General features: G+C 43.8%; 42 protein-coding genes and 1 tRNA gene (2 of these 43 cut by a window edge). 17 read left to right on the top strand and 26 right to left on the bottom strand.

Going from position 1 to position 57,671, the window contains the following annotated elements; translation table 11 throughout:
• From JMW64_RS08075 to JMW64_RS08035, 9 genes are all read right to left on the bottom strand, one after another.
• Position 1 carries a 1-nt sliver of a carboxymuconolactone decarboxylase family protein gene (locus tag JMW64_RS08075; RefSeq protein ID WP_201554048.1) on the bottom strand. It extends 554 nt beyond the left edge of the window, so a 1-nt sliver of its 555-nt coding sequence is all that appears in the window; its start codon straddles the left edge of the window (only 1 of its three bases is visible, at position 1); the stop codon falls past the left edge of the window.
• Between the two features lie 236 nt (positions 2–237).
• A complete protein-coding gene (locus tag JMW64_RS08070; protein ID WP_201554046.1) occupies positions 238–1,047 on the bottom strand; it encodes a sterol desaturase family protein in 810 nt (269 codons plus the stop codon).
• Between the two features lie 24 nt (positions 1,048–1,071).
• Positions 1,072–1,707, bottom strand: a complete 636-nt coding sequence (locus JMW64_RS08065; protein ID WP_201554044.1) for a CDP-alcohol phosphatidyltransferase family protein — start codon at positions 1,705–1,707, stop codon at positions 1,072–1,074.
• A 36-nt stretch (positions 1,708–1,743) separates the two neighbouring features.
• A complete protein-coding gene (locus JMW64_RS08060) occupies positions 1,744–2,388 on the bottom strand; it encodes an ATP-binding cassette domain-containing protein (protein WP_201554043.1) in 645 nt (214 codons plus the stop codon).
• 101 nt (positions 2,389–2,489) lie between these two features.
• Entirely contained in the window at positions 2,490–4,259 is a 1,770-nt protein-coding gene (locus JMW64_RS08055; protein ID WP_201554042.1) for an ABC transporter permease, read from the bottom strand.
• Complete coding sequence (locus JMW64_RS08050) at positions 4,256–5,575, bottom strand: ABC transporter substrate-binding protein (protein WP_201554041.1); 1,320 nt, start codon at positions 5,573–5,575, stop codon at positions 4,256–4,258. The genes JMW64_RS08055 and JMW64_RS08050 overlap by 4 nt, the downstream gene beginning before the upstream one ends.
• Positions 5,576–5,626: 51 nt before the next feature.
• Entirely contained in the window at positions 5,627–7,813 is a 2,187-nt protein-coding gene (locus tag JMW64_RS08045) for an FAD-dependent oxidoreductase (protein WP_201554040.1), read from the bottom strand.
• A 260-nt stretch (positions 7,814–8,073) separates the two neighbouring features.
• A complete protein-coding gene (locus JMW64_RS08040; RefSeq protein ID WP_201554039.1) occupies positions 8,074–8,478 on the bottom strand; it encodes a hypothetical protein in 405 nt (134 codons plus the stop codon).
• A gap of 387 nt (positions 8,479–8,865) precedes the next feature.
• Positions 8,866–9,399 carry a DUF2058 domain-containing protein gene (locus JMW64_RS08035; RefSeq protein WP_087814189.1) on the bottom strand — a complete coding sequence of 178 codons (534 nt, stop codon included), beginning with the start codon at positions 9,397–9,399 and terminating at the stop codon, positions 8,866–8,868.
• A gap of 297 nt (positions 9,400–9,696) precedes the next feature.
• Here JMW64_RS08035 and JMW64_RS08030 point away from each other — a divergent pair, with 297 nt between their 5' ends.
• Positions 9,697–10,560 (top strand): universal stress protein, encoded by an 864-nt coding sequence (locus tag JMW64_RS08030; RefSeq protein WP_201554036.1) that lies wholly within the window; start codon positions 9,697–9,699, stop codon positions 10,558–10,560.
• Between the two features lie 124 nt (positions 10,561–10,684).
• Positions 10,685–11,353, top strand: coding sequence for a cupin domain-containing protein (locus JMW64_RS08025; RefSeq protein ID WP_201554034.1), 669 nt, complete (start codon positions 10,685–10,687; stop codon positions 11,351–11,353).
• Positions 11,354–11,546: 193 nt separating this feature from the next.
• On the opposite strand, the gene JMW64_RS08020 is transcribed toward JMW64_RS08025, so the two are convergent.
• Together JMW64_RS08020 and JMW64_RS08015 are read right to left on the bottom strand one after the other, a co-directional pair.
• On the bottom strand, positions 11,547–12,314 hold the full coding sequence (locus JMW64_RS08020; protein WP_201554032.1) for a siderophore-interacting protein: 768 nt from the start codon (positions 12,312–12,314) through the stop codon (positions 11,547–11,549).
• Positions 12,315–12,415: 101 nt separating this feature from the next.
• Positions 12,416–14,644 (bottom strand): TonB-dependent siderophore receptor, encoded by a 2,229-nt coding sequence (locus JMW64_RS08015; protein WP_227694135.1) that lies wholly within the window; start codon positions 14,642–14,644, stop codon positions 12,416–12,418.
• A 352-nt stretch (positions 14,645–14,996) separates the two neighbouring features.
• Between JMW64_RS08015 and JMW64_RS08010 the strand changes: the two genes are divergently transcribed.
• On the top strand, positions 14,997–16,499 hold the full coding sequence (locus JMW64_RS08010; protein ID WP_201554030.1) for a PepSY-associated TM helix domain-containing protein: 1,503 nt from the start codon (positions 14,997–14,999) through the stop codon (positions 16,497–16,499).
• A gap of 121 nt (positions 16,500–16,620) precedes the next feature.
• Here the strand turns inward: JMW64_RS08010 and JMW64_RS08005 are convergent, their stop codons facing one another.
• From JMW64_RS08005 to JMW64_RS07985, 5 genes are all read right to left on the bottom strand, one after another.
• Complete coding sequence (locus tag JMW64_RS08005; RefSeq protein WP_201554028.1) at positions 16,621–18,333, bottom strand: multidrug ABC transporter permease/ATP-binding protein; 1,713 nt, start codon at positions 18,331–18,333, stop codon at positions 16,621–16,623.
• A 112-nt stretch (positions 18,334–18,445) separates the two neighbouring features.
• On the bottom strand, positions 18,446–20,734 hold the full coding sequence (locus JMW64_RS08000; RefSeq protein WP_201554026.1) for a TonB-dependent receptor: 2,289 nt from the start codon (positions 20,732–20,734) through the stop codon (positions 18,446–18,448).
• A 307-nt stretch (positions 20,735–21,041) separates the two neighbouring features.
• Positions 21,042–22,169, bottom strand: coding sequence for a siderophore-interacting protein (locus tag JMW64_RS07995; RefSeq protein WP_201554024.1), 1,128 nt, complete (start codon positions 22,167–22,169; stop codon positions 21,042–21,044).
• A gap of 350 nt (positions 22,170–22,519) precedes the next feature.
• Positions 22,520–23,794, bottom strand: coding sequence for an HmuY family protein (locus JMW64_RS07990; RefSeq protein WP_201554022.1), 1,275 nt, complete (start codon positions 23,792–23,794; stop codon positions 22,520–22,522).
• Between the two features lie 102 nt (positions 23,795–23,896).
• Positions 23,897–26,077, bottom strand: coding sequence for a TonB-dependent receptor plug domain-containing protein (locus JMW64_RS07985; RefSeq protein ID WP_201554020.1), 2,181 nt, complete (start codon positions 26,075–26,077; stop codon positions 23,897–23,899).
• A gap of 477 nt (positions 26,078–26,554) precedes the next feature.
• Between JMW64_RS07985 and JMW64_RS07980 the strand changes: the two genes are divergently transcribed.
• The 8 genes from JMW64_RS07980 (at position 26,555) to JMW64_RS07945 (ending at position 36,396) form a co-directional block, all read left to right on the top strand.
• The gene (locus tag JMW64_RS07980; protein ID WP_201554018.1) at positions 26,555–27,688 is read left to right on the top strand and encodes a ChuX/HutX family heme-like substrate-binding protein; all 1,134 of its coding nucleotides are present in this window, start codon (positions 26,555–26,557) and stop codon (positions 27,686–27,688) included.
• Between the two features lie 150 nt (positions 27,689–27,838).
• Positions 27,839–28,696: a heme/hemin ABC transporter substrate-binding protein gene (locus tag JMW64_RS07975; protein ID WP_265089805.1), complete on the top strand. Its 858-nt coding sequence runs from the start codon at positions 27,839–27,841 to the stop codon at positions 28,694–28,696.
• Between the two features lie 47 nt (positions 28,697–28,743).
• Positions 28,744–29,730, top strand: a complete 987-nt coding sequence (locus JMW64_RS07970; protein ID WP_201554016.1) for a FecCD family ABC transporter permease — start codon at positions 28,744–28,746, stop codon at positions 29,728–29,730.
• A 15-nt stretch (positions 29,731–29,745) separates the two neighbouring features.
• Positions 29,746–30,603 (top strand): ABC transporter ATP-binding protein, encoded by an 858-nt coding sequence (locus tag JMW64_RS07965; RefSeq protein ID WP_201554014.1) that lies wholly within the window; start codon positions 29,746–29,748, stop codon positions 30,601–30,603.
• A gap of 333 nt (positions 30,604–30,936) precedes the next feature.
• Positions 30,937–32,178, top strand: a complete 1,242-nt coding sequence (locus JMW64_RS07960) for an efflux RND transporter periplasmic adaptor subunit (RefSeq protein ID WP_201554012.1) — start codon at positions 30,937–30,939, stop codon at positions 32,176–32,178.
• Positions 32,175–33,452: an ABC transporter permease gene (locus tag JMW64_RS07955; RefSeq protein WP_227694133.1), complete on the top strand. Its 1,278-nt coding sequence runs from the start codon at positions 32,175–32,177 to the stop codon at positions 33,450–33,452. The genes JMW64_RS07960 and JMW64_RS07955 overlap by 4 nt, the downstream gene beginning before the upstream one ends.
• 88 nt (positions 33,453–33,540) lie before the next feature.
• Positions 33,541–34,248 carry an ABC transporter ATP-binding protein gene (locus tag JMW64_RS07950; RefSeq protein WP_201555086.1) on the top strand — a complete coding sequence of 236 codons (708 nt, stop codon included), beginning with the start codon at positions 33,541–33,543 and terminating at the stop codon, positions 34,246–34,248.
• A gap of 465 nt (positions 34,249–34,713) precedes the next feature.
• Positions 34,714–36,396 (top strand): NAD-dependent malic enzyme, encoded by a 1,683-nt coding sequence (locus JMW64_RS07945; protein ID WP_045446305.1) that lies wholly within the window; start codon positions 34,714–34,716, stop codon positions 36,394–36,396.
• A 242-nt stretch (positions 36,397–36,638) separates the two neighbouring features.
• Here the strand turns inward: JMW64_RS07945 and JMW64_RS07940 are convergent.
• From JMW64_RS07940 to JMW64_RS07910, 7 genes are all read right to left on the bottom strand, one after another.
• Positions 36,639–36,715 (bottom strand) — tRNA-Ile (locus JMW64_RS07940).
• A gap of 95 nt (positions 36,716–36,810) precedes the next feature.
• Positions 36,811–36,975, bottom strand: coding sequence for an SDR family oxidoreductase (locus JMW64_RS07935; RefSeq protein ID WP_227694131.1), 165 nt, complete (start codon positions 36,973–36,975; stop codon positions 36,811–36,813).
• 14 nt (positions 36,976–36,989) lie between these two features.
• Positions 36,990–38,177, bottom strand: a complete 1,188-nt coding sequence (locus JMW64_RS07930) for a tRNA nucleotidyltransferase (protein WP_201554007.1) — start codon at positions 38,175–38,177, stop codon at positions 36,990–36,992.
• A gap of 206 nt (positions 38,178–38,383) precedes the next feature.
• The gene (locus JMW64_RS07925; RefSeq protein WP_060491229.1) at positions 38,384–40,705 is read right to left on the bottom strand and encodes an NADP-dependent malic enzyme; all 2,322 of its coding nucleotides are present in this window, start codon (positions 40,703–40,705) and stop codon (positions 38,384–38,386) included.
• Between the two features lie 359 nt (positions 40,706–41,064).
• Positions 41,065–42,531: a protein adenylyltransferase SelO gene (locus tag JMW64_RS07920; protein WP_201554005.1), complete on the bottom strand. Its 1,467-nt coding sequence runs from the start codon at positions 42,529–42,531 to the stop codon at positions 41,065–41,067.
• Between the two features lie 323 nt (positions 42,532–42,854).
• Positions 42,855–44,033 (bottom strand): acyl-CoA desaturase, encoded by a 1,179-nt coding sequence (locus JMW64_RS07915; protein WP_201555084.1) that lies wholly within the window; start codon positions 44,031–44,033, stop codon positions 42,855–42,857.
• Between the two features lie 449 nt (positions 44,034–44,482).
• Positions 44,483–45,211, bottom strand: coding sequence for a glycerophosphodiester phosphodiesterase (locus JMW64_RS07910; RefSeq protein WP_201554003.1), 729 nt, complete (start codon positions 45,209–45,211; stop codon positions 44,483–44,485).
• A 438-nt stretch (positions 45,212–45,649) separates the two neighbouring features.
• Here JMW64_RS07910 and JMW64_RS07905 point away from each other — a divergent pair, with 438 nt between their 5' ends.
• The gene (locus JMW64_RS07905) at positions 45,650–46,585 is read left to right on the top strand and encodes a hypothetical protein (protein ID WP_201502151.1); all 936 of its coding nucleotides are present in this window, start codon (positions 45,650–45,652) and stop codon (positions 46,583–46,585) included.
• Between the two features lie 169 nt (positions 46,586–46,754).
• Here the strand turns inward: JMW64_RS07905 and JMW64_RS07900 are convergent, their stop codons facing one another.
• The gene (locus tag JMW64_RS07900; RefSeq protein WP_045446323.1) at positions 46,755–47,351 is read right to left on the bottom strand and encodes a cob(I)yrinic acid a,c-diamide adenosyltransferase; all 597 of its coding nucleotides are present in this window, start codon (positions 47,349–47,351) and stop codon (positions 46,755–46,757) included.
• A 218-nt stretch (positions 47,352–47,569) separates the two neighbouring features.
• Here JMW64_RS07900 and cysS point away from each other — a divergent pair, with 218 nt between their 5' ends.
• From cysS to pdxH, 5 genes are all read left to right on the top strand, one after another.
• The gene (gene cysS, locus JMW64_RS07895) at positions 47,570–49,030 is read left to right on the top strand and encodes a cysteine--tRNA ligase (RefSeq protein WP_201554001.1); all 1,461 of its coding nucleotides are present in this window, start codon (positions 47,570–47,572) and stop codon (positions 49,028–49,030) included.
• Positions 49,031–49,269: 239 nt separating this feature from the next.
• Positions 49,270–51,270, top strand: coding sequence for a mechanosensitive ion channel family protein (locus JMW64_RS07890; RefSeq protein ID WP_227694129.1), 2,001 nt, complete (start codon positions 49,270–49,272; stop codon positions 51,268–51,270).
• A 402-nt stretch (positions 51,271–51,672) separates the two neighbouring features.
• Complete coding sequence (gene guaB, locus JMW64_RS07885; protein ID WP_045454296.1) at positions 51,673–53,145, top strand: IMP dehydrogenase; 1,473 nt, start codon at positions 51,673–51,675, stop codon at positions 53,143–53,145.
• 213 nt (positions 53,146–53,358) lie between these two features.
• Positions 53,359–54,729 (top strand): phosphoglucosamine mutase, encoded by a 1,371-nt coding sequence (glmM, locus tag JMW64_RS07880; RefSeq protein WP_201553999.1) that lies wholly within the window; start codon positions 53,359–53,361, stop codon positions 54,727–54,729.
• A 43-nt stretch (positions 54,730–54,772) separates the two neighbouring features.
• Positions 54,773–55,417: a pyridoxamine 5'-phosphate oxidase gene (pdxH, locus tag JMW64_RS07875; protein ID WP_201555080.1), complete on the top strand. Its 645-nt coding sequence runs from the start codon at positions 54,773–54,775 to the stop codon at positions 55,415–55,417.
• A gap of 150 nt (positions 55,418–55,567) precedes the next feature.
• Here the strand turns inward: pdxH and JMW64_RS07870 are convergent, their stop codons facing one another.
• Together JMW64_RS07870 and JMW64_RS07865 are read right to left on the bottom strand one after the other, a co-directional pair.
• The gene (locus JMW64_RS07870) at positions 55,568–56,857 is read right to left on the bottom strand and encodes an HlyD family secretion protein (protein WP_201553997.1); all 1,290 of its coding nucleotides are present in this window, start codon (positions 56,855–56,857) and stop codon (positions 55,568–55,570) included.
• Positions 56,858–56,964: 107 nt separating this feature from the next.
• Positions 56,965–57,671 carry the final stretch of an efflux MFS transporter permease gene (locus JMW64_RS07865; RefSeq protein WP_201553995.1) on the bottom strand. 910 nt of this gene lie beyond the right edge of the window, so the window shows 707 of its 1,617 coding nt (coding positions 911–1,617); its start codon lies beyond the right edge, outside the window; the stop codon is at positions 56,965–56,967.

The raw sequence follows: 57,671 nt of genomic DNA, 5'->3' as shown, positions 1-57,671 counted from the left end.
TATTAAAACCTTTTAATCATTATTAGTGAATTGTTATAAAAGTAAGTGTATAAGCGACTTGAGAACCTATTATATAGTTGAGTGAGTACTCAATTTTATAAGTGAGATTTTCGTGAGTCGCTTAACAACTGCAGCCACTATAATCCATTTTGAGCAATCGTTCAAATAATATTTGAGTAAATGCTCAAGTTGTTTGTAAATTTCGTTTACATTCAAAGCTAGGCGGCATCACGACAGTTATTTGTTTTTCTTAACCAAATTATTGCTAAATGGCATGGTTAACAATCCCCATAGCGAGGCATTTTGTTTGGCTGCTGGGTATTCTTTTAGCCCAATATCTAGCTCATTATCAGACTGCTTTGCTTTACCCTTATAACTACCAAAAATCCAATCCCACCAAATGACACTAAAACCATAGTTTGAGTTGGTCTCACTAACGCGTTGGCTGTGATGAATACGATGCAAAATCTGCGTCATCAATATTAAGCGCAGCGGTTTTTCAAGCGCAGGTGGCAGGCGAATATTGGCATGGTTAAATATCGCTAAGCCATTTAACGCAATCTCAAATATCAATACAGCGATGGCAGGAACACCCAACAAGCTGACGGCAACGAGCTTCACTAGAATGCTTGAAACGATTTCAATGGGATGAAATCTAAGCCCTGTACTGGCATCGACATGTGCATCAGCGTGATGGACTTTATGCAAACGCCATAGAATAGGCACGCGGTGAAATAATCGATGCTGCCAGTAAATGATGATGTCGAGCAATATCAAGCTTAGTATGATGACGACAATACTTGGCAATTTGATGATATTAAATAGACCAATGCCATTCTGCTGATTATACAGTGCCACAGCCGTTAGACCGACAGGCACCGCTAGACGAGCAATAACTGACGAGATAAAAACCAAGCCAAAGTTAGCGAACCAGCGTTTGCTGCTTTTGATCGGTGCTTGACGTGCAGGCATGCGCCATTCTATCAGCATCATAATCACTAAAATGCTTAAAAAGAACCCAAGCCGCCACCATACTTCGTTAGTCATTAGCTGCCTCTTAACTTATTCTATTTATATACTGTTTTTATCTATTTCTAGCTGCTTAAGGGTATGGTAGCCGCCATGGATACGGGTAAAAATCGTAATCGCGCAGGCTGTGGCAAAAATGCTGGCAAGTAATACAAAGTGCTGTGGCCACAGGCAAAAAGCGACAAACAGTGCGATGGTTTCGGTGCCTTCCGTCAAACCGTTTAAATAATAAAAGCTTTTATATTTAAACTGCGGTTTATCCAGTGTAAACTTTTCCGCAGCAATGGCAAACGCTAAGAAGCTAGAGCCTGTGCCAATAAAGGTCGCGAGTAATAAAGCGCCAGCAATGGCGTTTTGTTCAGGATTTGCCAAGATAAAGCCTAGCGGAACTGCTGCATAAAATAAAAAGTCGAGCGTAATGTCTAAGTAGCCGCCTGCGCTTGAGCTTTGCTGTGCATGACGAGCTAGCGCGCCATCAAGACCATCAAAAATACGATTCAATACAATCGCTGCAAGTGCGCCATACCACAATTCAAACGCCAGCAGTGGCAACGCTAACATGCCGATTAAAAAGCCCGCCACCGTAAGTTGATCAGCCGTGATACCGCGTTTGTGCAACACAACGACCACAGGGGCTAGCATTGGCTTAATCATGGGCGTGAGAAATTTGTCTAGCATGTGCTTGCCTTTTGTATTTCGCTTGGATGTTTAAGACTACAGGTCTAAATGAATAACTTTACCCTTTGCTACTTCAGCATCGCTATGATCGTGCGTAACCATAATGGCGGGGAGTTTATGCGTGCGGATTTGCTCAAATACCAGTTGGCGCGTGTCTACTCGGAGCTGGGTATCTAGCTTGCTAAAAGGCTCATCGAGTAGTATCGCTTTTGGCTCACTGAGTAAGGTACGCAGTAGCGCCACTCGTGCTTGTTGCCCGCCTGATAAATTGTCAGGATGGCGCTCTCCCATGCCTGCTAAACCCACTTGTGCCAGCGCTTGTGCTATTTTTTCACGACGCTGTTTCCTATCGCCCATTTTGTTACCTTTAGGCATCGCAAAAGCAATATTACCCGCGACCGATAAATGCGAAAACAGTAGGGCGTCTTGATACAGTACCCCAATATGCCGTAGGTGCGTCGGCAGATGGCTTACAATTTTATCATTTAACCAGACTTCACCAGTAGCGGTAAAACCGTTTGGTAAAGTACCTGTTAGCCAGTTCAATAAGCTTGATTTGCCACTACCAGATGGACCCATGACGGTCAATATTTCACCACCAGTAATTTGCTCATCTAGGCTCAGTAATAGCGTGCCTTGCCGATATAACTGTAAGTTTTTTATCTGTAAAGAGGATTGCATCAAAGGCCCTTTTATTTGCGTTTTTATTATTAGGTATTTTCAAAATTAGTGCTATTCAAAACCAGTGCTATTAAAAATGATTGTCTTCAAAATAAACAATTTTAACGCCTGCTGTTGCTGCCACTTTTAAAGAAATATTTGGGCAATACCCACGCCAATATAAAGCCAATTAACGGTAACGCCATTTGGATGATGGCGTACACCGCACTGGTGCGCCTACTGGCACCATTTGCGAGAGTCACCGCTTCTGTGGTGATGGTGGCTATACGTCCGCCGCCTGCTAACAACGTCGGCAAGTATTGACCAAAGCTAATCGCCAAACCAAGGGCGATAGCAATTAACAGCGGCGCAAATAATTGCGGTAATTTCACCTGCAAAAATACTTTAGCAGGAGTTGCACCAAGGCTCGCGGCTACATGAGCAAAACGCGGGTCTAGACGCCTATAACTACTGGCAAGCGATAAAAACACATAAGGCAGTACAAAAAGCAGATGGGTAAACGCCACATTAAAAAACGCCGTTTGGTTATTCACCAGTTGCTGTAGCCACACCAAACCAAATAAAAAGGCAATACTGGGTACTAACAGCGGCAAATAGATAATTAAACTGGTAAATTTTGAGAGTGGTTTTTTACTTAATTGTTCAGCTTCTAGACATAATAAAGTCAGCACAATGGCAAATACGGTACTCACGATACCGATAGCAAGAGTATTAAATAATGGCGTACCCATTTGCGTAAAGGCACTTTGAAAATGTAATAACACTAATTGCTCTGGCAATACGGCTGGAAAGCGCCAAAAACCAGCTACTGACCACATTACCAGACCAATGAGCGCCAGCAAAATAAAGCCAATCACCACAGTGGTCAACGCGGCGGTGATTTTTTGCCATAATGCATCGGCATAGTGGCGCTTGCCATTTACCAACGTGCCATTAAAACAAGTTTTTATCGTTCTCTCGCTACCAAGCCACAAGGCGATTAAACCACCCGTCAAAGCGAGCTGTAATAACGCGCCCGCCGAGGCTTTTATACGTAAGTTCAAATCTACATCGTTAAACCATTGCATGATAGTAACCGCCAGCGTTGGCGGCGTGTTTGGACCCAATATCAATGGCATCTCTACGCTGGCACTGGCATAGGCCAGCACGGCTAAGATAGGCAAACGTAAAAAAGGATAGAGGATAGGGAGCACGGCTTTAAAAAAGGCAGTAATGGGGTAATAGCCGAGATTTAGCGCGACTTTATATTGTTGACGTAGCTTTTTACCAAGCTCAGGCTGTGCCAAAGCGCCTAGCGCCATGAGTAATAAAAACGGCAGCTCTTTTAAGGTTAAGCCCAAAATGATGCTAATGCCGTACGGGTCATGGGGAAACATACCGGCTGGTGCCAACTCCCAACCACTTAGCCATGGTGAGATGAGGCGTGAAAACATACCAGAAGGCGCAATTAAAAAGCCAACGGCTATGGCTGCCGCTGCATGAGGAATGACTAAGATTGGACTCAGTAAACGCTCAATACGAGTCAGCCAAACGCTATTAAAAAATGCCGCCAATATCATTAAGGTCATGACAAAAGCGAGTAGCGTGCTGATTAATCCAGTAGCGATGCTTAATGCGACCATTTGAGTAAGACCTGGCGTCTGCCAAAGATCGTTAAAGCCTTGTAGACTAACGGTCGTTTTTTCAAGTGCCGGTACCCAGCTAAAGGCAGGTAACAGCACGCTGAGTAAACCACCGAGTACGGGTAATATCAACAGTAGCAGTAAAAATTTCGGACTCAAGGATACAATGTGCGTAAATAGGTCTGTTTTATAAGGATCTATCGTTCTAGTGCTTGCATCAGCCGTTTTATTATTAGAATCTTTACTCATGGGCTGACTCCATAACGTGTCTGCCAGCCTTGCATAATGGCATCAACCCAGCTCGGATGTGGTTCATTTACGGTACGTTTTATAGCGTCAACCGGTAGGGCGCTCGGATGCGGTCTGTTAGTCTTGAATAATGCTTGTTGCTCAGGGTCGAGCGTCGATTGGACGAGTACGGTTTTATCACCCCATATAGCAGGCGTTTGCTTTCTAGCCTGTGCTTCTGGGCTTAGCAAGAAGTTTGACACTAGCTGCGCGGCTTGTGGGTGGCTGGCGTTATAAGGAATCGCCACAAAATGGGTGTTGCTTAAGCTGCCATCGCTCATCGCATAGCTACGAATGCTCTGGGGTAAATCATAACGCTGCACGGCCGCAGGAATTTCAGGCGCGGAAAAGCTAAAGGCTAAGCTAAGCTCGGTATCATCAACCAAACGCCGCATGTGCGCGCCCGTTTGCACAAATTGCTCACCCTTACGCCATAGAGTTGGATGCAAATCATCGAGAAACGTCCATAAAGGGGCTAATATCATATCTGTATTTTGCTCAGTGGCTAGCAGGTTGAGCTGTGCTTTGATATTTTCGCCTGTTTTAGCATCCTGTTGTTCGTGCAGCATGACTAAAGCGTATTTTAAAAAGCTCATGCCTAAAAAGTCAGGTGGCTTTGGATAGCTAAAACGTCCGGGATTTTGCGCTGTCCAATGGACTAGTTCATTCAAGGTGGTTGGTGGCTTATCAGTTGATAAGCTGTCGTAATAAAAGGTCAGTGAGGCTTGTCCCCATGGCGCTTCCATACCATTGGTTGGCACACCAAAATCAAAGTTAACGGCAGGATTATTCTCTGGATCGGTCAGCGCGAAGTTAGGCAGCTTGTTCGCCCATTGTTTCAGCAATAATGAGTTTTCACTCATGGTGGCAAAGTTTGCGCCATTAATCCAGATGAGGTCTACACTGCCTTCATCATTGTTATTGGCTGATTTTTCCGCAAGTACGCGACTGACCGCTTCACTGGTGTCGCTTAATTTCACATGGACTAAATTGATATTATATTTATCATCTACTTGCTCGGCTGCCCACTGTAGATAGGCATTGATCTGTGGGTCGCCGCCCCACGCATGGAAGTAAACGTCTTGGTTTTTACCTTGCGCCTCTATCTGCTGCCAAGATGATAAATTTTGATTAAGGTCATCGGTAGTGGGTGAGGCAGTGCTTGCTGATATGCTTGAAGAAATAACTGCACAAACGCTAAGCGCCATAGCATAGGCGCTATAGCGGCTTAGATTTTTTAGCGTTGGCATAGCTGGTAAAGATTTAATAACGTACATTTAAGTTTCCGTTATGATGATATATTTTCAGCGCAGTTGATAAAAATTTAACTAACCTCGACGCCATGTATGGTATTTCTCAAGCCAGTTTAATATCGTTTCGGGCGCATGATTGCGTTTCCATTCACCAGCCGCGTATTTGTTAGCCTCTGCCCATGTCGGGTACATATGAATGGTGCCGAGTATTTTGTTCAGCCCTAAACCGTGCTTCATCGCCAGTATAAATTCTGGCATTAAATCCCCAGCATGTTCAGCGACGATGGTCACGCCAAGTATTTTATCTTTGCCTTTAGAGGTAATGACTTTGATAAAACCATGATTGGCACTTTCCGTCACCGCGCGATCTAAATCTTTAAAGTCGTAGCGGGTAATCTCAAAATCGATGCCTTTTTCGATAGCTTCTTGCTCATTTAAGCCCACGCGTGCGACTTCTGGATCGATAAAGGTTGTCCACGGAATCACGCGATAATCTACTTTAAACTTCTTTAAATGTCCAAACAAACCATTTACGGCTGCGTACCATGCCTGATGAGAGGCGACGTGGGTAAACTGATAAGGGCCAACGACATCACCTGCGGCGTATATATTGGGGTAGAGGGTTTCTAGATAGTCATCAGTCTCGATAGTACGCTCCGTTTCGATGCCCAAATCTTCAAGACCATAACCTTCTAAGCGGGCACTGCGTCCAACGGCACAAAGCAATTCGTCATATTCAATCGCGATTTCTTGCTTGTTCTGACGGTCTTGCTTAACGGTACTGTCGCCTTGCGCTTCAACGATAATGAACTTTTTACCATCGCGAGTTTCGCAGCGAATCGCTTGATGCGAGGTTAAAACGTTTACGCCGCTCTCAACGAGGACTTTCTGCGCAAATTCTGAGACTTCCACGTCTTCTTTTTTCATGAGACGCGCACCTCTTTCGATCTGGGTCACATCGGAGCCTAAGCGTGCAAAGGCTTGCGCCAGCTCAGAGCCGATTGGCCCGCCGCCAAGGACGACCAGCTTTTTCGGTGCTGCTTCTAATTCGGCAAATTTATTCCATATAGTATCGCTGGTTACGTAGCCCGTTTCTTCCAAACCCGGAAAATCTGGTATAAAGGGACGCGCGCCAGTCGCGATAACGATGGAACGTGCGGTGAGTGTTTGCGTGCCGCCATCGTTTAGCGCAATTTCTACCGTCCACGGGTCGATGAATTTGGCATAGCCTTTTAATACTTCAACACCCAAGTCCGTATAACGCTCGACGCTGTCGTTTGGCGCGATGTCAGCGATGACTTTATGGATGCGGGTCATAACGTTCTTAAATGAAAATTCTGGTGGGGTATTTTCCAAGCCGTAACGCTCAGCATGGCGCATTTGTTCTGCGACTTTCGCGCTTTTAATCAAAGCTTTACTGGGTACACAGCCATAGTTTAAGCAGTCACCGCCCATCTCACCCGCTTCGATTAAGGTCACTTTTGCTCGGACGGTCGCCGCGATATAGCTAGTGACTAGCCCGCCAGCACCTGCGCCAATCACGATCATGTTCCGATCGAATTTTTTAGGTTTGCTATAGTTTTTATAGACGCGGCGTTTTTTTAGCATATTTAATATGCCTTTTGCGATTAATGGGAAAAAACCTAACAACGCAAATGAGACAATCAAATTAAACGATAAAATCCCCGACAAACTGTCAATTTGCGCCAATTGCGTACCAGCATTGACATATACGAAGGTGCCAGCGAGCATACCGATTTGGCTTACCCAGTAGAATGTCCTCGCTTTAATCGCGGTGACACCCATCAATAGGTTAATTAAAAAGAAAGGAAATATCGGTACTAAGCGCAAGGTAAATAAGTAAAACCCGCCTTCTTTTTCAACGCCAGCGTCAATGGCTGCTAAGCGCTCAGGAAAGCGCTGTTTAATCGTATCACGCAGTAAGTAACGTGAGGTTAAAAAGGCGAGTGTCGCACCAATACTGGAGGCAAATGAGGCGACCAATAAGCCTTGCCATAAACCAAATAATGCGCCAGCTGCCAAGGTTAGGATAGCGGCACCCGGTAAGGATAATGCGGTGACGACGACATATAGCAAAAAGAATCCACCGATAATCAATAATGGTGATTGCGCTTTGTAGTCGTTAAATTGCGCCATCGACCCTTTTAAGCCGTCAAGCGTCAATAATTGATTGAGGTCAAAGTAGAAAAAGCTTGCTGCTAATATTAATATTAACAGTATTAACAATATTCTTTTAATCATAAAATATCCGGCTAAGTAGTAGAGCGAAGGCTAAAGTCATCGTCATTCTTTTATGATTAAGAACCTTGACCATGTTAGTGGTAATGACAAGTTAGTGGTAACGATAATTGCGTTAAGTTTTTTGCATGGTTTGTGCATTTATATACAATAAAACAGCTCACTCAGTAGTCTTCATAGTATAGAGCTTGAGTTTCGTAGGCTAGTATTTATATTCTTGCATGTTCAATCCAGCCCAATCTAACGACAAACATGACTGATGTTTAGACTAAAGAAACTTTTTTGCCCAAGGTTAAGGTATCCCAGTCTCTCATTAAGAAAAGCGCCAAACACGCAGCCAACATCGGCCATGCTGCAAAGAACAACAAGTTATCAAAAGGCTTGAGGTATAAGCCGAAGGTTGAGAACGTCGAAATCGCATGAAGTAGCAAGATGATGCCGTAAGTCCAAGTTTTGAATAATCCTGTGACAAACAACAGAATGAGGATGAATTGAGCCGCGCCAATGACATAGAAAACAGTGTCGCCTATACTTTCAAAACCATAAAAACTAGAAAAGACGCCGGCGGCATGATCAGGATTAATAAGCTTATCTAAAGTCCAGACTAAAAAAACAATGAAAATACCCAGTCGAAGCAATAACAGTGAAAGAGGGAGATGTTTTGGCATAAGTTATTTCTTCTTAATAAGCGTTAAAAGTGAGTGCAAAAGAGCTTGGTAAGTCTAATCAATAAAATATATGGCAATGACTACTATTGTCAGGCAGTAAGCGTTAATAAAGTGTTTATTTTGAGTGATTACTCAAAATTATACAAAATTATACAAAATACTAACGCTCAGTAGGTCAATAAAACGCATTGTAGTTGTTATTGAATGGTTGTTCAAGTTCGTAGCCTCAAGCATGCTACTGTTCCAGAGTATCGTTACGTTTTTCAACCAAAGCAGCAATGCTAGGTTAAAGGTGGTCGCTTTTCGTACAATAAAAAGCCCTTCATAGACTGATATAGTCCATGAAAGGCTTTTGGCTGACATCATAAGTATGATGAAATTGAACGGTTACCACATCAAATCATCTGGAATCACATAGGCGGCATAAGGATCATCTTCTGCCAGTACTTCTTCTGATGTATCGTTAGACACGACCATGAAGCCTTCCATTTTTGCATCGATGCGATCTGCCAACGGACGAGGAAGGAGTGCATAGCCTTCTTCTAAGCGTGCAATCACCACATGACCGGCGACGATTTGGTCATATAGTTTTTGAGTGACAAAGATTTTTTTAACCTTAGCATTATCGACAAATTGATAATTAACATCGCCATTGGTATCGGCAATCTGATGCTGCTTAATCATTTGGACGATATTAGCCTTGAGCATCTTCTCTTCTAAAATACGTTGTTTTTCTTGATTGAGCTTTTGATCTTTCTCTAGTTTTTTCGCTTGGGCTTCTGCCAATGCTTTTTTCGCTTCCATGCTTTCTGAGTCACCAGTACGCTTGGCATGCTGAGTCTGCTTGCTGATTTTCTTGGCTTTTTTGCTATCCACCAATCCCGCTTTTAATAACTGAGCCTGTAGGGCATTCTTTGCCATAATTCCATCACCTAGATAAGGATACTTAAATCATAAATGCTAAAAAACCATTGTAGCAAAATTCGCTACGGCATGTTGTTAGACGATGACAAGACTTTTTTTAATTATGGCAGAAGTGGGCACACATCGCTGGCTGAAGCCATTTAAATTGGTTATTATCAAGGCAGTGGATATGCTTTTTTTGCCGTTATATTTTTTGGTAACCATGTACTTTGGTAAATTTGTTTTTCGGTGACCATATTTATAGTGGGTATAGAAAGCTGTATAGGATTAAATCGTTAAATTTAAGGACGGAATATGACAACATCACAGCACATTTTAGCCTGTATAGACGGCTCGGCAGTGACTGAATCGGTTTGTGACTATGCAGCATGGTATGCCAGTAAATTAAATTTACCCGTAGCGTTGTTGCATGTGAGTGAGGTTCCAGCCTCGACCAGACGCGATTTGTCAGGCGCAATAGGAGTCAATAGCCGCCAGTTTTTATTGGAGGAATTGACACAGTTAGACGAGCAAAGAGCGAAGGTGGTGAACAGTTATAGCAATGCTTTGGTACAAGACGCAAAAAGCCATATTCAAGGTAACTTTACTCAGGTCGATATTCGTATCTATCAACGTCGCGGCAAGCTATTACCTGCCATTGAGCATTTTAAAGCAGAAAACCGTGCCATCGTCATGGGACGCCGAGGTGAAGATCACAAAAGCAGCCGTATTAATATCGGTAGCCAAATTGAAACCGTTGCCCGCGCATCTGACGTTCCTATATTGATTTGCTCAGAGACGTTCAAAGAACCTAGCTCATATATGATAGCTTTTGATGGTAGCAAAACGGCTATTAAAGCAGCATGGATGGTTGCGAGGAGTCCTGTATTAAAAGGATTGCAAGGTCATATCGTCATGATAGGCAATCATAACGACGCGTCAAAACAAAGCTTAAGCGCCGCAGCGGCACAATTGGAGGACGCAGGTTTTAGCGTCGCGGCACATCATTTATCTGCCTCCGATGCCGTCGACGGCTTGTTAAGGTTTCAGGTAGAAAACAACATTGATATGATGGTGGTGGGTGCTTATGGACATTCGAAATTGCAACAATTATTTCTTGGTAGTACCACGACAGAAATTATCGCCAGCACGCTATCTCCTGTGATTTTAGTACGTTGAAAACTCGGTAAGGTTTATAATAGTGAGGTGCAATCATTGCGCCTTTAGCTGTCGATGACGTTCAGTGAGCATATCTGACGTTTGCTAAAGGATCATCTCATCATACTATTTTTGGACATGGTTTATGCTTATTCATGCAGACTTTACTCGCCGCGCTGCCCTTATACCTGAGCAACACCAGTGGATTAAGTCACCACAAAATGGGGTAGAGCGCGTGATGCTTGACCGTGTGGGTGCAGAAAAAGCACGTGCCACTAGCCTTGTACGCTATGCACCCAATTCTTATTTTCCGCATCATCTACATCCATATGGTGAAGAGATTTTAGTATTGTCAGGTACTTTTTCTGCAGATGACAAACATTACCCAGCAGGTTGGTATTTGCGCAATCCACCGACCTCAGGACACAAGCCCTATAGTGATGAAGGCGCAGTGATTTTCGTCAAGCTACGTCAAATGCCAGCTGATGAACCTCATTATGTGGCTATCAATACTAAAGATAAGGCTCATTGGCAACAACAGGGCAGCCGTGATGTTTGTCCTCTATTCTCAGGTGATAATGAGCAAGTGAGTTTGCAGCGTATCAAGGCAGGCGAGTTACTGTTTAATGAGGCAGTCTGTGGTGGTGCAGAAATACTGGTGTTAGCAGGCGAGTTGATAGATGAGGGTCAAGTTTATCAGCGCAGCGGCTGGATACGTCTGCCAGCAGGTGAGCATGCGCAAATACAGGCAGGATCTGAAGGAGCTACAGTGTATCTCAAGACAGGGCATTTAATGCAAGTGATAGGGTTGTAAGGGTAGTGATCACATTTTATGAGCAGCTCACCAGCTGCTCATATTCTACAATGCCACTATATTTTGTCACTATACTTTTATTTAGCCAATAAAAGTAGATAAGAAGCGGGGTAATGATTAGTAAGGCAAAATTTATCAATCATTACTCAAACCGCTTTTAAAACAGTTCAAAAATACAAAACGTCATTGCTTATCATTCTATACTTTGGGCATCCTCTCGTTTGACAATTTTATGCTGATCTTCTGTGCTATCGACTTTCCAATAGCTAGATATGTACAAATGTGTTTTTGGTATTGGGCGATCTACCTTAAAATAATGGCGTAGAGCGCGCATACTATGGAACTCGCAAGCTGTCCAAACAGCAGGTTGTCCTGCTAGCCACGTAAGCGTTTTAACGCGATCAAGTAATGGGCTGCTTTGTTCATTTGGATGTGCATTTGGATGTGCATTTGGATGCGCGTTTATCACCCAATGAATGTCAAGGTTGTCTGGCTTCTTGAGTAGTTGCTTATCTGCTTCAGTGGTAATCTCAAGGACTGCATAGCCGTGTGCGTCAGCAGGTAGCTGGGCAAGATTGATGGTAATTGCCGGCAGCGCTGTCATATCACCGATCAATAAAAACCAATCTGCCTCATTGTTAATCAGCTTCTTTGGTCCAGGGCCGCCTACCAATATTTGCTCACCCACTTGGGTGTTACGTGCCCATGTTGAAGCAGGGCCTTCTGTCTCATGCAACGCAAAATCGACATCTATTTCGTCATCACGTTGAACGCTGACGGTATAGGTGCGCATCAATGGTCGAGCCTCGTCGCCTTGAGGGAATATTAGCTTAATGTACGCGCTTTCTTGATCTGCCGGAAAATCAGTCAGTCCAGCACCGCCAAGCGTGACGCGGCACATATGTGGCGTGAGGTATTTACTGCTAATTACATCTAGCATTCTTGGGGTAGGTTTTGCCATATTAATACTTTCCTTTATTTAACTGTTTCATATTTTTAGCTCATTTATTAGATTTGGTTCAGATTGAGGACATTCTCTAGTAATGGTAAGTTCTACATTGCCTAAAAATTGGCTTTTAGGCTGACGGACATTTGGCGCTCAGGTCCCATCCAGCAATTGTTAATATCATAACAAGCGCCAACATAGGTTTTATCAAAGAGATTGTTGACACTCGCGCCGACAGTGAGCATCGGATTGATTTGATAATTACCGCCAATGTCTACCAAAGTCACGCTTGGTAATTCGTCTGAGTTTTGCTTATCAAGTTGCATACCGCCTTCATAGCGTACGCCAGCATTGAGACTGAGCTTGTCAGTAGCATAATAATCTGCCCACAATGTTGCCTTGTGCTTCGCCGTTTGCGCAGGGGTATTGCCAACCACCTCAGGGTTGAATTCATCTTCTGTAATTTCAGCATCGGTATAGCTATAACTGGTGGCAATATCTACCCAATCATTAAGCATATGGCTGCCTGAGACTTCAAAGCCTTTGGAGGTAATTTCACCCGTTTGTGTTTGACTTCTATAATTGATTTCATCAGCCACCACGACGTTTTTTTGAGTGATATCAAATACTGCTAATGTTCCTTGTGTGGCGCGATTGGCAGAGAGATATTTGACACCAGCCTCTAGCTGATCGGCAGTCGTTGGCTTAAATGGCGCATTGGTAATAAAGTTACTACCGACCACTGGCTGAAACGACTGAGAATAACTAGCATAAGGAGATAGCCCATTATCAAAGTCATAGATAGCTGCGAGACGACCACTGGTTTTCGAGGCATCATTGTCAATGGTTCTATCACTATAGATGGCACCTTCAGAAGCCTTGGTTTGCTTAGTGATACTATCAAAGTTATCATGACGTAAGCCTGCTACTACTATCAAATCTTGCCATTTCATTTCATCTTGTATATAAAAACCAAGCTGGCTTTGTTCAATGTTTTCATTTTGACGATAAGCCTCTAAAGGCAAAGTATCGGCATTAATTTGCGAAAAATCTGGGTTAGACAAATCAAGGTTTGGCGTGCCATCTGCGCCAGCATCATAATAAGTGGCGGTACTGTCTGTCTCTTGATACTCAATACCAAATAATAAATTGTGCGAGGTATTGGTAGTATCTAACTGATAAGCAAGCTGGTTGTCCGTGGTCCAGTTGTTCATACTTTCATCGGTGGTGTAGGCCACGCGATTTATTATCTTATCACTACCACTTACAAACCCGCTGTTGTACATATTACGCTGCTGCGCGTCGGCGTCGGTATAGCGCAGAATGTGCTTGAACGTCAACTTATCATTGATGTCCCAGTTTATGGTAACACTTGGCATGAGTACTTCTTTGCTGAAGTGATTCCACTCATCGCCGGCATAGGCATCACTGCCCAGTTTGCCATAGCTGGCATGGTAGACAGTGCCAACGGCAGGCAGTGGGGTGGAAGGCACCATTTCCGGATCATCTTGATAAAACAGATTGGCAAGAACGGACACATCTTCTGTCGGTTGCCATTGCAGTGACGGATTGATCAGTGTGCGCTCTTCTTCTGTGGTCTGCATCTGCCCGTCTTTTTGTCGTTTTAACGCCACCAAACGATAATTGAGCGTATCTGTGATAGGTCCTGTCGTATCGACCGCCACTTCTTTTAGGTTTTGATTACCCACTCGCAACTGTACCTCAGATGCTTGAGTGCTTTTTGGGGTTTTGGCGACTTGATTGACCATGCCACCTGGAGATGCATAGCCATAGAGTGAGGATGCGGGCCCTTTGACCACTTCGACTGCTTCTGTTGCGTAGATATCGACTTGCGGCATCAGATTCCAAGCCCCATCGTAGGGCAGTCTTAATCCATCGTAAAAATTGGAGTAAGTTTTAAAACCGCGAATATTGTATTCATCAAAGATGGATACGGTACCGCGACTCTCAGTACTCACCCCTGGCTCATAACGTAACGCTGCATTGACACTGTCTGCTTGACGTTTTTGTAACAGCGCTTGATCGATTCTCGTATAGCTCATGGGTGCATCATTGGGATCTAACGCTGTTTTGGTGCCTGTACTACGATAGTTGTCGGCATAGACAGTAATGGTATCCAAGGTGGTCGATGGTGTCACAGTCTCATTATTATTAACATCACTACCAACATCATTATCGACGTCGTTCTCAACACTGTTTTCGATGTTATTCGGCATCGTCTCAGCATAAGCTGCGTGGCTCAAACCCATTGCCAATCCCAATTGCACCGCGAGAGTTAAACGTTTTTGACGAATGGATGTAGACGTTGAGATAAAACGCATCATATTTCCTTGTAAGTTATCAAATGCCGAAAGCGAAAGAAAAGGAATAATAACATTAATGATTATCATTATCATTAAAAATTTACAAACAAAGCGTTCTTAGTAAGATGTCGAGTGAAGTAGCCTCATTTTTAGCCATTAAGATGACTATGATGCAAACATGAAAATTGAAGAAACGCCTTAATATGACGATAATTTTTGACTATAAGCAATGGTGTTTACAAGGCTTTTCTCGTATGATGCAGCCGTCTATTTGGAATCAACTTTTAGATCAACAGACAGACAGGATTTATTACTACTATTAATAGGTCTAGGTCGTTCATTGAGCAACCAAAGATTGTTAAAGGTCATATTTATGAACAGACATACAAGTCAAGCAACCAATACTCAACGCTATTTTACGGTATGGCGTTGGCATTTTTATGCGGGAATGTTTATAGCACCTTTCCTAATTATCCTAGCTTGCAGCGCACTTGGCATGCTGTTGATGTCTAACATAGCAGGTCGTGATGACGATCGCCTCACCATTACCACCCCAGATTCAGCGGTGACAGCACCTATTTCTACGCAAGCTAAAAACGCGTTGAACACTTTATCTAACAGCACGCTGGTGAAATATATCGCGCCTCGTGATACGGGCACCGTTGCCTTGTTTCAAGTTAAGTCAGCCAGTCATGAGAATATGGTGGCGGTGAATCCTTATACGGCTGATATCGTCAAAAGCACACCGACTAATAGTGGTCTGTACTATACCTTTAATGATATTCATGCTGATTTACTATTGGGCAAAGTCGGTGATTATATCCAAGAAACCACTGCCTCATTAACCATCTTAATGATTCTAACGGGTTGGTATTTGTGGTGGCAAAAACGCAAATCACTCAAAGCCATGCTTATACCCAATGATGCTGTAAATAATAAGAAAAAACGCTCATTCATACGTACCATTCATGCGACATTGGGCAGTTGGATATCTGTGTTGCTACTGTTTTTCTGTATTTCAGGAATGGCATGGGCAGGCATCTGGGGCGAGCGAGTCGTGCAGGCATGGAGTCAGTTTCCTGCGGGCAAATGGGGCGTTGCGCCAATGCCGCTTTCTATTGATCACAGTCAACATCATGTTGGTATGGATATGAATAACGCTGAAGCCACGCCGCACGTTCATGGAGCAACACCAGCCACAGCACCCACGCATGGTGATGCACTAAATACGGGTAGTACCAAAGATGTGCCTTGGGTGCTTGAATTGACACCAATGCCAACATCTGGCACTGTCGCTGGCAAGGATGGTATCGCGTCCAATATACCGATTATGATCGATACTGTAGATCGATTTGCCCGTGAGATTGGTATTGTCGGACGTTACCAATTAAATCTGCCACAGGGTAATACGGGCGTCTGGACGATTAGCCAAGACTCAATGAGCTATGATATGAAAAATCCAATGGCTGATCGTACGGTACATATCGATCGTTATTCGGGCAATATTTTGGCAGATATCCGCTTTGATGATTATAATGCTTTTGGTAAATTTATGGCGGCGGGCATTGCTATTCATATGGGGACGCTTGGATGGTGGAGCGTATTGGTCAATGTCCTATTTTGCTTATCGGTTATTGCTATTTGTGTGAGCGGTTACATTATGTGGTGGCAACGCCGTCCACGTCATGCCAGTGAAAAGGTTGGACTAAATCCACCAGCGCGTGGTCTCAGTTTTTCTATATGGTGGCCGTTTGCCATTCCTTTGTTAGCAGTGGCAATCATATTCCCGACCGCCATCATCGCGATTGTCGCTATCGGATTACTAGATTTCTTAGTCATTTCACGGGTTGGTTTTTTACAGAAATTATTATTTTAAAATTAAATAAAATAAGAGAGCCATTCAAAAAGTCATTCTTATTTACACAAAATCAGGGCAACTTTCTAAAAGATGCCCTGATTTTTTATTGCTCGCCATTAACTTTTTACTAAGCCAGTATTCACTCCAACATAGCAATGGCATCGGCACTAGCACGTTGACGCTCTTCAGCATTTAACTCAATCAATCGGCCTTCTTTCATCAGTAATAATCGATCTGCATGCTCAAAGTAACCGTCATCATGACTGATGATAAACAGCGTTTTACCCAAGGCTTTGAGTTCAGGTATCAGTGTTTGATAAAACACTCGGCGAAAGGCAGGATCTTGGTCAGCCGCCCATTCATCGAGTAGCAGTATGTCTTTTTGTTCAGCCACGGCAATGAGCATGGCCAAGCGCTTGCGTTGTCCTTGTGATAGCTTGTCGGTCGATAATTGGTTGTCAGTCACGCTGACTTTATCTTGTAAATTCAATTTATGCAGCCATGTATTTACGAGCGCTTCATCGGGTTGCTGTCTCTCTCTACCAATCAGCTGTTTAAAAAGATGCTGATCGCTAAAAATGGCAGAAAAAAGCTGTCGGTAATCGGCGTTGTTTTCTGAGTCAACGAGCTGGCTGTCTATTTTTACAGCACCGATGCTAGGGGTGAAAATGCCTGTAATAATCTTGGCAAGCGTAGATTTACCGCTACCATTCGCCCCGATTAAAAACACCACATCGCCACGTTGCAAAGTCAGATTAACCGATTTTAGGATATCGCTAGCATGCTCATTTTCTTTGACCACTAGCTCATTTGCATCGGTATTAATACTTGCATAGCGATAGCCAATATCATTGAACGATATGGACTGCCAGTTGTTGACCACAATATCCGTTGTAAAGGTTGATTGGTACTCCGCCAATTCTAAAGATTGTATTTTATCCAGCGCCACTTGTGCCGTTTGTAAGGTCGGATACGCGCCGACGGCATGGAGGATGGGTGATTGCATGAATAGAATGGTTAAAGAGAAAGTGGTGGCAATACCCATTGGAATAGTAAGATAATTTGACACGGCAAACACCACACCAATGGCTGCGAACATCATAATATTCGACCAATTCACGGCGGATAAATGATACGTATCCGATTTAATCACTCGATTTTGATAAGACTTGGCATGATTTAAAAAATCATGTTTGTAGAGTTTTTCAGCGCGGTGTTGATTAAGCGCCAGCTCTTTGCGACCATCTATAATGGATTGATAGTCCTCATATAAAAGATCATTGATCTCTCTGAGCTCTCTTAAATGAGTATAGACATGCTTCACTAAAATGGTGCTTATCCAAATCGTCATCGCAATCCAAAACATGACAATCAATAATAATGGCAGCGACAACCAGCCTAAATAAAGGGCGACACCAACCGATAAAATAACGCCTTGCACCAGTTCTGGCATACGCACAAAGGCGACGGTAATCGATTGAATATCTGAGGATAAGCTGGCGAGTAACCGTGCGCTACCCAAATGATCTATTTGCGGAACTTTGGTATCGATGATTTGTTTGACCAGCTTGGTTCTAAGCTCGTAGACGAACTGATGCCCCAAACGGGTCAGTGCATATTGTGATACGAAGGTCGTGACTAATAGCAGCAGCACCAAAGCTGAAAATTGACCCAAGCTTGCCCACGATAAGGTATTAAAAACAGGCTGACTGATAAAGGTGTGATTGATATAGGCAATGATGCCCACACTGACCGCCGCATTCACCAAATTAAGGAAAATAACTTTAAGAAAGGGCAGGCGATAGTGTGCCCAAATCATCTGATATAAAGAAACGGTGGCGTGAGAGGACATAATGGCTCAATAATAGAATGGTTTTTTGCGTATTTTTGATAACATAAAAGGGAGTAGGTGGTGCCTAATCCCTTTTATCTAAGTCTTATAAACGTGGTTTAATGGGCATGTCTTAAAAGTCGAAAGTCGCTGATACTTTTAGGGCAGTAGGCTCACCGGCATTTAAATACCCAGCACCCGCATAACCACCCACTGATTGCCAATAGTCTTCACCAGTAATATTAGTAACTACTCCTTTTAGCGTCACGTCTTGTCCAGCGAGCATGGTTTTGTAGCGAGCACCTAGATCTAGCGTGGTATAACCGTCAACTTTTAAGCTGTTGGCAGCATCAGCATAACGTGCGCCTGTGTGAATGATATCGCCGGTCACCGTCAATCCTTCAACTGCTGCTAAATCATATTCTAGGTTGACGTTGCTTTGTAGCGTGGGCAGTCCGATGACTCGGTTGCCGTCGAACGTCACATCGCCCGTGTCTTTTTGCTCAGCATTTAAGTAAGTAACACCAGCATTGAAACGCATGTTTTCGCTTGGGCTACCAAATACAGTCAATTCCACCCCTTGATGGCGATTTTCGCCAGCAGCCACAAAGGTGTTGGCGTCATTGATATAAGCGCGCGGCTCATTAGTGCGGAATATCGCCAAACTACTGCCAATTAAACCATTGTCATACTTAACGCCAACCTCAGTCTGCTCACTCACATAAGGATCTAAATTTTGACCACCATTGGTGACAGCACCACTATTATTAGTCAGAGGTGCCCTTGCGCCTGGCGCTAGGCTTTCGATATAGTTACCATAAACAGACCAGTCCATGCTTGGTTGATAGACAATTCCAACGCTTGGTGTCCACTCGCTTTTATCGTAATCAGCCGTTTTAGCCTGAGTGTTAGGATCATAGCTGGTGGTTTTTAAATTCTGATGACGCACACCTAAAGTAGTTTTTAACTTGTCATCGAACATAGAAATAGTGTCGGCTAGCGCAAAGCTCTGGAATTGCTTCTCATTGGTCAATTTTGGATCGTCTAAGTTACCACCGAAGATTGCTGTGCTTGTAAAAGGTACCTCAGCGTAGTCAATAGGGCGATATAAATTGGTTGCGGGTTGATTACCAAAATCATAGGCGAACGCCCCTTTTTCTTCTTGGTCATAGAGATCCGCTGCTAGTACCCAATGATGAGCCACGCCACCCGTTTGCCATTGACCACGCAGACCGAGCTCAGCACTTTGTACCAAATCTTTTCTAGAGTTATCAAAGCGATAAACCGTACCCGCACCATCAACATTGTTGACGGTTAGATTGGCCAGTGAGTTTTCTTCCTCACCACTTCGCACACCGTAAGCACCATAAGCGGTAATATTATCAGTAAAATCATATTCTCCTCGAATGGTACCAAAGACATCTTCTTCATCTGAATACGTCCAAGGCTGCGCCCAATTCTTTGAGCCGTCTGGTGCTTTTGGTACTCTAGAAACTCCAGCAAGCGTGACACTAGGGCGAGTCTCTTTGAGTTTGTTGTCTTGCCAGCCCAAATCAGCTGATAATCGATACTGATCGCCTCTATAATCTAGTCCTAACGCTGCAAGACCCAGTGTTGAAGATTCATCATCAATCGCGCTGTCGCCATCTTGATAAGCGGCGTTAAAGCGCACACCAAATGCATCATCAGCACCAAAGCGATCACTGACGTCTATAGCGATTTTGCCTTGATCACCTTGACCATAACCAAGCGTTAGTTGACGTAGTGGGTCATTACTGGCGCGCTTAGGTAATAGGTTAATCGTACCACCGGCGTTACCACCACTGGGCGCTGCACCATTTAGCATGGCAGATGCCCCGCGTTGAACCTCGACACGCTCGAACAATTCAGTAGCGATATACTGCCTTGGCAATATGCCGTATAGACCATTGTACATCGTGTCGTCAGAGGTTGTGACAAAGCCGCGCATAAAGTACGCTTCTTGAAAGTTGCCAAAGCCTCTAGCGACACGAACAGTCGGGTCTTTTTTGAGCAGGTCGCCCACACTTTGGGCTTGTTGATTGCCGATATATTCATTGGTATATGAGGTAGTGGAGAACGGCGTGTCCATGATGTCTTGATTGCCCAAGATTCCGACACGGCTTCCTGTCGCTACTTGACCACCTTCATAGGCATCTGGCAACCCATCGGCTGATGCATCAGCACTACTGGTCACGACAATCTCATCGAGTACCACGCTTGGGGTATCGGATTGAGCGTCAGCATTTAAATCTGTTTGTGCCCACGCGGCTTGGCTTGCACCCAGTAGTATTACCGATGTAGACAGACAAGATGAGCACAGTGATTTTAATGACAAGGGATGGCGAGACATATTCAATAGAGTAGGGCGAAATAAAGCAGAGTATAAACGAGACAGTTGCATGAATATTTCCAGCACATAAGATTAAATGCTTATTATAATGATAATCATTTTCATTACAATATATTACTGGATTAAATCTCAATATATTTTTATCGTGTTAAGTGTACGTTTTTGTTAGGCAAAGTAGTAAGTCGTCTAAAGTTGATAAGTCGCGCTATACCAGCAGCAACGATTGTTATTAGCTCAATTTAGCAGTCAGCACAAGTGGTTGGTAAGTGGCTAAATGCTTTCTGTTTATGACTAAATGTTTGCTACTTATTAAATGCTTGCTGTTTATAAAAAATGCCACTTATAAAAAACATAATGATTATTGCGCACGCCAGTAGACTTTAATGACCATATCCTGACGTGATAACCCAAGGGTTGCCTTTAGTTGCTGTCGCAATAATTTGATATCCGCTGCTTCCAGCGCGCCCCATACTTTGTCAATTTTGACAGGCAGTCGCGCAAATTGCGTATTTAATAATGCCATTATTTGCTCTGTAATATCAGTTGTTGGGGTATTAATCAGCTGGCACACATTATCTTGCAAAAAATGCGCCTCGTGGCGTAGTGGATTACTGAGCGTTAGGGTATGTAGATAACGAATGTCCTCTGGATCATTAGTGATGGCTATGACGAGGGGCGGCAATGGATTCTGCCAGTTTTCCAATAGATTGGCCACCGTAGGCAAGGAGGTTTCATCACAGATGAGTAAGCACTGACCAGTGCTGAGATGTTCTATCTTCTCTGGATATTCACGTACTGTTTTGATTTGACTGCCACAGTTAAGTGCGCGCGCCCAACTGCCTCCTGCCGTGTCGCCGTGAATGTAGACATCTATCCACGCTTGGACGGACGAGCTGCTCGAATCTCGCCATGCTTTTCGCAAGGTATAGTAGCGCTGCAAAGGTTTGTCGCTATCTTTGGGCTGGTGTTTTGTAGCAGATAGACCGTCCGCATTTAGCTCAAACAAATACGCGTAGCCCGGATGAGTGAGTGGCGTAGTATCGGGTGCGGTTACCAGCAGTCGATACATATTGGGGCTGGCATAATAGCCATTAATGACTGTAAAACGCTGTTCTTGAAGCTTAATCGTGCGCTTGCCAAGCTTATTGGCAGATGTTTGCAATAGCGTTATATATTGCTCTTGTAGCGTCATAGAGTCACTAATAGGAACTGTAAAATCGATAAAATATTGACGGCTGAGCTTGCTGCTGTTTGTTAAGGTATCGTTGTCATGATGGGCGGTTGTGACATCCATTAGTATCCCATCAGTATACAGCTCTGCTATCGAGGCGATCTCGTGCTCACTCACTGCCGTGGTAGTAAAGGCATTGATAAACATCGCGAGTTCATCTTGATGCTCTTCATTGACATGACTCATAAACTGGGCTTTGTCAGCCATGTCGAGCGGCGTTTTATCGAAATCGTACTGAGTAAGTGGTTGAGCCATAAAATGTCATCCAAGCCAAAATTCAAATAATTGTTCAGCAAAATTTTTAATTAATAAATGATTGGCTGCTGATTAAGGGCAAGATGGAAATATAATAGTTAATAAGCATAAAACATTCAAATATTAATGATTATTAATGTCATTTAGGTTTTGATTACGATAATATACCATACGTTAATTTATTTACAATCCTAAAAGGACTGGTGTTATCGAATGACTAATAGCTTTCTTGTAATGCTTGGCAGTGGTGACTCTTAGACTGTGTATAAACGTTATCGCCCAACCTATTTTTGCAAGGTTTGATAGCTTACAAAAAAGGGTTGGGCGAGCTAAAGTCGAACAGTAAAGTGTTAAGGAGCAGGTTGAATGTCTATTTTAAATTCCCATGAGGTCGCAGTCGTCGCTGAGCTATCAGGGTAATTGATTTTATCCAAACGCACGCGGGCATAGCTATTGCCTTCAGCGGATCTAATGAGCGCGCCTTGAGCGCTGTCAACCGCTTTGGCATTTAGTTGATGGGTCATGCCATTGTAGGTATACCAGCCAAAGTCTAGGTTCGGGAAATTACCCGTATAAGCAGGATTGAGATCCGAGCCTTTACTATCAATGACCCAGCTTCTGGCACTCATCGGTTTATCGTACACAGCGGTGTTGGTAAGGTCGGTTAAAGTTGCCGCACTACCATCGGTTATAAACTTGCTGACAATGGGCTCACCTTTATCATCATAATACCCTATTGGTGTTTTTGATAAGAAGCCACCAACTTTGCCTTTATGAGTGCCAATTGCAGAATCGCCACCATTTAAAATAACACTATTACGCTTAAAACCAATCTGCCAAGTGCTGTTTTTATCGGTGCTACTTTGTCCTGTGGTTAGATCAAAATAGACCCAGTTATCATTGTTTGAGGCATCGATGGTTTTCGTCTGCACCTTGTTCGGTAGCGCCGTATCAATCCAGCGCAGAGTAGGGTAGCCCGAGGTTCCAGCATTATTATAGTAGTTGGTAATCTGCATGGCATAAATAGGCTGCTGGACGCTGCTGTCTGTCATGGCGCTGCTATTATCTGTGGTGACAAGGTAGACACGATTGTTCGGGTAGAGCTGATGGTTGTCTTTTAAATTGTATTCAAACCAAGGCTGTGCATCAAAAATGCCACCACTACGGTCTTCATTGTAGTGCATGGTAATATCACGACTGGTATCAGGATCTTGAGTTGCATTGCTATAACGACTCAGATCTGACCAATCGATTAAACCAAAAACGCCGCCTTTACCATCGCCAGAATCACCACTATTTGACCAAAGCTTGACCGAACGCGCTTGGTTATCAAACTTGATATCCCATTTATCCTCAGCACACGAGCTTTCAGCTTTGGCATCAAAGTCATAACAGGTCGCAGTATTAGGCGCTAGATTGGTGACTTGCCAAGTGGCCGTTTCGCTAAAGCTGGCAGTGCTAACAGGCGGCGTGTTACCACCATTATCGCCATTTCCGGTATTGCCACTACTCGAGCCATCACTGCCGCCTCCGCAACCGGTCATGCTGAGTGCTAAAATACTGCCACTAAACAGTAATGCCAATTTGGTCGGCTTGGTGTGAACTGCTGGGAAAATGGGGGTCATATCAGCTTCCTTGAAGGTTGTGGTTTCAGATAGAGGGTACAAAATAAGGGGAAAAATAGCGGTACAAATACATTTGCTTTAGAATGATTGTGAATCAAGGGCTTACCAATGGTAGCTGGCGCCAAGTAACCACTCGCGATTATCAATGGGACGATAGTCACTGGTATCGGTGACAGCGCGCTGCACATCAAAGATATTATTAATCGCTGCATACAAGCTCAAGTTTGCAGTTGCGTCATAATTGAGCTTGCTATCGAGCGTCCACCAAGACGGTGAATACGCTTGCTCGCTGGTACTAATCAGCTGTTTGGATTCATAATTGAGGCGCGGGATCAGCTGTAATTTGTCATTAAGCTGATAATCTAGTGCCAGCATCGCTTTGTGATTGGGCTTATAGGTCAGCTCGGTATCTGTCACATTGTTATGCGTTTTTAAATAAGCATAGCTGGCTTGCAGTTTGGCGCGCTCGTCCACTTGCCAGTCAAGGCCAATATCGCCGCCATAAGTTTTGGCACTATCGACGTTCATATATTTATAAATGGCGATGTTACCGTCGAAGGTAGCGTTGTCTTCATCGGTTTGGATCAGGTCATCTATCTCGTTATAAAAACCATTGACCGTCAAATTCATGGTGTCGCTCAGTTGACCTTGATAGCCGATCTGGTAACTGGTTGAGGTTTCAGGCTGCAAGTCAGGATTTCCCATGACTTTATAACCCAAATTGCTATGGTCAAAGACGTAGTAGCGTTCTTTCAGGTTGGGCACGCGATAACCACCGCCAATACTGCTACGAAAGACATGGTCACGACCGCTGGCATCCAAATGGTTGTATTTAAGTGATACTTTCGGCGCCGTATGACCACCAAAGTCTTCATCGTTTTGATAGCGAATACCGCTCAACACTTCCCAGTTATCGCCAATCAGCCAATCATCTTGTAGATACAGCTCACCGACATTACGGCTGACGTCATCGCTGATAAGCTCGCTGACTTGGTTTTTCGTTTGGCTTAACTTGTCTTGCTGAACCTGACCGCCGACTTGGATAAGATGAAGGTGCTTATCGGATAGCAATAGCTCAGGTAAGTCGAGCTGGGCTTGTGCCAACGTCGTACTAATGTCTGTATCACGGGCACTAGTGATGGCTTGCTGCGTTTTAGTATTGGATTCGCTTTGATATTCCTTATGCAGCGCTTGAGCGGACAATCGATAAGTCTTGCTGCGATCATCGACATGCGGCGCGATATCAGCGCGCGCACCGATACTAAAGCGCTGCTTGCTGATGTGTTCATCTCTTTGCTGTGCCAAATAGCGCGGCGCGACATAATAATTAAAACGGCTGATATCGTCTTCTTTATAGTGGCTGGCTTCTAGCCAATATTGAGAATTTTTGACCAGTCGGCTATCGTTGCGGTCATTGTTATTACCTGATGTATCGTTACCGTCAGGGCGGTAGCTGAGGCGGGCACTGACTTGTGATTGTTCGCTGGCATCTTTTAATCTGGGCCATGCTTCATGGTCTAAGCTTAAGCCATCATTGTCCAGATACGAGCCTGATAGACGCGCGTGAAAGCGCTGGTTTTTATCCAATGCCCCTTCCACGCTGGCTTCTACATAGCGCTTATTGGCATCTAGCTTTTTACCAGATGGATTTTGCTGCCCATTGCTGGCAATCTCGGTGGTGATATGTCCTGTTGTCGCGCCAATAGGTTTGGTGATGATATTAATGACGCCGCCCATCGCCGCGCTACCAAACTGCGCTGACGCCGCTCCTTGCACCACCTCTATCTGTTCGATATCCATATTCATATACTGATTCAAGTTTACTGTCGAGCCAGTGCTTGCCGTAATCGGTAAACCGTCAATCAACACCAATACTTGATCACCTGTGAAGCCTTGCATGCTGACTTCGTAACCTGTCTTGCCGTGGACTTCACGTAAGTAGACATTGGGCAACAAGGCCAGCGCTTCTTTTAAAGTATGAGCATGGTTGTCATCGAGCTGCTGGCGACTGAGTACTTGCAGGGCAACTGGCGAATCACTTAAAGCGCGCTCAGAGCGAGTCGCCGTTACTACGATTGGGTCTAAACGTGTGCTCGGCATGGCTGCATCGTCAGGCATATCACCATTAGTCTCTGCGAAAATTGGCGCTGCTTGGGCTGAAACTGACGTGAATGCAAACAATGCTAATGCCACACTTATGGCTAATGGGCTACGACGTAGCAGTGAGGGATGGGTGTTTAGTCCCATATGAGTCAACGATAAATCAAACGCTAAAATTGACATAAATAAAACAGCCATCGTAAAAAGAGAGAGTAAGAAAGTCGTGTTACTTAAAGACCTTTTTCTACAAAAAGAGCGATCTAAAGCGACCTTTTCATAGTATTAATTATTAAAGGTTTGGTTACTTGATTCACTAGATTAAGCAACAAAGCTCAGACATAGTATTTCAAAAGATAATAATTATCAAGATGTAAATGATAATTATTATTATTTACAAAATGAAAAAATGTTGCCATAATGATTTCGTCCGAAGCCTAGATACAAAATTATAAATGATGAACTAGCAGCGATAATTGCTAACAGTCTGCTTGATAAATACACCCTTGCTGCATCCTTGCAAGCACTGTAGTACAGCAGGCATTGGTTTTATCAAATATCAATCATCATCGTCGCTGCTATTTTCTGAAAATGTTCATATCTCAATACTACATAGCCAAGATCATTGGCTTTTTTACTGCTATTTATTTTATGGAGACCATCATGAGTCAACCGTTATCGTTAACTAAAAAAAATACTGAGCTGTGGCAACAGTACCAAGCATTGAAAGCAAAAACACCGATGCTATTTCCCACAGAAGGAGCGGCTGCATTAGATATCAGCGAGTTTGAACTGATGTTAGCCTCCCCTTATAGCCAGTATATGGGTGATCAGTGCAAAACCGTGTTAAAGCAATTTGAAAACTTTGGTGACATGGAAAGCATTGTCAGAAACGAGTTGGCAGTGCATGAAAAAACCGCGCCATATCATAATCTTAAGCTTGGTGAAAAGATGGGATTGGCACTCAATGTGGGTGGCTTAGATTTGCGATTTTTTATGTGGCAATGGCAGCATATGCTGGCGGTAACGGATACCAGCCGCGCCGATAAGCCCTCTTATAGTATTCAATTCTATAACGCGCAAGGCGGTGCGATTGATAAAGTGTATCTACGAGAGTTAAGCGCTGAGACTATTGCGCGCTGGCAAGCGATGATTCAGGAGCAGCAGCAAACGGTGAATAATGAGACGCTGACGTTAGAGGCACAAGAACCACTTAATGACTGGCGTTACAAGGCATTAAGTGAAGAGAGGCGTACGCAGCTACAGCAAGGCTGGCAAGCAATGACAGATGTGCATCAGTTTCATTCATTATTAAAAAATCTCGATATTGATCGTGCTAGTAGCTACCGTCAAGCACCAGAGCAGATGACGCAGCAGCTTGATATTAGCGCGGTCGAAGCGGTTTTCGAGCAAGCGCGTGATGCGAAATGTCCGATTATGATATTTGTTGGTAATAGAGGTCTGGTGCAGATTCAGACTGGCACCGTGCAGACGCTCAAACGTATGGGCGATTGGTTCAATATTTTAGATAAAGACCATAATGACTTTACGCTGCATTTAAAAGACAAAGCATTGGCGCAAGTGTGGAGCGTTAAGCGCCCAACCAAAGACGGCATCGTGACTTGTATCGAAGGTTTTGATGGTCACGGCGTCAGTATCTTTAGTGTGTTCGGTCAGCGAATTGAAGGCACGCCTGAGCTTGAAGTCTGGCAGCAAATTGTCTCGACGGTCATCGAAGCGTATCCATATGCAGAAGCCTTAGCACCAGTGGTTATGACTGAAGAAGAGAGCGTGTAAACCCGTCATAAAAAATCAGTAAATTTTGCGATATTGACACTCACATAACGGATAAGTCATAGCTGTTGTGTGAGTTATTTGGGATGCTTCATACACGTTAATGGTTCTGTTAATACTGTCATTTTTTACGTTAGCAAATTAGGAATGCTTATGTCTTCTGCATTATCAAAAACAGTAATCACTCACGCAGTGATAAATAAAAAATTGATGAGTCGGGCTATCAGCACTGCTGCCATTATTGGCGCATTTGCCGTGCCCTCACTTTCTGCCCAAGCTTATGAGCGTATTGTCGCGATGAGCCCCGATGTTGCAGACGTCGTGGTGGCACTAGGAGCGACCGATAAATTGGTCGGTAAAGATGCGACCAATCATAATCCAGCGTTAAAGAATGTACCAGCCGTGGGTATGCACCGTAATATCACTGCCGAGTCAGTGTTGGCGGTCAAGCCAGATTTGGTGCTTGGTAGTTATATGGTGCAGCCTGCGAGTATTTATCAGCGCTTAAATGGTCTAAAGGTTAAAGCCGTTAATGTCGCGCCCAAAGAAGAGGTAAGCACCTTTGCCAATAGTATTAAATCAATCGGCAGTTACGTTGATAGAAAAGCTGAAGGGTCGCAGCTTGCGAAGCGTTGGAATACAGGGATGAGTCCAATGGCAAAGACGGGTAAGCGTTATTTATTAAGTTACGATGGTCGTATCGTTGCAGGTAAAGACACGGTAGGGGATGAGTTGATTCGCCGTGCGGGTGGGATAAATGCTGCCAATGTATCTGGGTTAAAACCCATGTCACGTGAAGGCTGGCTGGCAGCCAAGCCCGATGTAATCATTATTGCCGATCATAATCAGGCAGTGGTTGGCGGGATCAGTAAATTTAGTAAACGTCCAGAGATTGCAGCAAGTGCCGCAGGCAAGAAGGGCGGCGTACACTTTTGGCCAGCCGATGATTTTCTGCGTTACGGCTTGCATTCGCCTGACGTCTTAAAAAAGCTGAACGCTATAGCAAAATAGCCTAAGTAAAAACAATTTATCTCATATTCAACAAAATGACATCTCACATGGCAAATACGATTTCTGCTTCTATCCCTACACAAACTAGAAAACATAAACCTAGCATCTACTATATTGCTGCCGCTGTCACATCTGTATTGCTAATTTGGTTGGCGCTTGGTATTGGCTTTGGCGAATGGTCAAGTCCCAATTATCTTGATAACACCATCTGGCAGCTGCGTTATCCGCGTGTGGTGACGGCATTACTGGTTGGTATGGCGTTGTCAGTTAGTGGTGCAGCATTACAGGCTTTATTTGAGAATCCTTTAGCGGACCCAAGTTTAATCGGTACATCAGGTGGCGCGGCGCTTGGTGTTGTTTTGGTTCTGGCGTTGGGGTTTGGTGGCATTGGGATACCGCTTGCGGCGTTTACCGGAAGCGTATTGGTCTGTTTATTTATTCTCGCTTGTCATCGGTTTTTGGGTGGTGGGCAGATGGGCTTGCTGATATTGGGATTTGTCATTAGTGCTTTTTGTGCCGCTGTCGTCAGCCTGATTTTATTCATGTCTGATGACATGGTGCTGCGCTCCGCGACCAATTGGCTGTCAGGCAGTATGGCGGAAGCGGGCTTTGTACCGCTGCGTTATTCGATTGTCTCTATGTTATTGGGGTTAGTAATTTTATTACCGTTAGGTCGTCAGTTGGATGGACTGATGCTTGGTGAAGCCGCTGCTAAATCTTTGGGTATCAAGGTGGGTATGGTTCGTTGTTTGGTCGTGATTGCCTCGGCATTATTAACAGGGGCAGCGGTGTCTTTAGCAGGCGTCATTGGTTTTATTGGCATGATGGTGCCAAACCTATTGGCTATTCTGTTTGGTGGTGGACGTATGCGCCTCATGATTTGGTCTGGCTGGCTTGGCGCGATATTATTACTCGTCATTGATGGCGCGGCGCGGCATGTTGCTTATCCAGTGGATGTGCCCGTTGGCATCGTTTTAGCGTTGCTTGGTGGTCCATTCTTTATTTGGCTGTTTGTGCGTAGTAGCCGCCGTTAATTGGAGAGAGTGTTTATGTTTCATTCGTATTTTACGGCTACATCAAAGACATCATTAGCGAGTCGAGACAGTTGTATAAATGGTAGTGATATCAAGAGTAGTGATACAGGCGAGCTGTTGTCGATGCAAGATATTCATATCTCGCATGGCCATAAAACATTGTTAAAGATAGACAAACTAACCGTGCCAAGCCAAAAGCTGGTCGCCTTTATCGGACCAAATGGCGCAGGTAAAAGCACGTTGCTGCATACGGTTTTAGGTCAACACACAGGAACCGCGCTTAAAACGGATGGTCACATTACGATTTACGGTCAGCCAATCAACGAGGTCATGAATGATGGCCATATTGCTTGGGTTGGACAACATGAGCGTTTTGAGCTGCCATTAACGGTATTGGATTATGCGCTGTTAGGAGTCTCGCCAAATCTTGCATGGTATCAGCGCCCAAATAGCCATCATGTTGAGCGCGCGCAACGTTTATTACAAGATTTTGAGTTATCAAGTTTGGTCAGTGCCCGCGTGCAAACCTTATCAGGCGGTGAAAAACAGCGCTTGGCTATCGTAAGGGCGCTAATGCAAGACACTAAAATCATGATGTTTGATGAGCCGACCAATCATCTTGATATTCGCCATCAGCGTTTTTTACTGCATTATTTGCATAATTTGGTGCGACATCAACGCAAAAGTATCTTGGTTGTGTTGCATGATTTGACCCATGCGCATCGCTATACTGATGAAGTGGTGCTATTAAGCGGTGGACAAGTTGTTGCACAAGGAACGCCTAGTGAAGTGATGACACGCTCGCAATTAAGCGATGTTTATGATGTTGATATTAAGGTGCATCAAACTGAAGATGGTTTGGTGTTTATATGATTCTGAGCACTTGAGCCATTATTCTGACTTTGCGATAGGCATTTGATGACCAACTTGGCTTTTTAATTTGTATATATCGCACTGATTTATTCGGCAGTAAAAAAACCCTTCATGCTATATAAATAATAGCAAGAAGGGTTTTTTTACATCTTAACTATTGTAGTGAAGCAAATATTTTTAATATAACTATGCAAAATATAACCATACTAATAGGATAGTTTTCAGTTAATAAATAATTTTAAACCTAAAAAATTTTGCAGTAAACTCGCATAACGATCGGATTTAGTAGAAACTGTAAAGTACTAGGTATTTGTTCTGAACGGGAGAAACTCATTGCGCGCTATTCCTTATAAACTGATTGTTAGCGCACTACTGCTCATCATTGTTGCGGGCTTTTTTGCCTTTCGCTGGTGGCAAGGACCACTATTACCAAGCTATAGAATATCTTCGATGCCTTTGGTGCAGACGGTCGTAGCGACTGGACGGGTCGTTGCCGTATCAAATACTGACATTGGTAGCGAGATATCAGGTGTCGTATTAGAGCGACGGGTAGCAGAAGGCGAACAAGTCGCTGCAGGAGATTTATTATTAGTACTAAGCTCCGATGACGTTGCAGCCCAAGTGCGGCAAGCAGAAGCCGAGTTGGCGGAATTGATTAGTAGCACTCGTCCACAAGCAGTGGTGGACTTGACCAATGCCGAAGTAGCGTTGGCGCAAGCTGACCGTAATGTCGAGCGCAGGCGCGAATTGGCTGCTATCTCGGCCATCTCTGATGAGGAAATGGAGCAAGCGATTCAAGCCCAAGCCCAAGCACGCAATGACCTTGAAAATGCACGCCTGAGAGCGAATGCACTCTCCTCTGGTGGTGTTGAAGAAGATTTATTACGTGCTCGTATCGCCGCATTGCAGGCTCAGCTCAATAAAGCGCAAGTACGTAGCAAAGTATCAGGCACTATTCTGACCCGTAATGTCGAGGTAGGCGATTTGGTACAGCCAGGTCAGAGCTTGTTTACTATTGCCCTCGATGGTAAGACTGAAATAAGAGTACCGCTTGATGAACGTAATTTATCTCGATTGGCTTTGCAGCAACCATCAGTCGCTATTGCCGATGCCTATCCAGATAAACCGTTCCCCGTACGTATTAGTTTCATTGCACCAAGTATAGATCCGCAACGCGGTACAGTAGAGGTGAGATTGTCCGTCGATCCTGTACCTGATTTTTTGCGTCAAGATATGACGGTATCAGTGAATATCGAAACGGATCAACGCGCAAAAGCCTTAGTCATTCCTAATGATGCACTAGCCAATGTTAAAGAAGACAGCGCCGAAGTATTATTATTGCGTGATGGTAAAATACAACGTCGAGTAGTGAAATTAGGGTTACGCGGGCTATCAGCATCAGAGGTGCTCTCAGGACTGAGCGCAGGTGATGAGATATTGGTTGATGCCACAGTCTCACTGGCTGATGGAAAAAGAGTGAGAACCGCGCTTCAAGCAGCACCTTTTACCGCTCCTAATGCTGATAAGATGAGGGCGGTAAAGGATAAGAGCCAAGCAGCGGAGACAGTCAATTGACGGCTTTTTTCGGTAGACTATGGATTGATGCCACTATTGCCATCAGTTTTTTACGCGAGGGACGCATACAGTCGTTGATGATTACTCTGGGAGTAGCGATAGGTGTTGCCGTTATTATATTTATCACCGCACTCATCCAAGGATTACAGACCAACCTTATTGACAGCACCCTCGGCAGTCAGGCACATATTCGCTTAGTAGCGCCAGACGAAGTCAACCTAATAGCGCCGTCTGCTGATGATACACTGCAACTGATACAAGAGGACAAGCGTCCACAACGTCTGCGTTCTATTAATAATTGGCAGCAAATCACTGACACGCTAGATCAACTGCCCTTGTTAACTGCCGTATCGCCAAACGTGTCTGGGCCTGGGTTCGTCCGGCGTGGCGAGGCATTAGAGTCGGTGATACTAGTAGGTACTGACTTGGCGCGCTATCAGAATATAATCCCACTTGATGAGTACTTAATCAGTGGTGAGCTGCGAGTGGGCGCAGATAATGTATTGATTGGTAGTGAACTGGCTAAAGATTTGGGTGTAGAGGTCGGCAGCAAATTACGTTTGGATACAGGTCAAGATAGTAGTAGCAGCAATAATAATTTGAGTAACAACCTTGGTAGCAACCTTAGTAGCAACAGCGCTGTAGTCAATATCGCTGGTATATTTGAGCTCGGCGTACGAGAGCTTGATGCGCGCTACGTGTATCTAGACCTAAAACAAGCGCAGTCATTACTCAACCTACCGGGCGGTATCACAGTCATTGAGTTGACGGTTGAAGATATCTTTGAGGCGGAGGAAATCGCTGCACAAGTGGGTCGTTTGACCTCATTGCAAGCAGAAAGCTGGATTGAAACCAACGCCCAACTGCTGAGTGGTCTCACGGCTCAAAGTTTATCTAGCAATATGATTGTCGTTTTTGTGGCGATCTCGGTGGCTTTTGGCATTGCCAGTGTGCTGTCGGTCAGTGTGGTTCAGCGTACGCGCGAGATTGGTATCTTACGAGCCATGGGTGCAACTCGTCAGCAAATCCTACGAATATTCTTAATTCAAGGGGCTATATTTGGCTTGCTAGGCTCGATTGTCGGTAGTGGTGTCAGCTATGTATTGGTCTGGTCTTTTAATACTTTTGGGCCCGACATATTTACAATTCCCATATCGATAAACCTAATCTTAGTGACTATGTCGTTAGCAACGCTAACTGGTGTGATAGCAGCTGCTATTCCAGCGCGGCGCGCAGCAGCACTTGATCCAGTGGTGGCTATTCGCTATGTCTAATCATGATTCTAGCGACACTTTTAATAATGATTTTAACAGTGACTTTAACAATGTTTCTGCCAATCCTTTTAATAAGACGTCAACTCCTATGTCCAGTCAATCTCACGAAGTTCTGCGTTTAGAGGCACTAAAAAAGTCTTATAACATCGGTCAACCTAATGAGATTGAGGTGCTTCACGGTATTGACTTAACCATCAGCACTAACGACTTTGCTGCCCTGATTGGTCCTTCTGGTTCAGGTAAAAGCACTTTGCTAAATGTACTAGGGTTACTAGATCAGCCAACCAGCGGTGAGCTATATCTGTTGGGTCAAGCGACCAGCGCTATGAATGATGCTGGTCGCACCGCTTTACGTGGCAGTACTATTGGCTTTGTCTTTCAGTTCCATCATCTGATTCAAGCGTTTAGCGCATTAGACAATATCTTAATGCCGCTAACATTGACAAGGGGTCGTCCAAATAAGCTTGCTATCCAAAAAGCGCGCGAGCTACTGGCAGCGGTTGGGTTAGAGCGCTTCGCTGACAGTAAACCTAACGAGCTATCAGGTGGCCAGCAACAGCGTGTTGCGATTGCACGCGCCTTGATAACCGAACCGGCATTGCTATTGGCTGATGAACCTACAGGTAATCTGGATACCGTGACGGCAGGGGAGGTGTTTGAGCTGTTCCGAAAAGTCAATCAGGAACGTGATTGCGCGGTATTGCTTGTCACCCATGATCCACGCTTGTCAGCATCTTGTGATCGAACGATTAATTTGGTTGATGGTCGTATTGATAGTGATACGTTGAATAATTGAAAAATATCGTAGTGACAATAAAAGTCATATTGGCGGATTACTTATCTGCTTAACAAGAATTCCTATAAATACCGCCGTCAATATAGTCATTCCACTATAAAAGCATTACAGCGTTAGCCTCGCTTGAAGTATTTAATATACATCTACACTCGGTTGCCTTGTACTACTTTTAAATTGAATCGACTATAGTGACATCAATAAAGGTAGCGGCTTTGATTGTATGAAATCTCATAGAAAACACCCAATAATAAAAAACCCTTTTTTATAAAAATTTAAGGTAAAAGCTAAATATATCTATATTTCTAGGTCAATGTATTCGTGTCATCACCTTTAGAGCCATGCTCATTCAAAATGATTTTGTTATCTATTGTTAAATACCAGTAGATGCTATGTATAATGCAGCACTAGCATAGCTTTCACTCAGTATGGCTTTCACTCATATGCCTTTAATAAGAAGATTACATTATGTCAAACAAGCGTCCTTTATATATTCCCGTTGCAGGCCCCGCTCTTTTAGAGACTCCTTTACTAAATAAAGGCAGTGCTTTTTCATCAGAAGAGCGTGATAGCTTTAATTTAACTGGGCTATTACCTCATAACATTGAGACAATTGAAGAGCAATCACTACGCGCTTATCATCAACTGCGCTCATTCACTAATGATATGGATAAGCATATTTACTTGCGTAACATCCAAGATACCAATGAAACTTTATTTCACCATCTAATTGAGCAGCACATTGAGGAAGTCATGCCGCTCATTTATACCCCAACTGTGGGTCAAGCATGTGAAAAATTCTCGCAAATTTATCGCCGTAAACGGGGTTTGTTTATCTCATATCCTGAGCGCCATAAAATTGATGACATGCTGCAAAATGCCACCAAGCAAAACGTGAAGGTAATCGTTGTCACTGACGGCGAACGTATATTAGGTCTAGGGGATCAAGGTATTGGTGGTATGGGAATTCCCATTGGTAAATTGGCTTTGTATACCGCTTGTGGTGGTATTAGCCCTGCGTATTGCTTACCGATCTTATTGGATGTTGGTACCAATAATCAACAGCTACTTGATGACCCTATGTACATGGGTTGGAGAAACCCACGCATTTCTGGTGACGAGTACAATGAGTTTGTCGACTTATTCATTCAAGCCGTTAAACGTCGTTGGCCAGAGGCATTATTACAATTTGAAGATTTTGCCCAAGAGAATGCGACACCATTATTGAATAAATATCGTGACCAATTATGCTGCTTCAATGATGACATTCAGGGTACTGCTGCGGTTTCAGTCGGTACCTTGATTGCCGCGTGCTTAAATAAAGGTCAGAAGCTTAGCCAACAAAAAATAGCATTTTTAGGCGCAGGGTCTGCTGGTTGCGGTATTGCTGAACATATCATTCGCCAAATGCAGCGTGAAGGGTTAACGGAGGCGCAGGCTCGCAGCCAAGTATTTATGGTTGACCGCTATGGCCTGCTTACTGATAACATGACGGAGCTACAAAAATTCCAAGAACCGTTAGTACAAAAAGAATCCGCTATTGAAAGCTGGGATAAAAGTAAGAAACTCGGTTTAGCGCAAGTGGTTAAACAAGCAAAAATAACCGTATTGTTTGGTGTCAGTGGACAAAAAGGTCTGTTCACCCAAGAGGTGATCGAATCCTTGTGTGTTAATACTGAGCATCCTATTGTATTACCACTTTCAAACCCCACGTCTCGTGTGGAAGCGACACCGCAAGAAGTGACTAATTGGAGCAAGGGTAAGGCAATTGTTGCAACAGGTAGCCCTTTCCCTCATACCACTTTTGAAGGTCAGTCTTTCGAGGTTTCTCAGTGTAATAACAGCTATATTTTCCCCGGGATTGGTCTGGGTGTTTTAGCAGCACGGGCCACGGGTATCAGCGATAATATGCTCATGGCGGCAAGCCAAGCCCTTGCAGATATATCAATGGAATACGAAAAAGCCCCTGGTGCCATCCTACCGCCTATTAAGGTGATCAGAGAGATCAGTGAAAAAATAGCGTATGCAGTGGCATTGCAAGCGGCTCAAGATAAGCTAGCACTACCTATCACAGCGGAGAATTTACAACGTCGATTAAAAGCGAATTTTTGGTTACCTGAATATCGTAATTATCGCCGTACTTCTTTCTAATGTTAGAAATTAGATATAACAAATTCTAATATTAGGCACATTATCTAAGTAAAAAACTAAATGAAAAAAGGTTGCTAACGCTATATTACATATAGTATTGGCAACCTTTTTTACTGCTATCCAATCCATTAGTTTACCAAGTTTACTTTTACCGATTCTTCAGCACAGTTCAATGATTGTTTTCTATTAAATTCTAGACAATAAAAAACCCTTACAAGCCAATGCTTATAAGGGTTTAAATATGGTGGGCCCAGTAGGACTTGAACCTACGACCAAAGGATTATGAGTCCTCTGCTCTAACCAACTGAGCTATGGGCCCTAACGCTAGACGGACAATGATACCTGAATTTTTTAATTTTTCAAGTAAAAGATAGATAGTAATCAAGATATTTTTTATGATGCTCTACTTTTCTATCAAATATGACCATCAGCCAATGTCAGGCTGCGACCACCATCAACAGTAATAATCTCAGCAGTAATATAATTGGCCTGTATTAGGTACAACACATGATGGGCAATCTCGTCAGGTCGACCTATACGCTGCATAGGAATTGAGTCAATGATATCGCGTTGCTGCATCTTTTTAAATTTTCTTAACATTGGTTTCGTACTTGCAAGTGCTCAATTCTGGCTTGTCGTAATGCCGCACCAATCGCAGGGCCTGTTAGCGCTGAGTCAATATCCTGCATACTAATGGCATGAAAGCTATTCAGCGCTAGCATCATCTGACGGTGCTGTATTGCCAATTGCAACACGTGGCTGGTCACTAATAGCTGCGATAACTTATCAGGCTCTTTATGAGCGCCGCAAGTTTGTATGAGGTCAATTTTGTCAGCCGCGCTTAAATGGTTTATTGTGCTTAGCTTTGTGGCTTGCTGAGCGAAGAGAGTCGAAAATTGAGTGTGTGCCTTTGGTACCTTAGCGGCGTTGCCTATATCATTGATACCTTTTATATTGACTGCTTTATTCACGTTTTCATTCGTATGTTCTGAGGTAAATAAAAATGAATTAAGGCTACTCATTAATAGCGTCCAACGTTGTGACAAGTTCAATTTCATTTGCCCTGCGAAATATAGCGCAGTCTGTACCGTTTCACGTATCTGAGTATTAGCCCAAGCTTGATGTAGTGGAGCAAAATATTCTGTGAGCGCACCAATCTCAAACAGTTGTTGCCAGTATACCTGCGGCGATAGCTGCATCGTTGCACGGCTAGATTCCTGCCAAATGCGCTCTGCACTTAAATGCGCAAGCTCTCCAGAGTCAACCAATTGGCGCATCAAAATCAAAGTTTCATCAGCAATGACAAAACCTAGATCATAATAACGGCTATAGAAGCGAGCGGTTCGAAGCACTCGTAGAGGGTCTTCGCTAAATGCACCTGATACATGACGCAAGGTTTTGCTTTCTATATCAGCCATGCCACCATAATAGTCAATGACGTCACCGTTGATTGGCGTATCATCAGTTAAGCTAGTGACTTCTATCGCCATGGCATTAATCGTCAAGTCTCGACGTTGTAGATCCTCTTTTAAGCTGACATCAGGACTGGCATGTACGCTAAAGCCTTTATACCCCAAGCCTTCTTTGCGTTCAGTGCGTGCCAGTGCGTATTCTTCATGGCTATTAGGATGCAAAAATACAGGGAAATCTGCACCCACTTGTTGGAACCCTGCATCAAGCATTTCTGCAACAGTTGCACCAACGACGACAAAATCTTTATCTTTAATAGGACGTGCTAACAGTTGATCGCGTACCGCGCCGCCGACAAGGTAAATTTGCATGAATGCCTCTATTTTTTATTTTTATTGAGCAAGTGATGACTGATATTGAATAAGGCTACGTTGCGTCTTAGCTAATGTATAACAAGCAAAAAAACCAGCCAACGCTATTTAATAGCATTGACTGGTTTTAGTATAGCAGACGGTCTCTATAAATGAATAATAGAGACCATCTTGATAACACATACTACTAGGTAGCGCAGGATGAATTACTGATTTTCGCTCGCCAAATCTTGAGCTTCAGTAACGGAAAGAGCAGTCATATTGACGATACCACGTGCAGTTGCTGATGGTGTGAGAATATGTACCGGTTTGCTAGTACCTAATAAAATAGGACCAATAGAGGCGCTACCAGTTGCTGTCTTGAGTAAATTAAAGGCAATATTTGAGGCGTCAAGTGTTGGTAAGATGAGCAGATTTGCAGCACCTTTTAACGGACTTGATGGCATGTTGTTTAAACGAATGTGTTCGTTCAGCGCGGCGTCACCTTGCATCTCGCCGTCAAATTCAAAGTCTACATTCATATCTGTCAGCAGTTCATATACCTTGCGCATCTTGACAGCACTGGTGCGATTTGAAGCGCCAAAGTTAGAATGAGAAACTAGTGCGACACGTGGTGTAATACCAAAGCGACGTAATTGATCAACTGCCAAGACAGTCATTTCAGCCAATTGTTCAGCCGTTGGATCTTCGTGGATATAAGTATCAGCGATGAAAATATTACGATCTTGCATGAGTACTGCATTCATAGCATAGAAGTCGTTCACACCTTCTTTTTTGCCAATAACGCTTTGTACATATTTTAAGTGCAACTGATAATGGCTAAACGTACCACATACCATGCCATCTGCAGCGCCATTTTCGACCAATAGTGAGCCGATCAATGTGGTCTTACGACGAACATCACGGCGAGCAAGTTCAATACTTACACCAAGACGTTTGTTCTTCTCGTAGTAACCCTGCCAGTAGTCTTTATAACGAGGATCGTCATCGATATTGACGATAGAGATGTTCACACCATCTTTTAGACGTAACCCTAGTTTTTCGATATTGGCTTCGATGACTGAAGGACGACCAATTAAAATAGGTTGGGCTAGCTTTTCATCAACGACCACTTGCACAGCAAGTAAGATATTATTGTCTTCACCTTCACAGTAAACGATACGTTTTGGATCGGCTTTAGCGCGAGCAAAGATTGGTTTCATCACGAATGCAGAGTTATAGACAAACTCAGACAGACGCTGACGATAAGCTTGCATATCAGCGATAGGTAAGGTTGCAACGCCTGAGTCCATCGCAGCTTGAGCGACCGCAGACGCGATCTCGATGATTAGGTTTGGCTCTAAAGGTCCTGGAATCAGGTAATCACGACCGAAACTTTGCATTTTTTCAATGTTTCTAGCGCTGGTGGTTGGCGTTGCTTCAACGTGTGCCATCGCAGCGATAGCTCTTACACAAGCGACTTTCATCTCTTCGTTAACAGTCGTGGCACCAACATCTAATGCGCCGCGGAAGATGTAAGGGAAGCATAAAGCGTTGTTTACTTGGTTTGGATAGTCTGAGCGACCCGTTGCCATGATGACATCTGGACGTACGGCGTGCGCCAATTCTGGCATGATCTCAGGTGTTGGGTTGGCAAGGGCAAAGACGATAGGGTCTTTTGCCATACGGCGAACCATATCTTCAGATAACGTACCAGGCATCGATAGACCAAGGAACATATCGACATCATCCATCACTTCGTCGATAGTGGTCGCAGTCGTCTCACGCGCATAGCGCTGTTTGGTTTCGTCAAGATTTTCACGGATAGTCGTAATGATACCGCGTGAATCTGAAACGAAGATATTGTTTTTGTTTACACCAAGTGCGCAAATAATATCTAAACAAGAAATGGCGGCGGCACCAGCACCTGAACAGACGATTTTGATCTCTTCGATTTTTTTGCCAGTAATCAATAGCGCGTTGAGCATTGCTGCTGCAACAATGATTGACGTACCATGTTGGTCATCATGAAAGACTGGAATGTTCATACGCTTACGTAATTCACGCTCAATTTTGAAACATTCTGGTGCTTTGATGTCTTCTAGATTGATACCACCGAAAGTAGGCTCAAGAGAGGCAACGGCTTCGATGAATTTGTCTGGATCATTTTGTGCAATTTCAATATCAAAAACGTCGATACCTGCGAATTTTTTGAATAGAACCCCTTTACCTTCCATCACAGGCTTCGATGCCAATGGCCCGATATTACCTAGACCCAGTACCGCAGTACCGTTGGTGATAACACCAACCAAGTTGCTACGGGCGGTATATTTAGCCGCTAACGTCGGATCTCTTTGAATCTCAAGACAAGGAACTGCCACACCTGGTGAATAGGCAAGTGCTAAGTCACGTTGGTTTGCCAACTGCTTAATAGGGGTGACAGAGATTTTGCCTGGACGTGGGAACTCATGATAATGTAAGGCAGCTTGTTCAAACTGCTCTTTTTCTGTACTAAGGTTATCCGTATTCAAAGTGGTATCGTCATTCATAATAATTGCCATGGTTAGAATAAATTGGAATAAAGTAAATGGAGATAAAAATAACGTTTTACCCTCAAAAAATCATGGAATAATAATCCTCTAAGGGCAACGTGACGCTAAACAGTTAATAATTCAAAGTGTCAGGATTAGCGATTAAGCATTGAGCCAAAAAAGTAATCTAGTGGAATAGTTATTCTAGCACTATTGCCAATTCACTGCCTAGTCAGCTGCCGTGAACGGCGAGAATAATATAGTAAAATGATATTCATTATTTAGCCAATTAATAATGCCAAAAAATAGGGTTAAATATCAACCTTAATCTCATAATGTTTCAAAATATTACAGAATAGCAGTTTAATAACATATCATTAAGACGAGCAACTAATCGGCATTTGCGGCGCATGTGGGGTAGGCGGCATCGTGTCGAGAAGGGTAGCGATTGCTTGTACCTGATAAGGGTTAGCCAGTAAATCGAATACTCGACTCACTTCTTCGAACTGTCCTTGTTCTGCTGCCGTAATGGCACGCTGCGCCATACTATTACGCAGTACATAAACAGGATTATTGTGCTGCATATCATCGATAACTTGCTCAAGTGGCAGCTGCTGTATTTGAGCCATATAACGAGTCGACCAATCTTGCCAGACTTGCTGGGCATCATCGCTAAGCTCATTCGTCATGATTGACAATAGGTGCTCTTCATAATGGTGCTCATTCGGCGCGACCAAACCGAGTAGCGCACGGAAGCTATTGGTATAGTCCAGCAAGTTGTCTTCTAACAAGGTTAGCCATTCGAAAGCCAAGGTTAGACTCTCTTTTGCATGCGGCAGCCCAAGCCTACGGCACAATCCTTGCTGATAATGCTGCATAAAGGTAGCCTCATAAGGCGCTAGACAGTCCGCTAACGCCTCACGCGTTACGCCCTCTAAGCGCATAAAATGTGGCAGCCAAGCATTGAGATTCCAGTGACCAATAGCAGGTTGATTCTGATAAGCGTAGCGACCAGTATGATCAGAGTGGTTGTTGATCCAAGCAGGATTAAAACGCTCCATAAAACCAAATGGACCAAAGTCTAAGGTGCTACCAGTGATAGAGAGGTTGTCAGTATTCATCACGCCATGCGCAAAGCCAATCAGTTGCCAGTCAGCAATCATTCGTGCGGTTCGCTCAACCACCGTGGTTAAAAATGTCAGTATGGGAGCGTCACTATCACGGCACTCTGGATAATAAGTATCAATCATATAATCGGTAAATTCAGCAAGTAAGTCAGGGGCAAAACTGGCGATCCACTCGATATGACCTAAGCGAATATGACTATCAGCCACGCGCATCAATGCCGCACCTGCTTCCATGCGCTCACGGCGCACCCTCGTATCGGAGACAACAAATCCCAAAGCATTAGAGGAAGGAACACCTAATTGTGTAAGGGCATGACCACATAAATACTCGCGAATAGTGCTGCGCAAGACAGCACGCCCATCACCCATCCGCGAGTAAGGCGTCAGACCAATGCCCTTAAGGTGCAAGTCTTGCAATTGATTATTGTTATCGAGCACTTGTGCCATCAGTAAGCCGCGCCCATCACCCAATTGACCTGCCCATTGTCCAAACTGGTGACCCGCATAAACCATGGCCAATGGCTTAAAATCCGCTGGCACGTATTGACCACTGAGTATCTCTACCCAATGTGTCATCAGATCTTCATCATCTGTCCAGCCTAACTGCTGCGCAAAGTGCATGTTGAAGTGTCCAGCACGTGGATTGTCCAGCGGCGTCGGCGGTTGCTCATGATAAAGGCGTGTGTCTAGATTGATATAGGTATTTTGATAGCGCATACAAGCCGTTCCTGCTTTTGAAGTGTAAGTAAAGTGTAGGGGTGATAAAAACACTATAGCATAGCCTTGATATTACATCGTTTCACTCTGTCCATCTCTTGTAATAGCGCACCCAAAAACCATGAGTAATATTGAATGCATTTAGCCTATCAAACAAAGATATTGCTTCCACTTGTCCTTTTGATTTCTATAAAACAATGTTCGACACGATCTATAAAGGATGAGCAAAAAAATCCCTCTATCTGTAACAGATAGAGGGAAGGAGAAGCTTTACAATTATCGTTCATCACAAAGATAATAAAATACAGTTTAATAATCAGCGATTATGCCGCTTTTTTACTGATGCCGATAGAGCGAAACGCAGTTTTCAAATTGCTATTATGCTCAAGAATTTTTTGTTCAATTTTGGCATAGTCGTGCTTTAGCTCATCTTCCATTTCATGCAAGCGATCGGCATATTCTGTTTTTTTCAGCTCAATCGTTTTGGCTTTGAGTGCTTGCCATTCTTCAACAGTCTGCATAAAGGCATCATATTCAAACTTAATACGGTCTTGGAAGCTTTTCATGGCATGAGGAAGATCAAGACCGCCCACTGCTGCCGTATCAATCTGCTGCTGTGCCGCTTTAAATTGCATTTGTACTTCTGCATGCTTGATAGTGGTGTCATCAACGGTACGTAGCTCACTGGTTAAGCCCAGCTTCGATAGGCCAGCAATCAACCATTTAGTAGGATCATACTGCCACCATTTTACCCCGTTACGATAGTCGTATTGGAAGAAGTGATGGTAGTTATGGTAACCCTCACCCCACGTAAAGATAGCTAAGAAGAAGTTATCACGGGCAGTATTGGTATCCGTATAAGGACGCGTGCCAAACATATGACATAGCGAATTAATAAAGAAGGTAAAGTGATGCGTCAGTACCAGACGTAGTAAGCCTACGATGACCAAAGTACCCCAAACATCACCCAATAACCAACCGATCGCAGCGACTGCACCGATGTTCAATGCCGCAACCCAGAGACCATAATATTTATGCTGAATCTGTAAGGTTCTATCTTTGGTTAGGTCAGGGATATTTTTATAGTCAAATTTACCGCTAGGATAATTGCGTAGCATCCAGCCCATATGACTAAAGAAAAAGCCACGCTTTGCTGAGTACGGGTCTTCTAAGCGGTCATCGACATGACGATGATGCGTACGGTGACCAGAAACCCAATCAAACGCTGAACCTTGTACGGCAAAGGTAGAACCTAGCAATAAAAAGTTTTTGACGATTGGATGCGCTTTATAAGCACGATGCGATAGCAGGCGATGATAACCAGCGGTAATACTAATGCCTGTCCATACCATAAAGGCACCAAATACGCCCCAAACTGGCGCGCTAACATCATGAGTAAACAAATACCATGGTGTAATGATCGCAGCAGCAATAGGTGTGGCTACTAGAATAGTCGCTGGAATCCAGTTGATCGGCGCTTTGGTAAACTCAAACTCGCGCATATCAATGCTGTCTTCTTTAGTAGAGACATCTTGCTCTCCCGCAGCATGGGCGTAGTTGCGTTTGGCAACAGGCTGCTCATTAAGCGAGCTTGCAGTTTTACTCTCGTCAAAACGTGTCTTAAAACGTGTGGCTTGAGTGCTGGCGGCTTTGATAAGCGTATCACCAGATTTGATAGCGAAACGTAAGCCTTTAAGCGGTAAGCCAAGTGCTTTTTTTGCAATCATATAATATCCCTAGCGGTATTAATTTAAGCCTATATGATACCTTAAAAAATCAATAAAGTGAACAGTTATACACTGTAAAAATATTGCTAAATAACAATAACTTGTATTGATTATGGAATGTATTAACGAAAATAATGGATGACTTATCAGGCATTGAGGAGAAGTGTAAGTAACACCGTAGATATGTAGATGATTTTAAATAAATCAAATAAAGGCGATGCTTATTAACCCAGCAGTAAATGACTTGGATAATCAGTGATGATGACGTCAGCTTGCCATGCGATCAGCTGTTTAATCGTGTCAATATCATTGACCGTCCACGCACTCACTGGCAAGCCATAACGGTGGCTATGTTCAATGACTGCTCGACTAATAAGCGGATAGTGGATACCTAGCTGAATACAGCCAAGTTGCAAGGCGGTATCCGGCGCAGTCATTGAGACTTCAGGTGTGCGAATGAGCAAGCCGCGAGAGATATGCTTTAGTAATGGATGACGTTGTAAGCGAACATGTAGCTCTACATCAAAGCTGGTCAGCACAATGGGTAGTTTGGCAAGTGGGCTATCGATGAGGTTGCGTGTCAATGCTTTTACCAATTTAGCATAATCAGTACGGTCATGCGTTTTAATCTCCAGTTCAATATCAGTAAAGCCCTTTAGCAACGGTGCTACCTGCCCTAATGTCATAATCTGATGACCAAACTGCGAATGGCGTTGAATCTCAGTAAGATTTAACTGATCAACACGTGCTTGCTGACCACACATGCGTTGCAGCGTGTCATCATGAAACACGATTAAATGACCATCCGCGCTCAGTTGTACATCAAACTCAACCCCTGCTAGACCCTGAGTGTTGAGACGTTGAGCGTACTCAAAGCCTGAAAAGGTATTTTCTAATGCTTCGCCGCGCGCACCGCGATGACCCAATAAAAGCGTGTTTTCGAAATTTATCATAATTTATATGGTTGGTTAGTGATACGCGCAATCATATAGTGCTAAAACAACAGCGTCTAATAAAATTTGCTCGATAGAGCAATATTACTATGTGGTTCCTTTTATCCAAAAACCTTATAGATATGAGCTGCGCGAAATCTTAGAATAGGTTTACTGTCTGTCAAACATTCAACAGACCCTAGTTGATCGCGGTAGTCTAAAAGCGTATTTATAACGAATTCATAAGTATGTATTTGTTATGTTTTTGCAACTAAGTACAGGTTTTACCTATAATGAGGGGCGTTATTTGTATATCCATGGGCTACACTAATGAACATTTTATTTAAACACCGTATAATAATCTGGTTTTCAAACCTAGGGCAGCTAGGGTTGCGGTTTGAACATCAATCACTGTCCATCAGTGGCGGTACGTATTAGTAAATTGGGAGCAAAAGAAATATGAGCGTAGCAAATAAAAACGTGAGCAAGTGGTATAAAGTGGCTGGTATTGGCATGGTATGTGGTTTAGCGCTTGCTGGCTGTGATCGCTCAGAGAAGGAAGATACCACCGAGACGGCAGAGCTCACAGAGCAAGAGTCTGCGTCTACTGAAAACACCGCAGCTACTGCGGTGAGCTGTGATGACCCAATGGTACAAGATCGTCTCAAAACGGCTCTAAAAAACACGCTTAATCAACAAGCACAAACGCTGGCTGCCAACTACGCAAATGATGCAGAGATCAGTCTCGCTAGCGGCGCTATCACTAATAAAACCAACGGCATTGTGATTGATGTACAAAATGCTGCAGTTTTACAAGCAGCCAATGACAATGGTATGACGACTTGTCAGGCAAGTGTGAGCATGACGTTGCCAAGCGAAGATTTGTATCAAGCCAGTCAAGTACAAGCAGCCAACAATCTGCCGAGCCTACAATCACGCTTAGCGCAAAATAATATTCGTATCAACAATAACATGTTGGTTGATGATGCCTTTACCTATGTCGTTGGTACTCAAGGCGGTCAAGTACGCACACGTATTGCTGGGCAGCCAGCATTGATTACTGTGGTCGCCGATGTGATGGCAGGTTCTGTATTTAAATCAGCGATGGATGAGCAGCGCGCCCAACGTAGCACTGAACGCCGTGCAGCACAAAACGATGACAGTCAGTCAGCACCCGTTCGTCAGCCTCAAGTAGTCAAGCCAGTTGAGCCGATTCGTCCTACTCAGCCTGCCACGCCGCCGACTATTAACAATCCAAGCAGTAGTAATACGGATAGCAGCGCATCAGCCACTCCTGAGGTTAAAACCCCAGCCACACCAGCTGTACCGAAATCAGTACCTAAAGATGAAAGTATCGATATGGTCATTATTGAAGATGACAGCGCTACTTACTAATTAGTAAGATTTAAGCTGTTCTCGAACCATGTTTTCGTTACTGAATAGTATCGCTTAGTCAGTAAAAGGCCCGCAGTGTTAAGGTTGCGGGCTTTTTTATATTTTATTCTAGGGCTTGATTCTAGGGTGTTATTTTAGCGTTTTAGTCCACTGAAGTAGTCCTGCGCAATTATTTTTTATCAGCGAATTTTTGTAATACCTGACTGTCCCATAAGACTTCAGAGACTTTGTTGGGATCTGTACAAAAGCGAGCAGCGACAAACAACCAATCCGATAAGCGATTGATAAAGCTCACGGCCGTACTGCGAATCGCTTGTGGTCGCTCTTGTTGTAATAGCACTGCTTGGCGCTCAGCACGGCGACAGACCGTCCGCGCAACGTGTAGTTGGCTGACCAATACTGAACCTGTGGGCAAGATAAAATCTTTTAGCGGCGGCAAGGTCGTATTCATCGCATCAATTTGCTGTTCTAACCATGTAATGTGAGTGGCATTGACGCCTTCATATTCTGGCATAGCCAGCTCACCACCGATATTAAACAATAAATGCTGAATGATGACTAACGCTTGAGAAAATTCTTTTTCTATAGATTGCCCTTTATTATGCTGTAACTGAGCACGTACCAGACCAATGTGTGAGTTAAGCTCGTCGATATCACCCATTACGCTAAATAGATTGTCTGCTTTGCTGACGCGGCTGCCATCTGCCATGCCAGTGCTACCGTCATCTCCAGTACGCGTATATATTTTGCTTAAACGATTGCCCATATCTAAATCCTTAACAGTTTTTTATGATTGAATGATGTTAGTTGCGGGCTCATTGTAGTATTTTATGGCTGTTTTCGCTAAGATAATGGGTTAGGTTTTATGTTGCCGCTATTTTTACAGTTATAGCGACCATAGTCAGTACTGTTTAATATCCAAACATTGATTATATTTTTGTTTTTATTTTATCTATTTCATTTATATTAAAAGGCTTTTTAACCATGACCACACCACTTGCCGATGCGATGTCTCAGCTTGCTATTCATGACTCACTGACTGGCGGAAAACGTCAGTTTGTACCACTCAAATCAGGGCAAGTAGGCATGTATGTGTGCGGTATGACCGTTTATGATTATTGTCATATTGGGCATGCGCGGGTGATGGTTGGTTTTGACATGGTAGTGCGCTGGTTGGCTCAGTTAGGCTATGACGTTAATTATGTGCGCAATATCACCGATATCGATGACAAGATCATCGCTCGTGCCACCGAAAACGGCGAAGAGATTGGTACGTTGACGCAGCGTTTTATTGAAGCCATGCACGAAGATGCAACCGCTCTTGGCTGCGAGATGCCAGACGCTGAGCCGCGCGCGACTGATCATATCGATGATATGCAGCAAATGATTGAGACCTTGGTCACAGGTGACTATGCGTACGCAGGCGACAATGGTGATGTCTACTATGCCGTCGATAATTTTGCAGATTATGGTAAATTGTCTAAGCGTAATCTCGATGAGATGCAAGCAGGTTCACGTGTCGATGTCGAAAATGACAAACGCAATCCGTTTGATTTTGTCTTATGGAAAGCCGCAAAACCTAATGAGCCGCAATGGGCATCACCATGGGGACAAGGGCGTCCAGGTTGGCATATCGAATGCTCAGCGATGTCGACTAAGTGCTTAGGTAATACCTTTGATATTCATGGCGGTGGTCATGACTTACAGTTTCCGCATCACGAAAACGAGATAGCGCAGTCTGAAGCCGCGACTGGCTGTGAATACGCGCGTAACTGGATGCATGTCGGTTTCATTAATGTCGATGGCGAAAAAATGTCCAAGTCGTTGGGTAACTTTTTTACCATTCGTGACGTGATGGCAAGATATCTACCTGAAACGGTGCGCTTTTTCTTATTATCAAGCCATTATCGCAGCCAAGTCAATTTTTCTGACAACGCATTGGATGAAGCACATAATAGCCTAAGCAGATTATATAATGCGTTAAAATTGGCCGAACAACAAAAAGGGCAGGCGCTCGTCGTCAGTGATACGCTGATAAATGATGCTTATAGCAGCAGTGCTGGACAAGACTTCATCAAAGCCATGAACGATGATTTTAATAGTTCAACGGCGATCAGTGTACTGTTTGGGCTTGCGCGCGACATTAATAAAGCCATTAAAGCCGAAGACGTAGACACCGCATGGCAATTAGCAGAGCAGCTCAAAGCATTGGCACAGGTACTCAATATTTTGCAGCAGCCAGTTCAACAGTTTTTGCAAGCAATAATTGGTGAACAGGCAGATAATGGTTTAACCGATGACAATATCGATGGTTTAATCATTGAGCGTGCGGATGCCAAAACCAATAAAAACTTTGCGCGTGCTGATGAGATACGTGAGCAACTAAAAGATGCTGGTATTGAGCTTGAAGACAGCCGTGCTGGCACGACATGGCGCCGTGCTTAAGGCAATCATGTTACAGAACACCCATATAGATAGTCATAAACTAAGTCAGCTTTGAGCTGGCTTTTTTTATAGACTAAACTAGGGCGTATCATCATTCTAAAAATGGTGCTAAGAACAAGACAAATTGCAGTCAAACAAGAAAGATCAAGCTAAATTGGCTATGTAATATATGTAAGAATAAGCTTTGTAGGCAAGCTTCAAGAGATGCAAACATCAAGTGAATTAATGGCTTTTAAAATATGAATATTCTCAAAAAAAGCATTGTTGGCGGTCATCGTATAGCAATTGATACCGACAGTGACCACTATCCTAACGCCCAGCGTTGGAATGTGCGCGCCAGTACTTTGTCATTACTATTGGTTTTTTTTATAGTCAGCATGAGTGCTGTGTTTGCACCCGCTAATGCCGCAAGCACTAGCGATAGCGAACAAGCTGCGGATGAGCAGTCTAGCTCATCATCAACTTCAATCAGTAAGCCCGATAATCTGGCTGAATATGCCACTCAGAAAATCAATACAATTAAAGACGAAAGCCTCAGCATCTCTGGCGTTGCAGAAGAAATATTTGATCCTACCGAGCGCAATGCAGTAGAGCAAGCGGGTAATTTGCAGGGCGATTCTGGACTGACGGGTGAATACAATGAAGGTTATTATTTGCTAGACAAGCTCAATGTAGGCTTACCGCCATTGTCTGAACTGCCAAATTTAACCACACCACTGGCGACTTTAGAGTTTTTTCAGTCAGCGGTCATGAAGCAACAATACGACTTGGCTGCTTATGCACTCAACATGAATTTAATCGATCAGAAAATTCAGCGTAACCACGCGCTTGATTTATCAAAACGGTTGGATTTTTTGTTAACGGAAAAAGAGCTTTACGTCTTTGATGATCTGCCAGATCGCCCAGATGGTTTAATCGAGCCGCCACTTGGCAATACCAGTAGTATCATGGGTATCCCTAGACGTTCGATTCAGCTAGGCTATATCGACTATCGTGAGCGCCGTGTCCCCATCTATTTGCAAAGAGTACGGGTTGGTGAAGCTGCGCCTATTTGGGTGTTTTCTGCACAGACCGTTGATAATATCGACAATCTCTATGAGCAATATCATCCAGCGGAATTTGAGCGTTATTTACCTGGATGGTTAAAACTTAAGATTTTCAGTATCGCACTATGGGAGTTTTTGGCATTAGCACTGTTTTTCTTAGTGACCATGGGAGTAGGATGGTTGCTCAGTAAAGGCACGGAAAAAATCATCAGCCGTTATATTGACGATGAAAAATACAGCAATTATGTTGGTAGTACTAATGGCGTGGCAGATTTGGTTAATAAGCTGACCGTGCCGTTGACTTTTACCATCAGTTTTTTGCTCGTCTTTACTTTAGTGTCAGGCGGCTTTCCTTATTTGGATGCGGTAGCTTCATCGACTCGTCCGCTTATCTGGATTGGGCTAGTATTTAGCACCTTATGGCTTGGCATTCGCGTTATTAACTTTTTTGCTAATCGCTATCAAAGCCTACAAATTGAAAATCTGGCTGAAGAGCACTTTGATAAAGAGCGCCGTCGCCGTACTTATGTATCGATATTTCGCCGCGTCTTTATTTTTGTCATGATTTTGGGCAGTATTTGGATTGGTCTCAGTGAATTTGCCAACATGGAAGGTCTTGGCAAAACGCTATTGACCTCGGCTGGTATCGCAGGCGTGGTCATCGGAATTGCCGCGCAGCCGATACTGGGTAACATTATTGCTGGGGTACAGGTGGCCGTGACCCAGCCGGTACGGATTGGCGACAGTGTGATAATGGATGGCAATTTTAGTACCGTTGAAGACCTGCGTTATACGTATGCGGTACTCAAAACATGGGATGAACGTCGATTAATCGTGCCGATGCGTGAACTGATCACCGAAACGGTAGAAAACTGGTCACATACAGAAGTACATCAGACCTGTCCTGTGTTTTTATATGTCGATTATGGTGCAGATATTGATGCCATTCGCCAGCAATTTATATCGGCGGTCAAAGACAATAAGCTTTGGGACAACAAAACTGAGCCTGAAATGTTTGTCGTTGAGGTGACTGCCAACATTATTCACCTGCGCGGCGCTGTTTCAGCGGTAGGTCCTATAGAAGCATGGACACTGGCCTGTGAGATACGTGAGCAGATGTTGAATTACTTATATAGCAAACAAAAAGCTTATCTGCCTGCTGAACGTTTGATATTGAAGGGTCAAGACCAGTAACCAACGATTGAGTGTATTTTCTATGCTTTTAAATAGCTGGGCTTTACAGATGTCGATATTGATAGACAAGCGCTAGCAAAATAAGCTGACAAATATAGCATGCGATTTGTCTGATTATTTGTTATAATATGGCGTTATTTTTAAGGGATAAATGAGCGATTAAGAGTAGGGGCGCGCTATATTTGTGCAAACTTATTAGCATCAATCAATGGCAATTTTCGAGTGTCTCTGTTTGTTTAATCACAAACACCGGCTGGTTCATTGCTGATTATCTAAAACTTTGTGATACGAGGTCTTTAATTTTAAGACTTTAGCTTCATAAAGTCATATCGGTGATTTTGGTTGATTGTCTTAATGCCAAAAATATCCCACCCATCAAAATAACCACCACTAGGGGTCTGTATGTTGCGAATTGTCGATGAAGCCTTAACCTTTGATGACGTTTTATTGTTGCCAGCTTATTCTGAAGTCTTGCCAAAAACTGCCGATCTGACTACCCGTTTGACCAAAAATATCACGCTGAATCTACCGCTGATTTCTGCCGCGATGGATACCGTGACCGAATCTGAAATGGCCATTACGATGGCACAGTTAGGCGGTATGGGTATCTTGCACAAGAGCATGGATATCGCCAAGCAAGCCACACAAGTACGTCGCGTCAAAAAATTTGAAGCAGGTACGGTCGTAGATCCGATCACTGTGCATCCAGAGATGACGATTGGTGATCTGCTACAGCTGACGCAAGATAATAATATCTCAGGCGTACCTGTGGTAGAAAGAGGTACTGATAATGTCGTGGGTATTGTGACTCACAGAGATTGGCGCTTTGAAACCAATCTGTCTTTGCCAGTCAGCAAAATCATGACGCCAAAAGATCAGTTGGTCACAGTACATGAAGGTGAAAGCAATGAAAACATCAAGCGTCTGCTACATGAACACCGCATTGAAAAAGTCATTGTTATCGACGATCATTTCCGCTTACGTGGTTTGATTACGGTTAATGATTTTGCAAAAGCTGAAAACAATCCAAATGCTTGTAAAGATGAGCAAGGTCGTCTACGTGTTGGTGCTGCTGTTGGTACTGGTGCAGATACCCAAGCGCGTGTTGAAGCGTTAATCGCTGCTGACGTCGATATCATCGTGGTTGATACCGCACATGGTCATTCAAAAGGCGTGATTGATAAGGTGTCTTGGATTAAAAAGCACTATCCACACGTACAAGTCATCGGTGGCAATATCGCAACAGGTGATGCTGCACTTGCACTACGTGATGCAGGCGCTGATGCGGTAAAAGTCGGTATTGGCCCTGGTTCTATCTGTACGACGCGTATCATCGCTGGTATCGGTGTGCCGCAAATCTCAGCCATCGATAACGTCGCTAGCGCATTAAAAGACAGTATTCCACTGATTGCTGATGGCGGTATTCGCTATTCAGGTGATATGGCAAAAGCCATCGCCGCTGGTGCTTCGTGCATCATGGTAGGCTCATTGATGGCTGGTACTGAAGAAGCCCCAGGCGAAGTAGAACTGTTCCAAGGTCGTTACTACAAAGCTTACCGCGGTATGGGTAGCCTTGGTGCGATGTCAGGCTCAAATGGCTCATCAGATCGTTACTTCCAAGATGCTAAAGATGGCGTAGAGAAATTAGTACCAGAAGGTATCGAAGGCCGAGTTCCTTATAAAGGTCCAGTTGCTGGTATTGTTAATCAGTTGGTTGGCGGTTTGCGCTCATCAATGGGTTATACTGGCTCTGCGACCATCGAAGATATGCGTACCAATCCGCAATTCATTAAGGTGACATCGGCGGGTATGAAAGAGTCGCATGTCCATGATGTTCAAATCACTAAAGAAGCACCGAACTATCGTGTGAATTAAAAGGTCTTTTATAATCCTGCATTACGTCAACGATAGCTATTTTGCAGGGCTGCAGTGACCTTAAGATACAAACAGCCAACAATGCCTTGTTATTGTTGGCTGTTTTTTTTGTAAAATACACAAGCGGATTATAATAATAACTACTTAGACTGTTTATACGTTATTGTTTGCGTATTCGTCTGGTTTTCACTCTTAGATTTGGGAGCATACATAATGAGCTACTTTGGCACCGATGGTATTCGCGGAAAATTCGGTGAGTCGCCGATCACACCAGACTTTATTTTAAAGTTGGGCTATGTGACGGGATGTGTGCTGATAGAGAATAATGACAATCCTGCTCGCAAGCCAAGCGTGGTCATTGGTAAGGATACGCGGCTGTCAGGCTATGTTATCGAAGGGGCATTGCAAGCGGGGTTTAATGCCGCTGGTGTTGATGTGCATATGCTTGGACCATTACCCACACCAGCGATTGCGCATTTGACCCGTAGTTTTAATGCAGATGCTGGGGTGGTTATTTCAGCGTCGCACAACCCTTACTATGATAACGGTATCAAGCTGTTTTCAGGTGATGGCAAAAAGCTGACTGATGAGATGCAAAACTCTATTAATGACAAGCTAAAAGCGATTATGAGTGCCTCTGAGGCGGACAATAACGTGATCATGCCTATTCTTGATCCAGCACAATTGGGGAAAAACAATCGAATTAATGATGCCAAAGGTCGCTATATCGAATTCTGTAAAGGCAGTTTTCCCTATCAGTACGACTTGAGTCATCTGACTGTCGTTGTAGATTGTGCCAATGGTGCAGGCTATAGCGTGGCACCGAGAGTCATGCGTGAGTTGGGTGCCAATGTGATTGCTATTAACAATACGCCTGATGGCATCAATATCAATGCCGACTGCGGCTCTACTCACCCTGAAGGCTTACAGAAAGCAGTGATTGAGCACGAGGCAGATGTCGGTATCGCACTAGACGGTGATGGTGATCGTATTGTGATGGTTGATGAGGCTGGTAATCTGGTCGACGGCGATGGCATTTTATACGTACTTGCTACCCAAGGTCAGACTAAGGCGAAAGGTGTGGTTGGTACGCTGATGAGTAACATGGGCTTAGAGCTGGCGCTCAAAGCGGCAGATATTAAATTTACGCGTGCAAAAGTAGGCGATCGTTATGTGATGCATGAGCTTGAAGCGAATGGCTGGATACTGGGCGGCGAACCATCGGGTCATATTCTATGTTTAGATAAGAGTCGTACGGGTGATGCCATTATCGCCGGCTTGCAAGTGCTTGCGGTGATGGAAGCACGTGGTAAAGCGCTAAGTGATTTGACCGAAGGCTTTGAAAAATTGCCACAAAAACTGGTCAATGTGCGCTTAAGTAAAATGCAAGATCCGTTTGAGCATGAAGAGCTGGTTGCTGCTTTTGCAAAAGCACAGGCTACTTTAGAGGGTCGCGGTCGTCTGCTCATTCGCCAATCAGGTACAGAACCTATGATACGTGTGATGGTTGAGTCAGATGATGAAATAGAATGTGATGTATTGGCAAATGATTTGGCTGACCATATCAAAGCAGTATTGGGTTAACGTCATAATATAGTTATATTAAAATAAGGAATATTTTATGAGCATGGATTTTACCGATCAGCGTTTGTCATACGAAAAAGGTGAGCTTGATCAACAGTCCGTCCCAGACTCTCCATCTGAGCTACTAAAAGAATGGATGAATGAGGCAATAGCACAAAAGGTGCAAGAGCCTTATGCGATGAGTCTGGCGACGTGCGGTGCTGATAATAAACCTAGCGTGCGCATCGTACTTATGCGTGAGATTACCGAAAATGGTGTGGTGTTTTATACCAACTATGAAAGCGCTAAAGGTCAAGATATTGCCGAAAACCCGAATGCCGAAGCGCTATTCTTTTGGCAAGAGCTGGAGCGTCAAGTACGTATTAGTGGCAGTATTGCTAAAATCGATGCTAATAAGTCAGCTGCTTACTTTCAAAAGCGTCCTCACGACAGTCAAGTGGGTGCGTGGGTCAGTCAACCTCAAAGTGGCGAAGTTGCTGATCGTGAGGTGATGCAAACCAAGTTTGATGAGCTACAAAATCAGTATCCAGAAAGTAGCCAAGTGCCAACACCAGCGTTTTGGGGTGGTTATGAGATTAGCATTCATGAGATTGAGTTTTGGCAAGGTCGTGCCAATCGTATGCATGACCGTATTGTCTATACTAAAGACAATGGTGAAAGCTGGACTACCAAGCGCCTTTTGCCGTAACCTAAGCGCGCTATTCATATTTTCATAGAAGTAGAAAAGCCAATCTAGGCGTCATAGTGATTATGACATCTGGACTGGCTTTTTATTTTGCGGTTTGTCTGGAGCAATTTTAGAAAATAGCAGTGCCTATTTGTGAATGTCCAACATGCTCTAGTTCGGTTTAGTATCGACATCGACCGACACCGACATACCGGGGCGCAATTGCGCAAGATCAGGTTGTCCTTGCTCTAAATCTATTCGTACCGGAATACGCTGAGCTATTTTAATATAATTGCCAGTTGCAGGGTTTGCCGCGCCTGCGCTAAATTCACTGCCAGTCGCTGGTGAGATATTGCTGACATGACCTCGAAACTTAATGCCGCCTAGCGCATCCACATGAATAGTTGCAGGCTCACCGACAGTCATATTTGCCACTTGGGTTTCTTTAAAATTGGCGATAATCCACACGCCTTTTGGCACCACATACATGAGCTGTGTGCCCGCGCTGACATATTGTCCCGCTTTGACGCTGACTTGACTCAGTTGTCCTGATTCAGGGGCAGTAATAATCGTATTGTCTAAATTAATCTGTGCTTGCTTAGCAACTGCTTCTGCATTTTTAATATTGGCATCGAGTGATGAGCGGCTACCACTGGTTTTTTTGCTGGCCTCAAGGGCGACTTGTAAATTGGCTTCTGCTTGCTGCACGCCAGCTTGTGCTTGAGCGAGCTGAGCTTGGGCATGAGCAACTTCAGCTTTGGATACTGCGCCAATCGCATCAAGCCCTTGATAGCGCTTTACATCTTCGCGTGCACTATCAACGCTGACTTTGGCACTATATAAGTCCGCTTTACGTGCTTCGATTTGCGCCTGACTGGTGCCCGTATCTTGCGCATTGCTTGAGCGGTCGGTCATAGCGACTTCGATATTGGCTTGTGCTTGTTCGAGCTGCTGCAAAAAGGCACGGTCGTCTATCTTGACCAATAAATCACCTGCTTGTACATTTTCAAAATCTTGCACTGCTACTTCTGTGACATAGCCAGAAACTTGCGGGCTGATAATCGTTGTTTGACCTTTTACAAAGGCATTATTAGTCTGCTGAACCGTAGGCGTAAAGGGCGGTAGCTTCCACGCATAAAGAATCAAAAGGATGCCAATAATGATTAGTGCAATCAATAAGCCTAGGTTAAAGTAAGATTTCTTTTTAGGCGACCAACCCGTAGCGTCAGGAATAGGCTCTTTTGGCGGCATTGGCGTTTCATCAGCATCAGCAACGGACGTTATTATCGAGTCCTCTTTTTTCGCTACGGACGCAGTATCATCATTTTTCGATTGGTTTAGAGGCACCTCTATTGCTGCTGCATTGGATGATGTCTGATTGTTTTCAGCAGTATTTTGGGTGGCATCTTGAGCGGTGTCTTGATTATGGCTATCAAGATCATTTAATTTGTCTTCGCTCATGATGCGCTCCTAATGAGATTAGTAAACATAGTGGATAACTTTTTAAAATATAGTAATTAGCATAAGAAGAAAAGGTAACAGTAAAAAATCGATATGATTATCACCTGTTATTTTTTGCCCATCATTTCTGCCAATGCGGCAAGTTCTTTACTAAGTGGATTGCGTTTATGATAAAGGTAATAAAAGTAAACCATCAATAAATATAGCGCGGTGATGGTGGCGCTCACGGCCATCAAAAAGAATAAATCGTCATAAGCGGCGACCGTTGCTTGACGTTGCACACCCTGTAGCATTTGGGTCATCATAGCAGGATCAGTGGTATTCATTGAACTGACCATATCGGCATAATGCATCTGAGTACGAATGGTGGTAAATGCTTGAATACCTGCCGCGCCTGCTAAACCGCCGATCGTTTGTGAGATACCAAAAATAACCGAAAAGCTAATAATATAGGCAGGTCCGTTAGCAATGGCGCGAAACATACCTTCAAATACCATTGGTCCCATAAAGTAAACGGCAGCAAAAGCGATTATAAACTGACTGAAATAGAACATATAAGGGGCAGAGTTCAGCGACACACCCGTATCTATCCATGCACCAATCGCAATCAATGCAACCGCAAAAATCACTGGTCGGCGCAGATCCGTCGCTTTGGTGGTAAAAATGCTAATCACTAATGCCAGTATGCTAGCCACCAAGATGATGGCATAAAAAACAATCAGCTGGTCATTACCATAACCAAGGTTTGCTAATAATCCTGCGGCGCCCACACTTTGCTCAGACAGCAAAATACGCATGACGGCACCAGTAATCA

The sequence above is a fragment of the Psychrobacter immobilis genome, assembly GCF_904846065.1.
Lineage (GTDB): Bacteria > Pseudomonadota > Gammaproteobacteria > Pseudomonadales > Moraxellaceae > Psychrobacter > Psychrobacter immobilis_H.
Note: the sequence above shows the minus strand (reverse complement) of the source record. Positions and strands in the feature narration are given on the sequence as shown.

What these genes read in the sequence shown, in the direction of transcription:
- JMW64_RS08070 (WP_201554046.1), bottom strand. Translation starts at nt 1,047, where the DNA reads ATGACTAACGAAGTATGGTGGCGGCTTGGGTTCTTTTTAAGCATTTTA.
- JMW64_RS08065 (WP_201554044.1), bottom strand. Translation starts at nt 1,707, where the DNA reads ATGCTAGACAAATTTCTCACGCCCATGATTAAGCCAATGCTAGCCCCT.
- JMW64_RS08060 (WP_201554043.1), bottom strand. Translation starts at nt 2,388, where the DNA reads ATGCAATCCTCTTTACAGATAAAAAACTTACAGTTATATCGGCAAGGC.
- JMW64_RS08055 (WP_201554042.1), bottom strand. Translation starts at nt 4,259, where the DNA reads ATGAGTAAAGATTCTAATAATAAAACGGCTGATGCAAGCACTAGAACG.
- JMW64_RS08050 (WP_201554041.1), bottom strand. Translation starts at nt 5,575, where the DNA reads ATGTACGTTATTAAATCTTTACCAGCTATGCCAACGCTAAAAAATCTA.
- JMW64_RS08045 (WP_201554040.1), bottom strand. Translation starts at nt 7,813, where the DNA reads ATGATTAAAAGAATATTGTTAATACTGTTAATATTAATATTAGCAGCA.
- JMW64_RS08040 (WP_201554039.1), bottom strand. Translation starts at nt 8,478, where the DNA reads ATGCCAAAACATCTCCCTCTTTCACTGTTATTGCTTCGACTGGGTATT.
- JMW64_RS08035 (WP_087814189.1), bottom strand. Translation starts at nt 9,399, where the DNA reads ATGGCAAAGAATGCCCTACAGGCTCAGTTATTAAAAGCGGGATTGGTG.
- JMW64_RS08030 (WP_201554036.1), top strand. Translation starts at nt 9,697, where the DNA reads ATGACAACATCACAGCACATTTTAGCCTGTATAGACGGCTCGGCAGTG.
- JMW64_RS08025 (WP_201554034.1), top strand. Translation starts at nt 10,685, where the DNA reads ATGCTTATTCATGCAGACTTTACTCGCCGCGCTGCCCTTATACCTGAG.
- JMW64_RS08020 (WP_201554032.1), bottom strand. Translation starts at nt 12,314, where the DNA reads ATGGCAAAACCTACCCCAAGAATGCTAGATGTAATTAGCAGTAAATAC.
- JMW64_RS08015 (WP_227694135.1), bottom strand. Translation starts at nt 14,644, where the DNA reads ATGATGCGTTTTATCTCAACGTCTACATCCATTCGTCAAAAACGTTTA.
- JMW64_RS08010 (WP_201554030.1), top strand. Translation starts at nt 14,997, where the DNA reads ATGAACAGACATACAAGTCAAGCAACCAATACTCAACGCTATTTTACG.
- JMW64_RS08005 (WP_201554028.1), bottom strand. Translation starts at nt 18,333, where the DNA reads ATGTCCTCTCACGCCACCGTTTCTTTATATCAGATGATTTGGGCACAC.
- JMW64_RS08000 (WP_201554026.1), bottom strand. Translation starts at nt 20,734, where the DNA reads ATGCAACTGTCTCGTTTATACTCTGCTTTATTTCGCCCTACTCTATTG.
- JMW64_RS07995 (WP_201554024.1), bottom strand. Translation starts at nt 22,169, where the DNA reads ATGGCTCAACCACTTACTCAGTACGATTTCGATAAAACGCCGCTCGAC.
- JMW64_RS07990 (WP_201554022.1), bottom strand. Translation starts at nt 23,794, where the DNA reads ATGACCCCCATTTTCCCAGCAGTTCACACCAAGCCGACCAAATTGGCA.
- JMW64_RS07985 (WP_201554020.1), bottom strand. Translation starts at nt 26,077, where the DNA reads ATGTCAATTTTAGCGTTTGATTTATCGTTGACTCATATGGGACTAAAC.
- JMW64_RS07980 (WP_201554018.1), top strand. Translation starts at nt 26,555, where the DNA reads ATGAGTCAACCGTTATCGTTAACTAAAAAAAATACTGAGCTGTGGCAA.
- JMW64_RS07975 (WP_265089805.1), top strand. Translation starts at nt 27,839, where the DNA reads ATGTCTTCTGCATTATCAAAAACAGTAATCACTCACGCAGTGATAAAT.
- JMW64_RS07970 (WP_201554016.1), top strand. Translation starts at nt 28,744, where the DNA reads ATGGCAAATACGATTTCTGCTTCTATCCCTACACAAACTAGAAAACAT.
- JMW64_RS07965 (WP_201554014.1), top strand. Translation starts at nt 29,746, where the DNA reads ATGTTTCATTCGTATTTTACGGCTACATCAAAGACATCATTAGCGAGT.
- JMW64_RS07950 (WP_201555086.1), top strand. Translation starts at nt 33,541, where the DNA reads ATGTCCAGTCAATCTCACGAAGTTCTGCGTTTAGAGGCACTAAAAAAG.
- JMW64_RS07945 (WP_045446305.1), top strand. Translation starts at nt 34,714, where the DNA reads ATGTCAAACAAGCGTCCTTTATATATTCCCGTTGCAGGCCCCGCTCTT.
- JMW64_RS07935 (WP_227694131.1), bottom strand. Translation starts at nt 36,975, where the DNA reads ATGCAGCAACGCGATATCATTGACTCAATTCCTATGCAGCGTATAGGT.
- JMW64_RS07930 (WP_201554007.1), bottom strand. Translation starts at nt 38,177, where the DNA reads ATGCAAATTTACCTTGTCGGCGGCGCGGTACGCGATCAACTGTTAGCA.
- JMW64_RS07925 (WP_060491229.1), bottom strand. Translation starts at nt 40,705, where the DNA reads ATGAATGACGATACCACTTTGAATACGGATAACCTTAGTACAGAAAAA.
- JMW64_RS07920 (WP_201554005.1), bottom strand. Translation starts at nt 42,531, where the DNA reads ATGCGCTATCAAAATACCTATATCAATCTAGACACACGCCTTTATCAT.
- JMW64_RS07915 (WP_201555084.1), bottom strand. Translation starts at nt 44,033, where the DNA reads ATGCGCGAGTTTGAGTTTACCAAAGCGCCGATCAACTGGATTCCAGCG.
- JMW64_RS07910 (WP_201554003.1), bottom strand. Translation starts at nt 45,211, where the DNA reads ATGATAAATTTCGAAAACACGCTTTTATTGGGTCATCGCGGTGCGCGC.
- JMW64_RS07905 (WP_201502151.1), top strand. Translation starts at nt 45,650, where the DNA reads ATGAGCGTAGCAAATAAAAACGTGAGCAAGTGGTATAAAGTGGCTGGT.
- JMW64_RS07900 (WP_045446323.1), bottom strand. Translation starts at nt 47,351, where the DNA reads ATGGGCAATCGTTTAAGCAAAATATATACGCGTACTGGAGATGACGGT.
- cysS (WP_201554001.1), top strand. Translation starts at nt 47,570, where the DNA reads ATGACCACACCACTTGCCGATGCGATGTCTCAGCTTGCTATTCATGAC.
- JMW64_RS07890 (WP_227694129.1), top strand. Translation starts at nt 49,270, where the DNA reads ATGAATATTCTCAAAAAAAGCATTGTTGGCGGTCATCGTATAGCAATT.
- guaB (WP_045454296.1), top strand. Translation starts at nt 51,673, where the DNA reads ATGTTGCGAATTGTCGATGAAGCCTTAACCTTTGATGACGTTTTATTG.
- glmM (WP_201553999.1), top strand. Translation starts at nt 53,359, where the DNA reads ATGAGCTACTTTGGCACCGATGGTATTCGCGGAAAATTCGGTGAGTCG.
- pdxH (WP_201555080.1), top strand. Translation starts at nt 54,773, where the DNA reads ATGGATTTTACCGATCAGCGTTTGTCATACGAAAAAGGTGAGCTTGAT.
- JMW64_RS07870 (WP_201553997.1), bottom strand. Translation starts at nt 56,857, where the DNA reads ATGAGCGAAGACAAATTAAATGATCTTGATAGCCATAATCAAGACACC.